The 55,338-nt window shown below is 72.3% G+C and carries 62 protein-coding genes and 1 tRNA gene (2 of these 63 cut by a window edge); 36 read left to right on the forward strand and 27 right to left on the reverse strand.

Annotated features, from left to right (window positions below; genetic code table 11):
- From PKE99_RS22515 to PKE99_RS22560, 10 genes are all read right to left on the reverse strand, one after another.
- A protein-coding gene (locus tag PKE99_RS22515; protein WP_051737814.1) for an HNH endonuclease crosses the window boundary here: on the reverse strand, nucleotides 1-103 show its beginning. The gene continues 293 nt to the left of window position 1, outside the view; only the first 103 of its 396 coding nucleotides appear in the window; the start codon lies at nucleotides 101-103; its stop codon lies off the left edge, out of view.
- A 209-nt stretch (nucleotides 104-312) separates the two neighbouring features.
- Nucleotides 313-876, reverse strand: coding sequence for an HK97 family phage prohead protease (locus tag PKE99_RS22520; protein WP_051737813.1), 564 nt, complete (start codon nucleotides 874-876; stop codon nucleotides 313-315).
- A gap of 728 nt (nucleotides 877-1,604) precedes the next feature.
- Nucleotides 1,605-1,811 (reverse strand): hypothetical protein, encoded by a 207-nt coding sequence (locus tag PKE99_RS22525; protein WP_037049086.1) that lies wholly within the window; start codon nucleotides 1,809-1,811, stop codon nucleotides 1,605-1,607.
- Complete coding sequence (locus PKE99_RS22530) at nucleotides 1,811-3,463, reverse strand: phage major capsid protein (protein ID WP_051737812.1); 1,653 nt, start codon at nucleotides 3,461-3,463, stop codon at nucleotides 1,811-1,813. The genes PKE99_RS22525 and PKE99_RS22530 overlap by 1 nt, the downstream gene beginning before the upstream one ends.
- A gap of 172 nt (nucleotides 3,464-3,635) precedes the next feature.
- Nucleotides 3,636-3,950 (reverse strand): hypothetical protein, encoded by a 315-nt coding sequence (locus PKE99_RS22535; RefSeq protein ID WP_037049084.1) that lies wholly within the window; start codon nucleotides 3,948-3,950, stop codon nucleotides 3,636-3,638.
- A 19-nt stretch (nucleotides 3,951-3,969) separates the two neighbouring features.
- Nucleotides 3,970-4,173, reverse strand: a complete 204-nt coding sequence (locus PKE99_RS22540; protein ID WP_037049083.1) for a hypothetical protein — start codon at nucleotides 4,171-4,173, stop codon at nucleotides 3,970-3,972.
- Between the two features lie 377 nt (nucleotides 4,174-4,550).
- Entirely contained in the window at nucleotides 4,551-5,555 is a 1,005-nt protein-coding gene (locus tag PKE99_RS22545; RefSeq protein WP_231498317.1) for an AAA family ATPase, read from the reverse strand.
- A 158-nt stretch (nucleotides 5,556-5,713) separates the two neighbouring features.
- A complete protein-coding gene (locus tag PKE99_RS22550) occupies nucleotides 5,714-6,016 on the reverse strand; it encodes a hypothetical protein (protein WP_037049081.1) in 303 nt (100 codons plus the stop codon).
- On the reverse strand, nucleotides 6,013-6,372 hold the full coding sequence (locus tag PKE99_RS22555; RefSeq protein WP_037049079.1) for a hypothetical protein: 360 nt from the start codon (nucleotides 6,370-6,372) through the stop codon (nucleotides 6,013-6,015). The genes PKE99_RS22550 and PKE99_RS22555 overlap by 4 nt, the downstream gene beginning before the upstream one ends.
- Nucleotides 6,369-6,611 carry a helix-turn-helix domain-containing protein gene (locus PKE99_RS22560; protein ID WP_051737810.1) on the reverse strand — a complete coding sequence of 81 codons (243 nt, stop codon included), beginning with the start codon at nucleotides 6,609-6,611 and terminating at the stop codon, nucleotides 6,369-6,371. Before PKE99_RS22560 ends, PKE99_RS22555 begins: the two co-directional genes overlap by 4 nt.
- Before the next feature lie 148 nt (nucleotides 6,612-6,759).
- Between PKE99_RS22560 and PKE99_RS22565 the strand changes: the two genes are divergently transcribed.
- Both PKE99_RS22565 and PKE99_RS22570 read left to right on the forward strand, forming a co-directional pair.
- Entirely contained in the window at nucleotides 6,760-7,521 is a 762-nt protein-coding gene (locus PKE99_RS22565; protein WP_051737809.1) for a hypothetical protein, read from the forward strand.
- Complete coding sequence (locus PKE99_RS22570; RefSeq protein ID WP_051737808.1) at nucleotides 7,518-8,735, forward strand: site-specific integrase; 1,218 nt, start codon at nucleotides 7,518-7,520, stop codon at nucleotides 8,733-8,735. Before PKE99_RS22565 ends, PKE99_RS22570 begins: the two co-directional genes overlap by 4 nt.
- Nucleotides 8,736-8,845: 110 nt before the next feature.
- Here the strand turns inward: PKE99_RS22570 and PKE99_RS22575 are convergent.
- Nucleotides 8,846-8,929, reverse strand: a tRNA-Leu gene (locus PKE99_RS22575).
- Nucleotides 8,930-9,035: 106 nt separating this feature from the next.
- Here PKE99_RS22575 and PKE99_RS22580 point away from each other — a divergent pair.
- Both PKE99_RS22580 and PKE99_RS22585 read left to right on the forward strand, forming a co-directional pair.
- Nucleotides 9,036-10,352, forward strand: a complete 1,317-nt coding sequence (locus PKE99_RS22580; RefSeq protein WP_037049078.1) for a M20/M25/M40 family metallo-hydrolase — start codon at nucleotides 9,036-9,038, stop codon at nucleotides 10,350-10,352.
- 34 nt (nucleotides 10,353-10,386) lie between these two features.
- Nucleotides 10,387-11,163, forward strand: coding sequence for an SDR family NAD(P)-dependent oxidoreductase (locus PKE99_RS22585; RefSeq protein WP_037049075.1), 777 nt, complete (start codon nucleotides 10,387-10,389; stop codon nucleotides 11,161-11,163).
- Here PKE99_RS22585 and PKE99_RS22590 read toward each other — a convergent pair.
- On the reverse strand, nucleotides 11,160-11,408 hold the full coding sequence (locus PKE99_RS22590; RefSeq protein ID WP_231498316.1) for a DUF5703 family protein: 249 nt from the start codon (nucleotides 11,406-11,408) through the stop codon (nucleotides 11,160-11,162). The two genes, PKE99_RS22585 and PKE99_RS22590, sit on opposite strands and share 4 nt — an antisense overlap.
- Before the next feature lie 110 nt (nucleotides 11,409-11,518).
- Nucleotides 11,519-12,466 (reverse strand): aldo/keto reductase, encoded by a 948-nt coding sequence (locus PKE99_RS22595; protein WP_037049307.1) that lies wholly within the window; start codon nucleotides 12,464-12,466, stop codon nucleotides 11,519-11,521.
- A 94-nt stretch (nucleotides 12,467-12,560) separates the two neighbouring features.
- Here PKE99_RS22595 and PKE99_RS22600 point away from each other — a divergent pair, with 94 nt between their 5' ends.
- The 5 genes from PKE99_RS22600 to ygiD all read left to right on the forward strand — a co-directional run bounded on the left by PKE99_RS22600 (nucleotide 12,561) and on the right by ygiD (nucleotide 16,470).
- Nucleotides 12,561-13,382: an undecaprenyl-diphosphate phosphatase gene (locus tag PKE99_RS22600; protein WP_037049070.1), complete on the forward strand. Its 822-nt coding sequence runs from the start codon at nucleotides 12,561-12,563 to the stop codon at nucleotides 13,380-13,382.
- Between the two features lie 25 nt (nucleotides 13,383-13,407).
- Entirely contained in the window at nucleotides 13,408-14,139 is a 732-nt protein-coding gene (locus tag PKE99_RS22605; RefSeq protein ID WP_037049068.1) for a histidine phosphatase family protein, read from the forward strand.
- A 61-nt stretch (nucleotides 14,140-14,200) separates the two neighbouring features.
- Entirely contained in the window at nucleotides 14,201-14,791 is a 591-nt protein-coding gene (locus PKE99_RS22610; RefSeq protein ID WP_037049065.1) for a DUF3090 domain-containing protein, read from the forward strand.
- 6 nt (nucleotides 14,792-14,797) lie between these two features.
- A complete protein-coding gene (locus tag PKE99_RS22615) occupies nucleotides 14,798-15,601 on the forward strand; it encodes an SCO1664 family protein (protein WP_269323033.1) in 804 nt (267 codons plus the stop codon).
- Between the two features lie 11 nt (nucleotides 15,602-15,612).
- On the forward strand, nucleotides 15,613-16,470 hold the full coding sequence (ygiD, locus tag PKE99_RS22620; RefSeq protein ID WP_197040741.1) for a 4,5-DOPA-extradiol-dioxygenase: 858 nt from the start codon (nucleotides 15,613-15,615) through the stop codon (nucleotides 16,468-16,470).
- On the opposite strand, the gene PKE99_RS22625 is transcribed toward ygiD, so the two are convergent.
- Nucleotides 16,467-17,207, reverse strand: coding sequence for a histidine phosphatase family protein (locus PKE99_RS22625; RefSeq protein WP_037049060.1), 741 nt, complete (start codon nucleotides 17,205-17,207; stop codon nucleotides 16,467-16,469). The two genes, ygiD and PKE99_RS22625, sit on opposite strands and share 4 nt — an antisense overlap.
- A gap of 170 nt (nucleotides 17,208-17,377) precedes the next feature.
- Here PKE99_RS22625 and PKE99_RS22630 point away from each other — a divergent pair, with 170 nt between their 5' ends.
- The 5 genes from PKE99_RS22630 to PKE99_RS22650 all read left to right on the forward strand — a co-directional run bounded on the left by PKE99_RS22630 (nucleotide 17,378) and on the right by PKE99_RS22650 (nucleotide 22,150).
- Nucleotides 17,378-17,950: a hypothetical protein gene (locus tag PKE99_RS22630; RefSeq protein WP_037049058.1), complete on the forward strand. Its 573-nt coding sequence runs from the start codon at nucleotides 17,378-17,380 to the stop codon at nucleotides 17,948-17,950.
- 154 nt (nucleotides 17,951-18,104) lie between these two features.
- A complete protein-coding gene (gnd, locus tag PKE99_RS22635) occupies nucleotides 18,105-19,538 on the forward strand; it encodes an NADP-dependent phosphogluconate dehydrogenase (protein WP_037049057.1) in 1,434 nt (477 codons plus the stop codon).
- Between the two features lie 11 nt (nucleotides 19,539-19,549).
- Nucleotides 19,550-20,332 carry an HAD-IIA family hydrolase gene (locus PKE99_RS22640; protein WP_037049056.1) on the forward strand — a complete coding sequence of 261 codons (783 nt, stop codon included), beginning with the start codon at nucleotides 19,550-19,552 and terminating at the stop codon, nucleotides 20,330-20,332.
- A 163-nt stretch (nucleotides 20,333-20,495) separates the two neighbouring features.
- Nucleotides 20,496-21,644 (forward strand): YncE family protein, encoded by a 1,149-nt coding sequence (locus PKE99_RS22645; protein WP_271214909.1) that lies wholly within the window; start codon nucleotides 20,496-20,498, stop codon nucleotides 21,642-21,644.
- Nucleotides 21,641-22,150 carry a DUF2127 domain-containing protein gene (locus PKE99_RS22650; protein WP_051737807.1) on the forward strand — a complete coding sequence of 170 codons (510 nt, stop codon included), beginning with the start codon at nucleotides 21,641-21,643 and terminating at the stop codon, nucleotides 22,148-22,150. The genes PKE99_RS22645 and PKE99_RS22650 overlap by 4 nt, the downstream gene beginning before the upstream one ends.
- On the opposite strand, the gene PKE99_RS22655 is transcribed toward PKE99_RS22650, so the two are convergent.
- From PKE99_RS22655 to PKE99_RS22675, 5 genes are all read right to left on the reverse strand, one after another.
- On the reverse strand, nucleotides 22,147-23,217 hold the full coding sequence (locus tag PKE99_RS22655; protein WP_037049054.1) for an NAD(P)-binding domain-containing protein: 1,071 nt from the start codon (nucleotides 23,215-23,217) through the stop codon (nucleotides 22,147-22,149). The two genes, PKE99_RS22650 and PKE99_RS22655, sit on opposite strands and share 4 nt — an antisense overlap.
- 54 nt (nucleotides 23,218-23,271) lie before the next feature.
- Nucleotides 23,272-24,252, reverse strand: a complete 981-nt coding sequence (locus tag PKE99_RS22660; protein ID WP_231498314.1) for a threonine/serine dehydratase family protein — start codon at nucleotides 24,250-24,252, stop codon at nucleotides 23,272-23,274.
- Nucleotides 24,253-24,254: 2 nt separating this feature from the next.
- Complete coding sequence (locus tag PKE99_RS22665; RefSeq protein ID WP_037049052.1) at nucleotides 24,255-24,575, reverse strand: putative quinol monooxygenase; 321 nt, start codon at nucleotides 24,573-24,575, stop codon at nucleotides 24,255-24,257.
- Nucleotides 24,576-24,588: 13 nt separating this feature from the next.
- Nucleotides 24,589-25,515 (reverse strand): vWA domain-containing protein, encoded by a 927-nt coding sequence (locus PKE99_RS22670; protein ID WP_037049049.1) that lies wholly within the window; start codon nucleotides 25,513-25,515, stop codon nucleotides 24,589-24,591.
- A 62-nt stretch (nucleotides 25,516-25,577) separates the two neighbouring features.
- Nucleotides 25,578-26,489: an AAA family ATPase gene (locus PKE99_RS22675; RefSeq protein ID WP_037049047.1), complete on the reverse strand. Its 912-nt coding sequence runs from the start codon at nucleotides 26,487-26,489 to the stop codon at nucleotides 25,578-25,580.
- Nucleotides 26,490-26,618: 129 nt separating this feature from the next.
- Between PKE99_RS22675 and PKE99_RS22680 the strand changes: the two genes are divergently transcribed.
- Nucleotides 26,619-27,740 (forward strand): NDMA-dependent alcohol dehydrogenase, encoded by a 1,122-nt coding sequence (locus PKE99_RS22680; RefSeq protein ID WP_037049044.1) that lies wholly within the window; start codon nucleotides 26,619-26,621, stop codon nucleotides 27,738-27,740.
- A complete protein-coding gene (locus PKE99_RS22685) occupies nucleotides 27,740-29,335 on the forward strand; it encodes an AMP-binding protein (RefSeq protein ID WP_037049042.1) in 1,596 nt (531 codons plus the stop codon). Before PKE99_RS22680 ends, PKE99_RS22685 begins: the two co-directional genes overlap by 1 nt.
- Before the next feature lie 48 nt (nucleotides 29,336-29,383).
- On the opposite strand, the gene PKE99_RS22690 is transcribed toward PKE99_RS22685, so the two are convergent.
- Nucleotides 29,384-31,006 carry an AMP-binding protein gene (locus PKE99_RS22690; RefSeq protein WP_037049041.1) on the reverse strand — a complete coding sequence of 541 codons (1,623 nt, stop codon included), beginning with the start codon at nucleotides 31,004-31,006 and terminating at the stop codon, nucleotides 29,384-29,386.
- A 114-nt stretch (nucleotides 31,007-31,120) separates the two neighbouring features.
- Here PKE99_RS22690 and PKE99_RS22695 point away from each other — a divergent pair, with 114 nt between their 5' ends.
- From PKE99_RS22695 to PKE99_RS22720, 6 genes are all read left to right on the forward strand, one after another.
- On the forward strand, nucleotides 31,121-31,570 hold the full coding sequence (locus tag PKE99_RS22695; protein WP_051737806.1) for a hypothetical protein: 450 nt from the start codon (nucleotides 31,121-31,123) through the stop codon (nucleotides 31,568-31,570).
- Nucleotides 31,567-31,947 (forward strand): MaoC family dehydratase, encoded by a 381-nt coding sequence (locus PKE99_RS22700; RefSeq protein ID WP_037049040.1) that lies wholly within the window; start codon nucleotides 31,567-31,569, stop codon nucleotides 31,945-31,947. Before PKE99_RS22695 ends, PKE99_RS22700 begins: the two co-directional genes overlap by 4 nt.
- Before the next feature lie 82 nt (nucleotides 31,948-32,029).
- Complete coding sequence (locus tag PKE99_RS22705; RefSeq protein ID WP_037049038.1) at nucleotides 32,030-33,415, forward strand: phytoene desaturase family protein; 1,386 nt, start codon at nucleotides 32,030-32,032, stop codon at nucleotides 33,413-33,415.
- A gap of 3 nt (nucleotides 33,416-33,418) precedes the next feature.
- Nucleotides 33,419-34,531 (forward strand): LLM class flavin-dependent oxidoreductase, encoded by a 1,113-nt coding sequence (locus PKE99_RS22710; RefSeq protein ID WP_051737805.1) that lies wholly within the window; start codon nucleotides 33,419-33,421, stop codon nucleotides 34,529-34,531.
- Nucleotides 34,528-34,911: a nuclear transport factor 2 family protein gene (locus tag PKE99_RS22715; RefSeq protein WP_037049034.1), complete on the forward strand. Its 384-nt coding sequence runs from the start codon at nucleotides 34,528-34,530 to the stop codon at nucleotides 34,909-34,911. Before PKE99_RS22710 ends, PKE99_RS22715 begins: the two co-directional genes overlap by 4 nt.
- Nucleotides 34,912-34,918: 7 nt before the next feature.
- Entirely contained in the window at nucleotides 34,919-35,947 is a 1,029-nt protein-coding gene (locus tag PKE99_RS22720) for an LLM class flavin-dependent oxidoreductase (RefSeq protein ID WP_051737804.1), read from the forward strand.
- A 36-nt stretch (nucleotides 35,948-35,983) separates the two neighbouring features.
- Here the strand turns inward: PKE99_RS22720 and PKE99_RS22725 are convergent, their stop codons facing one another.
- From PKE99_RS22725 to PKE99_RS22745, 5 genes are all read right to left on the reverse strand, one after another.
- The gene (locus tag PKE99_RS22725) at nucleotides 35,984-36,424 is read right to left on the reverse strand and encodes an SRPBCC family protein (RefSeq protein ID WP_037049030.1); all 441 of its coding nucleotides are present in this window, start codon (nucleotides 36,422-36,424) and stop codon (nucleotides 35,984-35,986) included.
- 2 nt (nucleotides 36,425-36,426) lie between these two features.
- On the reverse strand, nucleotides 36,427-36,966 hold the full coding sequence (locus PKE99_RS22730) for a DinB family protein (RefSeq protein WP_037049028.1): 540 nt from the start codon (nucleotides 36,964-36,966) through the stop codon (nucleotides 36,427-36,429).
- A gap of 186 nt (nucleotides 36,967-37,152) precedes the next feature.
- Nucleotides 37,153-38,862 (reverse strand): glycerol-3-phosphate dehydrogenase/oxidase, encoded by a 1,710-nt coding sequence (locus tag PKE99_RS22735; RefSeq protein WP_037049025.1) that lies wholly within the window; start codon nucleotides 38,860-38,862, stop codon nucleotides 37,153-37,155.
- 41 nt (nucleotides 38,863-38,903) lie between these two features.
- A complete protein-coding gene (glpK, locus tag PKE99_RS22740; RefSeq protein ID WP_037049024.1) occupies nucleotides 38,904-40,421 on the reverse strand; it encodes a glycerol kinase GlpK in 1,518 nt (505 codons plus the stop codon).
- A complete protein-coding gene (locus tag PKE99_RS22745) occupies nucleotides 40,421-41,251 on the reverse strand; it encodes an MIP/aquaporin family protein (RefSeq protein ID WP_037049022.1) in 831 nt (276 codons plus the stop codon). Before PKE99_RS22745 ends, glpK (PKE99_RS22740) begins: the two co-directional genes overlap by 1 nt.
- 166 nt (nucleotides 41,252-41,417) lie before the next feature.
- On the opposite strand from PKE99_RS22745, the gene PKE99_RS22750 reads away from it, so the two are divergent.
- The 10 genes from PKE99_RS22750 to PKE99_RS22795 all read left to right on the forward strand — a co-directional run bounded on the left by PKE99_RS22750 (nucleotide 41,418) and on the right by PKE99_RS22795 (nucleotide 48,635).
- A complete protein-coding gene (locus PKE99_RS22750; protein WP_037049019.1) occupies nucleotides 41,418-42,179 on the forward strand; it encodes an IclR family transcriptional regulator in 762 nt (253 codons plus the stop codon).
- On the forward strand, nucleotides 42,176-43,696 hold the full coding sequence (glpK, locus tag PKE99_RS22755; protein WP_037049017.1) for a glycerol kinase GlpK: 1,521 nt from the start codon (nucleotides 42,176-42,178) through the stop codon (nucleotides 43,694-43,696). The genes PKE99_RS22750 and glpK (PKE99_RS22755) overlap by 4 nt, the downstream gene beginning before the upstream one ends.
- Nucleotides 43,697-43,809: 113 nt before the next feature.
- Entirely contained in the window at nucleotides 43,810-44,220 is a 411-nt protein-coding gene (locus tag PKE99_RS22760) for a nuclear transport factor 2 family protein (RefSeq protein ID WP_037049015.1), read from the forward strand.
- Complete coding sequence (locus PKE99_RS22765; RefSeq protein WP_037049013.1) at nucleotides 44,220-45,791, forward strand: AMP-binding protein; 1,572 nt, start codon at nucleotides 44,220-44,222, stop codon at nucleotides 45,789-45,791. The genes PKE99_RS22760 and PKE99_RS22765 overlap by 1 nt, the downstream gene beginning before the upstream one ends.
- A 52-nt stretch (nucleotides 45,792-45,843) precedes the next feature.
- Complete coding sequence (locus PKE99_RS22770; protein ID WP_037049011.1) at nucleotides 45,844-46,971, forward strand: NDMA-dependent alcohol dehydrogenase; 1,128 nt, start codon at nucleotides 45,844-45,846, stop codon at nucleotides 46,969-46,971.
- 2 nt (nucleotides 46,972-46,973) lie between these two features.
- A complete protein-coding gene (locus PKE99_RS22775; RefSeq protein ID WP_037049009.1) occupies nucleotides 46,974-47,399 on the forward strand; it encodes a nuclear transport factor 2 family protein in 426 nt (141 codons plus the stop codon).
- On the forward strand, nucleotides 47,396-47,611 hold the full coding sequence (locus PKE99_RS22780; protein WP_037049007.1) for a nuclear transport factor 2 family protein: 216 nt from the start codon (nucleotides 47,396-47,398) through the stop codon (nucleotides 47,609-47,611). The genes PKE99_RS22775 and PKE99_RS22780 overlap by 4 nt, the downstream gene beginning before the upstream one ends.
- Nucleotides 47,608-47,811: a nuclear transport factor 2 family protein gene (locus PKE99_RS22785; RefSeq protein ID WP_037049005.1), complete on the forward strand. Its 204-nt coding sequence runs from the start codon at nucleotides 47,608-47,610 to the stop codon at nucleotides 47,809-47,811. Before PKE99_RS22780 ends, PKE99_RS22785 begins: the two co-directional genes overlap by 4 nt.
- 85 nt (nucleotides 47,812-47,896) lie before the next feature.
- On the forward strand, nucleotides 47,897-48,139 hold the full coding sequence (locus tag PKE99_RS22790; RefSeq protein WP_037049003.1) for a hypothetical protein: 243 nt from the start codon (nucleotides 47,897-47,899) through the stop codon (nucleotides 48,137-48,139).
- 1 nt (nucleotide 48,140) lies between these two features.
- On the forward strand, nucleotides 48,141-48,635 hold the full coding sequence (locus tag PKE99_RS22795; protein WP_037049001.1) for a VOC family protein: 495 nt from the start codon (nucleotides 48,141-48,143) through the stop codon (nucleotides 48,633-48,635).
- Here the strand turns inward: PKE99_RS22795 and PKE99_RS22800 are convergent.
- Nucleotides 48,617-49,036 (reverse strand): DUF7144 family membrane protein, encoded by a 420-nt coding sequence (locus PKE99_RS22800; RefSeq protein WP_037048999.1) that lies wholly within the window; start codon nucleotides 49,034-49,036, stop codon nucleotides 48,617-48,619. The genes PKE99_RS22795 and PKE99_RS22800 overlap by 19 nt on opposite strands.
- Nucleotides 49,037-49,203: 167 nt before the next feature.
- On the opposite strand from PKE99_RS22800, the gene PKE99_RS22805 reads away from it, so the two are divergent.
- The 3 genes from PKE99_RS22805 (at nucleotide 49,204) to PKE99_RS22815 (ending at nucleotide 52,250) form a co-directional block, all read left to right on the forward strand.
- On the forward strand, nucleotides 49,204-50,556 hold the full coding sequence (locus PKE99_RS22805) for a phytoene desaturase family protein (protein ID WP_037048996.1): 1,353 nt from the start codon (nucleotides 49,204-49,206) through the stop codon (nucleotides 50,554-50,556).
- 62 nt (nucleotides 50,557-50,618) lie between these two features.
- On the forward strand, nucleotides 50,619-51,452 hold the full coding sequence (locus PKE99_RS22810) for a mycofactocin-coupled SDR family oxidoreductase (RefSeq protein ID WP_037048993.1): 834 nt from the start codon (nucleotides 50,619-50,621) through the stop codon (nucleotides 51,450-51,452).
- A gap of 144 nt (nucleotides 51,453-51,596) precedes the next feature.
- Nucleotides 51,597-52,250: a TetR/AcrR family transcriptional regulator gene (locus PKE99_RS22815; protein WP_037048991.1), complete on the forward strand. Its 654-nt coding sequence runs from the start codon at nucleotides 51,597-51,599 to the stop codon at nucleotides 52,248-52,250.
- A gap of 138 nt (nucleotides 52,251-52,388) precedes the next feature.
- Here the strand turns inward: PKE99_RS22815 and PKE99_RS22820 are convergent, their stop codons facing one another.
- The gene (locus PKE99_RS22820) at nucleotides 52,389-54,215 is read right to left on the reverse strand and encodes an acetyl/propionyl/methylcrotonyl-CoA carboxylase subunit alpha (RefSeq protein ID WP_197040740.1); all 1,827 of its coding nucleotides are present in this window, start codon (nucleotides 54,213-54,215) and stop codon (nucleotides 52,389-52,391) included.
- Nucleotides 54,216-54,405: 190 nt separating this feature from the next.
- On the opposite strand from PKE99_RS22820, the gene PKE99_RS22825 reads away from it, so the two are divergent.
- Nucleotides 54,406-55,338 carry the 5' portion of an acyl-CoA carboxylase subunit beta gene (locus PKE99_RS22825; RefSeq protein ID WP_037048988.1) on the forward strand. The gene runs 582 nt beyond the window's last position, so only the first 933 of its 1,515 coding nucleotides appear in the window; its start codon is at nucleotides 54,406-54,408; its stop codon lies off the right edge, out of view.

The raw sequence follows: 55,338 nt of genomic DNA on the forward strand, positions 1-55,338 counted from the left end.
ACTTGCGGATCTTCTGCCAATCGGCGCCGTAACCGCGGGCGGTCGTCGCCGAGTAGCTCGACTTGCCCTTGTACGGCCCCCTCGGGCCTCGCGATGTGCCCATTGGGCCTCCTTGAACGCCCCCAGAGCACCGGGGGGAGAATCGAAATGACGGGTTGTGGGGTCGATTGGCCCGGCGGTGACCTTTTGCTCCCCCATCCCCTTTTCGCAGGTCAGGGTTGGCGTGGTCGTCGTTCGTTCGCCCGGCAGCCCGACGACCACGCCGGAGCGAGCAGGCGCGAAGCCATGGCTCCTGCTCGCCCTGTCTGTGGGTCAGGCGGCGCGCAGGTCCGCGCTGGTCGCTGCGTAGGCCGGCCACGTCACTGCGCTGACTTCGAACAGCTCGACCTCGTGGATGCGGCGCACCTCAACGTCTGCGCCGTGTCCGTCGTGGGTCTCGATCTGCTCGGTTGTCCAGTCGTCATCGAGGACGCGGAAGCCGAAGCTCATGCCGTCGACGTTGGCGTTGCGCAGGTTCGCCTTGAGGTCGCGCACGTACGACAGTTCTTCGTCGAGGTAGGAGTCGACGGCCAGGCCGTGCTCGTCCTCGCTCAGGTCGAGGGTGCCAGCCGATACCCGGCTTACCACATAGAACGGATTGTGGTCGAGCAGGAATCGCACATCGGCAGTGCGCAGCGTATTAGCGAATGCGCCTGGTGCGATCTCCTCATAGAAGCCCATGAGAAGTGGATTGCCGATCGCGGTACGCGAGTCGAATACGGCTGCGTATCCGTTGAATCGGCCGGTGCTGGCGTCGCTCGCCGCGCGGATTTCAGTGCGCGCGGTCGCGAGGGGAATGTGTCGTCGCTCGGGCAGGCCGGCGATGTCGTGGCGCATAGGGGCTCCTGGAGTTCGGGCGTTGGAGTGGTGCCCCGACACCCGCCGTGGTTCCGTGCGGTGAAAGGAGAGAAAGCCCGCGCGGCCTGCGGCGAGATGTCGAGGCGGTGCACGTCCAGAGCCCGGCGCCCCAACAACACACCGGTTGAATGCTCGTCGTGCTCGGGCAGGACGGCGCCGGCTCGCCGATGCACCGGAGTGCACCGCTGCGTTGCGGTGCGGCGTCCGTGTCGGTGTTGAGCCGTGCGGCTGTCCTGTCCGCTTCGGGGTCGTGCGTCGTCCGTCATGCCCAGCCGGGACGTCGACACCCTCGGGTCAGCCGCGAGGGTGGACCGGCCGGCGTGGAGCGAGTGCGCGGAGGTGGTGCGCGGCTCGCTCCTGCCGGGTGCGGTGTCCTCGGGCTGGAAGTGGGTATGAGGGGCCGCCCACAGCGCGTCTCTGGGAAGCTGCTGCGGGCGGCCGCCCTCGGGCAGGCGATGCGGCGGAAGTCGCTCCAGCGCCGTTGCTGGGCGTTGATATGTGCTCGCATGTCCTGCAGATCGGGGGCACACTCGGCCGGGACGAGGAGGTAAGTCGTCCCGGCCGGCGTGGGTTTCAGGTCGCGTTTGAGCGCAGGCACGCCCCGCTCTCTAGGACGGGATGCTGCGTGCCTTGGTTCGCCGCGCGGCGCAGGTTAGTGAGACCCGGGCCGTGCTCGCGGCGCGACTTTGACGCCCGCCACCTGAGGTTCAGTCAGCCGAGCTGGTCGGCTTCTTGCGGCGCACGGTGGGCCGCTTGGCCTCGCGGGTGTCGAGGTACTGGTCGAGGGTCTCGAACATCTCCTCGCGGCCGCTGTAGGCCGGATCAGCGGTGTCGAGGATCTCGCCAGCAGCGACGACTCGGAGTGCTCCGTCGATCCACGTCGCGAACGGGCTCACGCAGCGGGTGGCGGCCATCAGGCGACCAGCATCCGGAACGCGCCGTCGTTGACGCTGTCGCTGCCGGTCCTGTACCACGCGAACCAGCCACGCTGGCCGGTCGGGCGCCGGTTGGAGCCGAACAGGTGGGGCACCAGCTCGATGCGGAACCCGACGCGGTCGGCGATCACGAAGTGGCTGAAGTCGCCGTAGACCATGAGGTTGTCGGTGCCACCGGCGGCCCAAGTCGAGTCCATCGCCTCGCACTCCAGCGCGTCGCGGCCCATCAGCTTCGCCGGCTGGTCAGCGCCGATGCGCTCCCACATCTGGGCGCCACCGTTGGCGTCGAACCTGCGGACGCTGTTGTAGACCGTGCGGTGCGCGAGCCACGACGCCCGCTTGCGGAAGCGGGCCGGCAGGGCCGAGTCAAGGGCGTAGATGTCGCCCGCGGCGAACGCCCCGTCCTGGATCGTGGAGACGACCGACGAGCCACCCGCGAGGGCGGTCACGATTCCCGTGGGCTGGCCGCTGCCGGTGCCGGTGGCGAACGCCTCGGCCTCCAGGTCCTCCTTGCCGGCAGCGAACAGCCGGGCAAGCTCCTGCGCCACGTTGGCCTCGTCCTCGAGTGCCTCGATCGAGATCGGGACGAAGCCGCGAGCGGCGTGCACCGGGATGGCCGGGCTGTCGAACGGCGGGGTGTCGTCGCTGACCTCGGAGCCCTCGGCATCCCACGACCAGGAGATCGCCTCGGAGCCGACGCCGTGCCAGACGTCGCCAGTCGCGACGACCTGGCGGGCGATCTGCCGGATCTCGTTCAGAGTGCCGTTCGACCGAATGATCACGGCGGGGTCGAGCTGGAACGGGACCAACACGCCGCCAGCGTTGTCGGTCAGCGACATGGCGCGGGCGACCTGCCGGCTGTGCTCCATCGCCGCGGTCTCCTCCGGGGAGAGCTCGTGCGCGGCGTCGCGGGCCAGCTTCGACCAGGCCCTGTAGTAGGCCGGCGAGGACAGCGCGAGGACCAGGCGCGACAGGTTCCCGTTGCCGTCGTCGTGCTGCTCAACCATTGCCGTCGCGGCGGCCCGGATCTTGTCGTTGGCGCCGGGCATCTGCTCGACGGCGTCCAGGGCGCGGGCCCGGTACTCGGAGGTGACCGCGTGGCGATCACGGCCGAACTCCTGCACGGCACGCAGCTCCCACGGGTTTCCGAACCGGCCGCGGCGAGTCTGAGCGGAGGCGGGGTCGCGGAAGGGGTCGGCGTCGTAGTGGTCGGCGCTGCCACCGCGGGCGCTGACGACCTGCCCGTAGTCGACACCAGAGTGGTACTGGCGGTCGATCTCGTCGGCGTCGCCGCGGACGACGAACCGCGGGCCGCGGGCGGCCTCGGCGCGGGCCTGCTCGGACTGGTGACGGACGACCTCGGCGAGACGCAGGGCGAACGCCTGCAGCTCGGTGCGCTTGGCGCGGGCGGCGTCAAGCTGGGTCTGCTGGTTCCGCGTGGGGGTGCGCCCGGCAGCGGCGGTCTTGATGGCGCCAATCTCGGCGGCGCACTCCTCGACGGCCTGGTGGGCCTCGCGGAGCACCTCGTCGAGCACGTTGGCCGGGTACGCGTACGCGGCGGCGTGGTCGGCGGTGCGCAGCTCGTCGAGCAGGCCGGCCGGGTCGTGGCCAGCGGCAGGAATGTAGTTCACGAGAAATCCTCCGGAATGGGGGCAGATAGTGGCTTGCCCCCGGCGCGCGGCGGAGCCCTCTTCGTGGCTTCCGTTTCCTGACCTCGCTTTGTAGGTCGGGGCGCCCAGGAACGCGAACGGCTCGTGCGCCGCTTCGTGCGCACGAGCCGTTACCTCTAGCGTGAGATGGCTGTCAAGCCACGTCGGTGTCGCTTCCGAGGTCGCGGGCGAGGATTTCGCGGATCTCGGCGGCTTCCTGCTCGGTCAGGATTTCACCGATTGTGTCGTCCTCGATCTGGCGCCGGACGTCCTCCATCAGCTCGTCCCTGCGTCCCATTTCTAGCTCCATGACCAGCGCGAATGCCCAGTAGACGTCAGCGGCGCGGATCTGGCCGCGCTCGTGCTGGGCGCTACCCATCTTGTGCATGAGCGCGATATGGATGCGGAGGTCGGAGTCGGTGAGACGCCGGATTGCGAGGTCGAGCCCCGGGATTTCATTCCGTGACATGATTCACTCTTTCGGACTATTAGGCGGCGTCGGCGATGATGATTCGGACCGGTCCGAACTCGTGGACGATCCGCTCGATTGCCTTGCCCTGCTCGATGCCCTCGGGTCGGATTCCGGGAATGGAGGTCGCGAGGTGTCGCCCCCGGAAGATTCGGTGATCCTGGGGAGCGCGGGCATGTTCGTGCAGCGGGTCGGGCCGGCGCGGGGTGAAGCGGTCCGTCATGGCGGTGGTGATCCTTCGCAGGTGTGCTCGGGGAGCTGTCGGCTGAGGGGCGGGGCGAAGCGGTGCGACGTCCCAGCGGTCGAGCAGGGGCGGCCCGGCGTAGAGCGGCGCGGCGACGTCTCGCGAGGAGGTGGGCCGCTCCGACACGGCGTCGAGGCGGCTGCCGGCGGCGCGCGACCACGGTGTCGCGCACGTAGCCGGCCAGGGCCGCACCGGGGGCGCGCCGCTGCGCCGCCCGGTGACTCGCTCCCGCTCGACGGGGGTGCCGGTGACCACGGCCGGCGTGTGCCGGTCGCAGCCGCTCTCGTCTCCCCGTCGGACCCCTGCCCAGCACGGCGGGCAGTCAGGCAGCCAGTACGGCTGCCCCGGCCAGAGGGTCACGAGGCCATCCCCAGCGGGTCGTCAGGGACAGCCTCGTCAATAGGGACACCGGCAGGGACACCCTCGATGACGCCCTGACCTGCGGAAGGGACAGTAGGGACAGCGGGGACAGCAGTAGGGGTGACGCTGTACCGTCCCCGATCCGCCTTGACGAGCTGCCCGTCGTCCGCCATGCGAGCAACGGTTTTCTTGATCAGCTCGTAGCCCAGCCCGGTGCCCTCTGCGATCTGCTTCGGGCCGCCACCCGGGTTCGCGCGGACCCAATCGAGGATCACGGCCCGGGTCTCCCCGACCAGGTGATCGAGCGCCGGCCCGTCCAGTGCTTCCCACAGTCCGCGGTCGGGGTCGAACGTCAGCGCGTACTCGGTCTCGTCGACGTCTCGGCCCGTCACGTGAAGGCTGCCGTCCGCCGAGCCGCGAGAGCGCCGCAGGACCACTACAGCGTCGGACGCACCTGCGAGGCCGTTGGTGCCGGACACCTCGGCCAGGAAGTCTTCCGACCCCATCTTGCGGACGTGGTGCACGAGCACGACCGCGATCCCGTAGTCGTCGGCGATTCGCTTGGCGAACCCGACAGCGGAGTAATCGGCGTCGTATGCCGAGACCCCCGGCGGCGGGTTGCCGCGCATCTTCGCGAAGACATCGATGATGACCATGCGTGCATCGGGCCGCTCGTCCAGCCATGCGCGGATGTACGCCGCACCGGCCGGGAACGGCGGACATGTCGTCTCCAGGGTGAGCCGGCTGAGATCACCGGTGATCGGCTCGTCGCCGAGCACCTTGCGGAGCCGGTTCTGGAGCCGGCGGCCTGTGTCCTCCAAAGCGAGGTACAGCACGTCACCCGCGACGACGTCGATCCGGCCCAGCGCCTTGCCGCCGAGCGCGACCGCCACCGCCAGGTGCAGCGACAGCCACGACTTGCCGATCTTCGGTGCTCCAGCGAGCACGGAGACGCCCTCGGCGATGATGCCGGGCACTGCGAACCGCGGCGGCTTGAACACCGCGGCGACGAGCTCGGCGCCGGTCCACGCCGTCTTTCTGTCCCTGGCGACCTCTAGGTGTCCCTGCTGTCCCTTCTGTCCCTTCTGCAGGTCAGCGGGTCGCAGGGGTGTCCCTTCGGGTGTCCCTGCCGGACGGAGCCTGTCCCTTCTGGGCTTCATCATGCGGCGCCGACCTCCAGGGCGGCGGCCCGCAGGCGAGGCGTTGCCCACCCCGGCTGCTTCCGGCGCTCGACGAGGAGATCGTGGGGAGTCCAGCTCGTCGCCACCCACCGCCAGTCGAGCGCGGCACTGATCGCGTGGCTCGCCTCGATCAGGTCGTGGCGGCGCTGGTGGCGCAGCTCGGCGACGTCCAGGCCGGCCCGGATGGCGACGAGCAGTGGCGCGTTCCACGGAGTCAGGGAGACCTCGATCCCGACGCGCACGTGATCGAGGTCCGCGAGCGTCACATCGAGCCGGCTCACGCCGCGGCCGCCGTGTCCGTGTCGGACTGCTCGACGCGCTTGCGCACCTCGATGCGGACGGCCGCGGCAAGGGCCATGCGGTCGTCCTGCTCGCGCGTCCGTGCAGGAAGCCTGCGGTACTCGGCGGCCTGGACGTCGAGCTGACGGCTCAACTCGATCAGCCGGTCGAGCGGGATTCGGTCAAGCTCGCGGACCAGCGCGAACGGGTTGTGATCCGGCTGCAGGGTTGAACCCGAGAGGCCCGGGATGACATCCTGCGATCGAGACCGGCTCTTGTGATGGGGGCTGAGGTTCTCGATACCGGCGACGTACGGGGCGGCCACCCCGGCGTCGCCGTTCTGCTTCTCGGGGCTCACGCGGCGGCTCCACCCTCAAGCATCTGAAGCAGCGGCAGCCGCGGGATGAGGATGCGCCGGCCGACCTTGATGCTGGGCAGCTGCCCATCCTCGATGGCTCGGCTGACGGTCCGCGGGTCGAGGTGGAGGAGCCGAGCGCAGTCCGCCAGCGTGACGGTTGCGTCCGTCGACTGGCGGAGCCAGTTCAAGTCACGCGTTGATGCGCCGGTCTGTGTCCGCGCGGACAGGGCGGTCGCCATAGCGGGCCTCCTGATCGAGCACCTGAGACGGTGCGGTCAAAACGATCGGTCAGATTGACCGTCACGGCGCAGCATGGCATACGGCCTCGGGCTACGTCCAGCCGCATTGCGCTACCACGCTCAACTTCCATGCGCTAAGGTCACCGCCGTGGTCGAAGACGAGGGTGACTGGGCTAGCGAGCTTGCCGCTCAGATCGGGCAGCGTGTGCTGCACTTCCGGCAGTGGCACAAGCCGAAGCTGAGCGTGCAGGTCGTAGCCGACCGGTGCGCTGCCGCTGGGCACCCGCTTGACCGGAGCGTCATCGCGAAGATCGAGAAGGGACAACGACGGACGGTCACCGTCGCAGACATCCTCGCCCTCGCCGCGGCGCTCGAAGTGACTCCCGTGGCGCTGATTTTCCCACTCGGAGAGCAGGAGGAATTCCAAGTTCTGCCGAATCGGCGGGTGACAACCTGGAGGGCTGTCCAGTACTTCATTGGCGACTCCAATAGCGTCGACTGGCGAGGAGATATCAGTCTTCGCGAGCGGGGGCAGTTGGTAAAGGCGGAGCCGGCCGAGTGGGAGAAGAGGTCGGGCACGTGGCTCATCGCAGCTTGGCGGCGTCACGACGAGTACGCGGAGCAGTGGGAGTCTGCCACTCAAACCGCTCTCCGCATCATCCGCGAAGTAGAGGAAGCCGAGGAGCTTCCGGAGAATCTCGCGATACGACTTCCGGAGACTGCCGATTGGGAGTCCGCCAAGGGGCGAGCGGAGGACATGCTACTCCTGCAGCAGGCGCATATTCATAGTCTTGTGCGAGCCATTGCGCGGCTTCGAGACGAGATCCGCGAAGCGGGTTTCAAGCCTCCGAGGATTCACGATCGCTACCTCGCGGACGCGGTCTTCGGCTACGAAGAGGACCCGGAGTGACGATCAGCAAGCGCAAGCGTCGCTCGGCAGGCGACGGCGGAATCTCGCCTTACCAGACAAAGAGCGGTGAGCGTTTCCTGATCAAGTACCGCGTGCCAGCTCCGGACGGGATCGGGACGAAGCAGGTTCTGCGACGCGGCTACACCTCACAGAAGGCTGCGGCGGCCGCGCTGAGGGAGGCACTCGTCGAGGTCGGTAAGGGGACGTATGTCGCCCCCACCAAGCTGACGCTCGGCGAGTACCTCACCGAGACGTGGTTGCCGGCGCTGCGCTTGAAGCCGTCAACGGAGGCGTCGTACCGGAAGAACGTCCGGCTGCACGTTGTCCCGCACATCGGCGGCGTGGCGCTCGCCGGCCTGACCGGGCAGAGGCTCACGGCTCTCTACCGGAAGCTGGAGTCCGAGGGGCGTGTTGACGGAGCTGGTGGCCTGTCGGCACGCACCGTGCGATACATCCACACGATCGTGCATCGCGCCCTTCGGGACGCCGTCGATGACGGGCTACTCGCGGCCAATCCGGCGGACAAGGCGAAGCCGCCGACGAACGCGCAGGCGAAGTCGCCGGAGCTGCGCTATTGGACGGCTGCGCAGCTCGCCGCGTTCCTCCAGTGGGCCAGGCGTGACGAGGACGAGCTGTTCCCGGCGTGGCAGCTCCTCGCCATGACCGGGATGCGACGTGGTGAGGCGCTGGGGCTGCGCTGGAGCGACCTCGATGTCACCGCCGCTCGGGTCGCCATCCGCAGGAGCGCCGTGCTGGTGAAGCACCATGGCGAGGGGGAGACGATCGAGATCGGCCCACCCAAGAATGGTCGCGCCCGGGTCGTGGACGTGGACCCCCGGACGGTCGCCGTGCTCCGGACGCACCGGGCCAGCCTGGCGGAGCTTGACCTGCGGCTTGCTCGGGATGAGGCGCTCGTGCTGCCGAGCAGGAACGGCGACGTCCGGCACCCCGAGCGCTTCTCTCGTTCCTTCGCCGCGAGCATTGCTCGGGCCGGGAAGGCGCTCGGCGACCAGGCTCCGCCGGCCATCCGTCTACACGACCTCCGGCACACGCACGCGACGATCCTGCTCCTGGCCGGCGAGCACCCGAAGGTGGTGCAGGAGCGCCTCGGGCACGCGACGATCTCCATCACGTTGGACGTCTACTCGCACGTCATCCCGACGATGCAGCGTGAGGCGGCAGCCCGTTTCGCAGAGGCGGTGTACGGCTCGTGAGCCACGACGAAAACCCCGCCGGGTATCAGCGGGGTATCACTCGACCTGATCGGCGCTCCGGGGCCGGTGCGATGTGGGCGCTGACCTGCGCACTCCTCGCCATGATCTTGTGTCCGAGGGGGGACTTGAACCCCCACCCCCTACTCGGGGACTAGCACCTCAAGCTAGCGCGTCTGCCATTCCGCCACTCGGACCTGCACCGCCCGGGCCCGGCCCGGTGCGACCGTTGAAGCATAGCGGAGGCCTCCCGGGGCCCGCGCAGGGGCATGGGTGTGGGGCCGGGGTGGTAGGAACGTGGTCATGACCGGCCCGCTCAGCGCGGTGGACGAGGTGGTCGAGCTCTGCTCGGACCTCATCCGCATCGACACGTCCAACACCGGCGACCCGGAGACCGTCACGGGGGAGAAGGAGGCGGCGGAGTACGTCGCCGGGAAGCTCACCGAGGTCGGCTACGAGGTGGAGGTGCTCGACTCCGGGGCGCCCGGCCGCTCCAACGTGTTCTGTCGGCTGAAGGGGGCGGACCCGGAGCGCGGCGCGCTGCTGGTGCACGGCCACCTCGACGTCGTGCCGGCCGAGCCGAGCGAGTGGTCGGTGCACCCCTTCTCCGGCGCGGTGCAGGACGGCTACGTCTGGGGCCGCGGCGCCGTCGACATGAAGGACATGGTCGCGATGACCATCGCGGTCGCCCGGCAGTTCAAGCGGGAGGGCTACGTCCCGCCGCGGGACATCGTGTTCGCCTTCGTGGCGGACGAGGAGGCCGGCGGCTCGTACGGGTGCCAGTGGCTGGTGGAGCACCGGCCGGACCTGTTCGAGGGCGTGACCGAGGCGGTCGGCGAGGTGGGCGGGTTCTCGCTCACCCTGGGCCAGGACCGCCGCGTCTACCTGATCGAGTCCGCCGAGAAGAGCATGGCCTGGATGCGCCTGCGCGCCAAGGGTCGGCCCGGCCACGGCTCCTTCCTGCACGACGAGAACGCGGTGACCGTCCTGTCCGAGGCCGTCGCCCGGCTGGGCAACCACCGGTTCCCGCTGGTGATGACGGACACGGTGCGTGCCTTCGCCGACCAGATCCGCGAGCTCACCGGCATGGAGTTCCCGGACGAGGACATCGAGGGCGCCTTCGCCAAGCTCGGCCCGGTCGCGCGCATGGTCGGCGCCACGGTCCGCGACACGGCGAACCCGACCATGCTCAACGCCGGCTACAAGGCCAACGTGATCCCGTCGACGGCCGAGGCCGTGGTCGACTGCCGGGTGCTGCCCGGCCGTCGGGACGCCTTCCTCCGCGAGGTCGACGAGCTGCTCGGCCCGGACGTCGAGCGCGAGTGGATCCAGGACCTCCCGGCCCTGGAGACCGAGTTCGAGGGCCCGCTGGTCGAGGCCATGGCCGCGGCCCTGCGCACCGAGGACCCCGAGGCCAGGACCGTCCCGTACATGCTCTCCGGCGGCACGGACGCGAAGTCGTTCGTCCAGCTGGGCATCCGCTGCTTCGGGTTCGCCCCGCTGCGGCTGCCCCCGGACCTGGACTTCGCCTCGCTCTTCCACGGCATCGACGAGCGCGTGCCGGTCGACGCGCTGGAGTTCGGCGCCAAGGTCCTCGACCGCTTCCTGCGAACAGCGTGAGCAGGAACATGAGACAGAGCCTGAGGAACTGCTGATGGATCTCACGGGCAAGGTCGCGCTGGTGACGGGCAGCGCCTCCGGCATCGGCGCGGCCGCGTCCCGGCGGCTGGCCGCGGCGGGCGCGCACGTGGTCGTCGCCGACCGCGACGGGGACGCCGCCGAGCTGGTCGCCGGGGAGATCGGGGGCACGGCCCGCGTCGCCGACGTCACCGACCCCGAGGCCGTCGCGGCACTCGTCGCGGCGGCGGAGGAGGTCCAGGGGCACCTCGACGTGGTGCTGCTCAACGCCGGCATCACCTCGGGCCAGTCCGGGATCGCGGATCTCGACCTCGCCGGCTACCGGGCGATCATGGGCGTCAACCTCGACCACGTGGTCTTCGGGCTGGCCGCCGCGGTGCCGGCGCTGCGCCGGGCCGGGGGCGGCCGGATCGTGGCCACGGCCTCGCTCGCCGGCCTGGTCCCGATGCCGGGGGACGCGCTCTACACGGCCTCGAAGCACGCCGTCGTCGGGTACGTCCGGTCGGCGGCCCCGGTGCTGGCGACGGAGGGGATCGTGGTCAACGCGGTGTGCCCCGGCTTCGCCGACACCCCGCTGATCGCGCGCGCCAAGGCGCAGTTCGGCGACTTCCCGCTGCTCACGGCCGAGGACGTGGCCGCCGCGGTCGAGGCGATCCTCGAGCGCGGCGAGCCGGGCGAGTGCTGGTTCGTGCAGCCCGGGCGCGAGCCCGCGCCCTACGGCTTCCGCGGCGTGCCCGGGCCCAAGGGCGCCGGCGCGCCACCGCCGGTGGACTGGGAGACCGGGCGGGACTAGTAGGAGAGCTCCGGGAGCATCTGCCCGGTGCGCCGGCGGCGCAGCCACACCTTGCGCACCCCGCCCGGATAGAGCCGCACCCGTGACAGCTCCCACCCGGCGTACTCGGCCTGGATCGCGAGGCGCACCGCGGCGGTCAGCCGGGGGACGTCGCCGTCGATCCGGAGGGGGCGGTACTCCCAGTCCCCCTCCACGTGGGGTTTCCCGTCGGCGTCGACCGCCTCCACCGCACCGGTACCTGCCACCGGTCACCTCCTGCCGTGCTCGCGACCCCCGGTGAACCGGGGGTTACGCGTCCACCATACGAGGGTGTCGCGGGCCGGTGCCAGGGTTGGGCAGGACCTTCGCAAACCGGTCAGGGCCCGGCGCTGACGTCGTCGAGCGCGGCCCTGATCTCCGGCGGCAGGGACACCGACTCGGTGGCCAGGGAGGCGGAGAGCTGGGCGGCGTCGCGGGCCCCGACGACGGCCGCGGCCACCCCGGGCCGGTCCCGCACCCAGGCCAGCGCGACGGCCAGGGGAGACGTCCCGAGCCCGTCCGCCGCGGTGAGCACGGACTGGACGATCCGGGCGCTGCGCTCGTTGCGCCGCGCCTCGACGTAGGCCGCGAGGAGGGGCGAGGTCGCGCGCGAGTCCGCCGGCGTGCCGTCGGTGTACTTGCCGGTGAGCACCCCCCGCCCGAGCGGGGCCCAGGCGAGCAGGCCCAGGCCGTGGTGCCGGGCCGCGGGCAGCAGCTCGGCCTCGGGGCCGCGGTGCAGCAGCGAGTACTCCGCCTGCGCCGACACCGGGAGCACGACGTTGCCCAGGGCACGTGCCCGCTCGGCGACGGTGGCGAGCTGCCAGCCCGCGGGGGCGACCAGCCCGGCGTAGCGGACCTTCCCGCTCAGCACCGCGACCTGGATCGCCGAGAGCGTCTCCTCGAGCGGGACCTGCGGGTCCCAGCCGGGCAGCTGCCACAGGTCGAGCCGGTCGGTGCGCAGCCGCCGCAGGGTGGCGTCGAGGCCGTGCAACAGGGCGCCGCGGGCCGCCTGCCGGCCCAGCGCGCCGTCCGGCGGCCCGCCGCGGGCGGCGATCACCAGCTCGTCCCGGTCGACCAGGCCCGCCTCGAGATGGACGCCGAGGACCTCCTGGGCGGTGCCGTCGCCGTAGACGTCGGCCGTCTCGACGAGCGTCCCGCCGCCCTCGACGAAGGCGAGGAGCTGCTCGCCCGCGCCGTCCGCGTCCGTGTCCTCGCCCCAGGTCATCGTGCCCAGACCGATCCGGGACACCTGCAGCCCCGACCCCCCGACCCTCCTGCGCAGCACCTCCACGAGCCTGCCACCCGGGGGTGGGCCCGCGGCGGCCGACCCCGCCCTCGCTACCGTGACGCCCCGTGACCGCCACCCGGGACGACATCCGATGAGCTGGCTCGAGGTCGTGGTGCTCGGCCTGGTCCAGGGACTGACCGAGTTCCTGCCGATCTCCTCGTCGGGGCACCTGCGGATCGTGTCCGGGCTGTTCTTCGGCCACGACCCGGGCGCCGCCTTCACCGCCGTGACCCAGATCGGCACCGAGCTCGCGGTGATCATCTACTTCGCCAAGGACATCGGGAACCTGGTGGCGACGTGGTTCCGCGGGCTGCGCGACCCCGAGGTGCGCGCGACCCAGGAGTACCGGATGGCCTGGATGGTCATCATCGGGACGATCCCGATCGGCGTGCTCGGCGTGCTGTTCAAGGACCAGATCGAGACGGTCGCGCGCAACCTCTGGCTGATCGCGACCACGCTCGTGGTCTTCGGCATCCTGCTGGGCCTCGCCGAGCGCTACGGCCGGCAGGAGCGCCCGCTGGAGAAGCTGACCATGCGGGACGGGATCATCCTCGGCTTCGCACAGGCGATGGCCCTGGTCCCGGGGGTGTCCCGGTCCGGCGGCACGATCACCGTCGGCCTGTTCCTGGGCCTCGAGCGGGCCGCCGCCGTGCGCTTCTCGTTCCTGCTCGCCATCCCCGCCGTGTTCGCGTCGGGCCTGTTCACGCTCCCGGACGTCTTCGCGGGCGACGGGCCCTCGCCCGCCCAGATGATCGTGGCCGTGGTGATCGCCGGGGTGGTCGGCTACGCCGTGATCGCGTGGCTGCTCAAGTTCGTCGAGAAGAACACCGTCTACGTGTTCGTCGCCTACCGGATCGCGCTCGGCGTGGCGCTCATGGCGGCCCTCGCCATCGGCGCGGTCTCCGCCACCTAGGGTCCGGCACGTAGTCTCGATCGTCGTGACCACCCTGATCCTGCTCCGGCACGGCCGGTCGACGTCCAACACCGCCGGCGTGCTCGCCGGCCGGACGCCGGGCGTCGAGCTGGACGACAAGGGCCGCGAGCAGTCGGCGGCGGTGGTCGACCGGCTCGCGCCACTGCCGATCGCCGAGATCGTCACCTCGCCGATGCTGCGGTGCCGGCAGACGGTGACCCCGCTGGCCGGGGCCCGCGACCTGGTCCCGGTCGTCGAGGAGGACCTGTCCGAGGTCGACTACGGCGACTGGACCGGCGGGAAGCTGTCCGAGCTGGCCAAGGAGGACCTCTGGAAGGTCGTCCAGGCGCACCCGTCGGCGGCGGTGTTCCCCGGCGGCGAGGGGCTCGCCGGCATGCAGGCCCGCGCGGTCGCCGCGGTGCGACACCACGAGCGGCGGATCGCGGCCGCGCACGGGCCCCACGCGATCTGGGTCGCCTGCAGCCACGGAGACGTGATCAAGGCCGTGCTGGCCGACGCGCTGGCCACCCACCTCGACAACTTCCAGCGGATCGTGGTCGACACCTGCTCGATGTCGGTGGTGACCTACACGACGACCCGACCGTTCGTCGCCCGCGTCAACGACGTCGGCGGCGACGTCGCCTCGCTGGTCCCGCCGCCGCCGAAGGAGGGCGAGGAGGGGCAGGGCGACGGCACCCCCGAACCGGCCGCCGAACCCTCGTCCGACGCCGTGGTCGGCGGCTCCACAGGGGCCTGACGAGCTCGTCGGCCACACCGGGGTGCCACGCCCGCGGGGTTGGCCTACTCTGGGTTTTGCCATGTCACGCGTCATCCACGTCTTCCGCCAGCCCGAGCGCTTCGTCGCGGGCACCGTCGGCGAGCCCGGCGACCGGGCCTTCTACCTGCAGGCCATCGAGGACGCGCGCACGATCAGCGTGCTGCTGGAGAAGCAGCAGGTCTCGGTGCTCGCGGAGCGGATCGAGGCGCTGCTCGCCGAGATCGCGCGGCGGTTCGGCAGCGAGGTCGACACCGGGCAGGAGATCGAGTCCTCGGACAACGACCCGCTCGCCGTGCCGCTCGAGGAGGAGTTCCGGGTCGGCACCATGGGCCTGGGCTGGGACGCGGACTCGAGGTCCATCGTGGTCGAGCTGCTCGCGGTGACCGAGGAGGAGGTCGACGAGTCCGTCGTCCTCGACGACACCGAGGAGGGCCCCGACGCGCTGCGCGTGTTCCTCTCCCCGGTGCAGGCCCGCGAGTTCGCCGACCGGGCCGAGAAGGTCGTCTCGGCCGGGCGCGCCCCGTGCCCGCTGTGCGCGGAGCCGCTGGACCCGCAGGGCCACGTCTGCGTGCGGCTCAACGGCTACCACCAGCGCTCCCCGATGGGGGACGTCTCCGGCGCGGGCGAGTAAGCGCGGTTGACCGGTTCCGACCTGCGCGATCCCGCGGTGCTCGACGTCCTGCGCAGGGGACGCATCGAGGTCACCGGGCGGATGGTCGACGCCTCCAACGCCACCCTGTTCGGCACCGTCTCGGCGGACGGCTGCACGCTGCAGTGCGTCTACAAGCCGGTGCGCGGCGAGCGCCCGCTGTGGGACTTCCCCGACGGCACGCTGGCCGGCCGCGAGGTCGCCAGCTTCCTGATCTCCGAGGCCGCGGGCTGGCACGTCGTGCCGCCGACCGTGCTGCGCGAGGGTCCGTTCGGCCCGGGAATGGTGCAGGCCTGGGTGGAGACGGAGACCACCGAGGACCTCGTCGACATCTGCTCGCCCAAGGAGGTCAAGGCGGGCTGGCGCGGCGTGCTGCGCGCCCGGGGTGACGACGGTGCGCCGGCGGTGCTGGTCCACGCGGACGACCCGCGGCTGCGGGCCATGGCCGTGTTCGACGTCGTGGTCAACAACGCCGACCGCAAGGGCGGGCACGTCCTGGCCGGCGACGACGGCCGGGTCTACGGCGTCGACCACGGGCTGACGATGCACGTCGAGGACAAGCTCCGGACGGTGCTCTGGGGCTGGGTCGGCGAGGAGCTCGACGACGCGGAGATCGAGGCGCTGTCCAAGCTGCGCGCCGAGCTCGCCGGGAACCTCGGCGAGGAGCTGGGCCCGCACGTCACACTGTCCGAGATCCGGGCGCTCACCGACCGGGTCGACCTCCTGCTGGCCGTGCCGCTGTTCCCCGAGCCCTCGGGCTACGGGCCCGCCATCCCCTGGCCCGCGTTCTAGGCTTGCCGGCCATGAGCACCACCATGCCGGCGGCGTTCGTCGGGCACGGCAGCCCCATGAACGCGCTGGAGCGCAACCGTTGGACCGAGTCCTGGCGCGCCCTCGGCGAGGCGCTGCCGCGGCCGCGCGCGGTGCTCGTGATCTCCGCGCACTGGTACATCAACGCCACCGCCGTGACCGCGATGCCGCGGCCGCGCACGATCCACGACTTCTTCGGCTTCCCGCAGGACCTGTTCGCCGTCGACTACCCGGCGGCCGGCGCGCCGGAGCTCGCCGAGGAGGTCGCGGAGATCGTGAAGCCGACGTGGGTGGGGGCGGACGTCGACAGCTGGGGCCTCGACCACGGCACCTGGTCGGTCCTCGCGCACGTCTTCCCCGGGGCGGACGTGCCCGTGGTCCAGCTGTCGATCGACGCGACGAAGCCGCTGGAGTACCACCTGGACCTCGGCGCCCGGCTCGCCCCGCTCCGCGAGCGCGGGGTGCTGGTGCTGGGCAGCGGCAACGTCGTCCACAACCTCGCCGGCATGGACGCCCGCCGGCCCGAGTCCGGTTTCGACTGGGCGCAGCGGTTCGACGAGGCCGCCCGGGCCGTGCTCACCGGCGAGCCCGAGGAGGTGCTGCGGCTGCGCGAGGCCGGCGACTGGGCCGCGGCCGTGCCGACGCCGGACCACCTCGTCCCGGTCCTCTACCTCGCCGGGCTGGGCGCGGCCGCCGGGCACGGCGCCGACGTGCTGGTCGACGGCTACGCCTACGGCTCGCTGTCGATGACCTCGTACACCCTCGATCTCGACGGAACGCCCGCGACGACCGGTGCGGACCACGCCGCGCCGCTGCCCGACGGCGTGCCCCCGGAGTCCACCAACATCTAGTTCCGGCCGTGGCCGTCGAGCCAGGCCGCGTCGAACCAGGGCGGGAGCGGGGGCGTGGCGTCGAGGGTCAGCTCGCGGTCGCGGAAGCGGACGGTGCGCGTGCCGTCGGCCCGCGCCGTCACCCGGACCGGCTCGAGGTTCTCCGGCTCGCCCGCCTCGTCGTCGCCGAAGCAGGTCACCACGAACGCGCGCATCGGGGCCGAGTGGGTGGCGACGACGGCGACCTCGCCCGCCGGCAGCGCCAGCGCGTCGATCCCCCGCCAGACCCGGTGCGCCGCGACCTGCGGCGGCTCGAAGTACAGACCGGGCGTGCGGATCCAGTGCGTGATCGGCCCGCCCGCCGCGGCGGCCTCGCGGAAGTCCGAGTCGAAACGGGCGTACTCCTGCGCCCAGTGCGGCAGCTCTCCCTCCAGACCCAGGCGCTCGCGGACGGCGACGGAGGCGTCGACCACCCGTCCGTGCAGGAAGAAGCGCAGGTTGTCGAAGGCGGGATCGGGATAGGGCTCGCCGGCCGCGATCCCGGCGTCGACCAGGACCTCGTGCACCAGCGCGGCGGTGGCGGTCGCCCGTGCGGTGCGGGCGCGCGGCATGTGTACCCGGACGTCCGCCGGGAGTGCGGCGGCCAGCGCCTTCCCCCGCGCCCGGGCCTGCTCCTCGCCGCGGGCGGTGAGCCCGTGGTCGCCGTCGTAGCCGTGGGTCTCCCCGTGCCGGAGCAGGACGACCTCGTACCCGGTCACGGGCCACCTCCCTGTGCGCGCCTGGGGCCACCGTAGATCGGTGCCGCTGCCACCCGGGACCGACCGTTGCCGCCTCGGGAACGCGCCTACGCAGGGTGCCTACGCAGTTCCGCGTATGGCCACGGGACCCGCCGACCGCCACGCTGGGTGACGACGAGGAGGTGAGCCGGGTGGATCCGGGGACGGGCGTGCGCCGCGCGCTGCCGTACGCGCCGGGGGAGTGGACGCGGCTGGTCTCCTCGGCGGTCATGGGCCTCGCGACCGTGGCCGGATCGTCCCACGTGAGCGCACTGCCCTCGCGGCTCGTGCTGGAGTGCGGCCGCCGGCTCGTCACCGCCCTCGACCCCGCCTGCCGGCCCGCCCGCCGGGGCGAGCAGCACCTGAGCCCGCACCTCGTGTACGTGACGGTCGATCCCGGTGACGTCGCGGTGCTCGGCGCGGCCGCGCGGGAGCTGGGGCTCCGGCTGCTGCCGCCGGTGCCCGCGGCGGGCGATCCGGGCGGGCCGTCGCCCGTGCTGGACCCGCCGGCCACCGACGCCCCCGCCGCGCTGTCCGTGCTGGTCCCGGACATGACCCTGATCCACGTGCTGCTCGACACCGACCACGGCACCGACACCGACGTGCTGCGCCGCTGGGGCGCCGACGGGCCCGTGTTCGGCGCGCCGCCGCCCGAAGCGGTCGCCGCGCACCACCGCGTCGCCGCCCGCGTCCTCACGCTCTGGCGCGCCGGCCTCCCCGGGTAGCGGATCACACCTCCTCGCGACGATCGCGGGTCGCCCCCGCACCGCCCCGGGGGGCAGGATGGGCCCCCGGGAGCGGGTGGCGCCGATCGCGCGGCCGCCCGCAGGCGGAACTCACGAGCAGCGACGAGCGACACCACACCGAGGGAGCGAGCGCATGGCGGAGAAGAGCCGGATCGGCGTCACCGGGCTGGCGGTGATGGGCGCGAACCTGGCCCGGAACATCGCGAGCCGCGGCGTCGCGGTCGCCGTGCACAACCGCACCACGGCGAAGACCGAGCAGTTCATGGCCGAGCACGGCAGCGAGGGCGACTTCACCGCCACCGAGTCCGTCGAGGACTTCGTGAACGCGCTGGAGCGGCCGCGGCGGATCATCGTGATGGTCAAGGCGGGCAAGCCCGTCGACGCGGTCATCGAGGAGCTCACCCCGCTCCTCGACCAGGGCGACATCATCATCGACGCCGGCAACTCGCACTTCCCGGACACCGTGCGCCGCACGGCCGAGTGCGAGGCGAACGGCATCCGGTTCATGGGCGTCGGCGTGTCCGGCGGCGAGGAGGGCGCGCTGCTCGGGCCGAGCATCATGCCCGGCGGCGACCCGGAGGCCTACGCCGAGGTCGAGGAGATCTTCACCGCGATCTCGGCCAAGGTCGACGACACCCCGTGCTGCGTGCACGTCGGCCCCGGCGGCGCCGGGCACTACGTGAAGATGGTGCACAACGGCATCGAGTACGCCGACATCCAGCTCATCGCCGAGGCGTACGACCTGCTCACCCACGTCGCCGGGCTCGACGCCCCGGCGATCGGGAAGATCTTCGAGGAGTGGAACACCGGCGACCTCGAGTCCTTCCTCATCGAGATCACCGGCAAGGTCCTCGCCAAGACGGACGAGAAGACCGGCCGGCCGCTCGTCGACGTCATCGTGGACCAGGCCGAGCAGAAGGGCACCGGCCGCTGGACCTCGCAGGACGCGCTGGACCTCGGCGTCCCGCTGACCGGCATCACCGAGGCGGTGTTCGCGCGGACCCTCTCGTCGCTGCGGGACGAGCGCAAGGCCGCGTCGACCACCCTGGCAGGCCCGTCGCCCGCGCAGAAGGCCGACGAGCAGCTGGTCGACGACATCCGGCAGGCCCTCTACGCGTCCAAGGTCGTGGCCTACGCGCAGGGCTTCGCCCAGATGCGCGCCGCCTCGATCGAGAACGACTGGGACCTCAAGCTCGGCGACATGGCCACGATCTGGCGGGGCGGCTGCATCATCCGCGCGCAGTTCCTCAACCGGATCCGCGACGCCTACGCCGAGCACCCGGACCTCGACAACCTGCTCATGGTTCCGTACTTCACCGAGGCCGTGGCGACCGCACAGGACGCGTGGCGGCGGGTCGTGACCGTGGCGACGGAGCAGGGCGTGGCGATCCCGGCCTTCTCGAGCTCGCTGTCGTACTACGACGGCTACCGCCGCGAGCGCGGCCCGGCCAACCTCATCCAGGGCCTGCGGGACTACTTCGGCGCCCACACCTACCGGCGCATCGACGCCGAGGGGGCCTTCCACACCCGCTGGGCCCAGGACGGCTCCGAGGTCCAGACCGGCTGAGCGCGGCGCGGATGGCCGACGTGCGCGCCCTGTTGATCGACATCGACGGCGTCCTCACCGTGTCCTGGGAGCCGCTCGAGGGTGCCGTCGACGCGCTGCGCCGGATCCGCGCATCGGACCTGCCGTTCGCGCTGGTCACCAACACGACCTCGCGCACCCGCGCCGAGATCGCCGGCACGCTCGCCGACGCCGGCTTCCCGGTCGAGGTCGACGACGTCCTCACCGCCCCGGCCGCCACGGCCGAGCACCTGCGCACCCACCACGCCGACGCGCGCGTGGCCCTGCTGAGCAGCGGTGACGTGGCGGCCGACCTCGGCGACGTCCGGTTCGTGGACCTCACCGAGCACGCCGACGTGGTGGTGCTGGGCGGGGCGGGCCCCGAGTTCACCTACGAGGCCCTCGACGCCGCGTTCGCCCGCCTGCAGGAGGGCGCCACGCTGCTCGCGATGCACCGCAACCTGTACTGGCGCACGTCGTCGGGCCTGCAGCTCGACACCGGCGCCTTCCTCGCCGGGCTCGAGGAGGCCGCGGGCGTCGAGGCCACGGTGCTCGGGAAGCCGTCGGAGGCGTTCTTCGCGGCGGTGCTGTCGCGCCTGGGGGTGGCGGCCGCGGAGGCCGTGATGATCGGCGACGACGTCGAGGCCGACGTCCTCGGCGCCCAGGCGGCCGGAATCGGCGGCGTGCTGGTGCGGACCGGCAAGTTCCGCCCGGAGGCCGAGGAGGGCGTCGGCGGGGAGCGCCCGCAGCGGGTGGTCGACTCCGTCGCCGACGTCCCGGACCTGCTCGGGCTCTAGGGGATCGGGCTGAGTGATTCGGCTGAGGAATCGGTTCGGGGGATCGGGCGCGCCGGGGCCGGCAGGTACTGGCGGAACCCCGGCCACGGCGAGCAGGCTGTCGGGCCGGGGCGGTTCGAGCGCTGGGGGGACGTGCGTGATGGGTGTGCGAGGGCGACTCGCCATGGCGGTGGTCGGTTTGACGGTGCTGGTCGCGGCGTGCAGCGGTGAGGCGACGACGCCCGCGCCGTCGCCCGGGGCCGGGACCACACCCGCCCCGGCCGCCGCCAGTGACGCGCTGCCCGGCATGCCTCCGGTCACCAACGCGCGCAACGTCTACGCCGACGCCGGCGCGAACATGCTCTCCGACGCCGCGAAGGCCGCGAAACCGCTGGTCTACGTGCCGCACACCAAGTCCGGCGAGGTCCGGGTGATCGACCCGGCCACGTTCGCCGTCGTGGGGACCTACCGGCTGGGCGGCGAGCTGCAGCACGTCGTGCCGTCCTGGGACATGCGCACGCTGTACGCCACGGACGACATCCTCAACAAGGCGGTGCCGTTCGACCCGGTGACGGGCAAGCCCGGCGCTCCGATCCCGGTGCAGGACCCCTACAACATGTACTTCACCCCGGACGGCAGCACGGCGATCTCGGTGGCCGAGGCACAGAAGCGGCTGGTGTTCTACGACCCGCACACGTGGGTACAGCTGGGCGACCTGCCGACCCCGGACTGTGCCGGCATCGACCACGCCGACTTCACCCCGGACGGCCGGACCGCCGTGTTCACCTGCGAGTTCGCCGGACGTGTGGCCGTGGTCGACGTCGCGCGCCGCACCCTGCTGCGGACGATCGACATGCCCACCCGCAACACGCGCATGGGCCCGCAGGACATCAAGCTCGCCCCGGACGGCTCGGTCTTCTACGTCGCCGACCACGACCAGAACGGCCTCTGGGTGCTCGACGGCGCGGCCACGCGCGTCCTCCGCGAGATCCCGACCGGGCACGGCGCCCACGGCCTCTACCTCTCCCGGGACGCGACGCGGCTGTTCGTCACCAACCGGCACGAGGGCTCCATCAGCGTCCTCGACGCCTACACCGGCGCGCTGATCACGACCTGGCACATCCCGGGCGGCGGCAGCCCGGACATGGGCAACGTGACGGCGGACGGCAGCCAGCTGTGGCTCTCGGGCCGCTACGACCGGGAGGTCTACGTGCTCTCCACGACCGACGGCAGCCTGATCCGGAAGATCGACGTCGGCAACGGCCCGCACGGGCTGTGCGTGTGGCCCCAGCCGGGGCGCTACTCGCTCGGCCACACCGGAATCACCCGGTGAGCCCCGACGAGCAGGACACGGTCGCCGGGTCCCCTACGGACCGGCTCTTCAAGCTGGCCCTGCTCGTCAAGGGGATCGACGGCGCGGTGGAGCTGATCGGCGCGATCGTGCTGGTCGCGGTGTCCGGTGCGGCCGTGCACCACCTCGTCGCCGAGGTCCTCGCCCACGACCTGCTCGGCCCGGCCGACGGCACCCTCGCGCGCCACTTCGTCGCCGGCACCACCGAGTTCGTGTCCGGCGACCGCACGTTCGCCGTGCTCTACCTGGCCCTGCACGGAATCGTGAAGCTGGCGCTGGTGGTGGCGCTGCTGCGCAAGTGGCTGCCGGCCTACCCGGTCGCGATCGCCGTCCTGCTGCTGTTCGTGGTGTACGAGGTGATCCGGGCGGTCCACACCGGTTCGCTCGTGCTGCCCTTCCTCGCCGCCCTCGACCTCGCGATCACGGTGCTGGTGATCCGCGAGTACCGGATGCTGCGCCGGGAGCGCCGCGCCGAGGAGACCGCCTAGGCTGCCGCCGGCGCCCGCAGCCGCTGGACGATCTCGCGCGCGGCCGCCCGGCCCGCGCGGTTGGCGCCGATGGTGCTGGCCGACGGCCCGTAGCCGACGAGGTGCACCCGCGGATCGGCCACGGCGCGAGTGCCGTCGAGCGCGATCCCGCCCTGCGGCGAGCGCAGGTGCAGCGGGGCGAGGTGCCCGACCGCCGGCCGCCAGCCGGTGGCCCAGAGGATGACGTCGGCGGGCTCGGTGGTGCCGTCCGCCCAGGCCACACCGTCGGGGGTGATGCGGGAGAACATCGGGCGGCGGGCGAGCACGCCGCTCTCGATCCCCTCCCGGTACGCCGGGGTCAGCGGCAGGCCGGTCACGCTCACCACCGGCCGCGGCGGCAGGCCCGCCCGCACCCGCTCCTCGACGAGCGCGACCGCCTCGCGCCCGGCGACGTCGTCGAACGGGCCCTCGCGCCAGCGCGGCGGCGTGCGGGTGACCCAGGTGGTCGCGGCGGCGACCGGCGCGATCTGCAGCAGGAACTGCACGGCCGAGGTCCCGCCCCCGACGACGACCACGCGCTGTCCCGCGAACGCCTCCGGGCCGGGGAAGTCCACGGCGTGCAGCTGGCGGCCGCGGAACTCCGTGGCGCCGGGGTAGGCCGGGACGAACGGGCGGGTCCAGGTGCCGGTGGCGTTGACCAGGGCCTGCGCGGTCCAGGTGCCGGCGTCCGTGTCGACGTGGAGGAGCTCGTCCACCGACCGCACGGCCGTCACCCGTATCGGCCGCCGGACCTGCAGGTCGAACTCCCGCTCGTAGGCCGCGAAGTACTCCGGCACCACCCGGTTGGCGGGGCGGTCGGGGTCCTCGGGCGCGAAGTCGAGGCCCGGCAGCGAGTGGATGCGGTGGGCGGAGAAGGCGTCGCCGGCCACGCGGAGGGTGTCCCAGCGGTGCCGCCACGCCCCGCCGGGCGCCTCCTCGGCGTCGAGCACCACGAACCCGGGACCGGGCTCCAGCCCGGCGCGGCGCAGCCCCCAGGCGGCCGAGAGCCCGGCCTGCCCGGCGCCGATCACCACGACCTGCGTGTCCACGCCCCGTGCAACGCCCGGGCCCGGGCGATCAGTCCCGGCGATCAGTCCCGGCGATCAGTCCCGCACGCCGAACCGGTCCGCCCAGGCCCCGACGTCGGCGAAGGTGGCGTTGCCGCCGCACACCACCAGCCCGAGCCGGGCGCCCGGCCCGACCCGGTCGAGGATCCGGCGCGCGGCGGGCACGAGGCACCCCGCGGCGGGTTCCGTCCACAGCTTGGCGTGCGCGGCGAGGTCGAGCGTGCCGCGGACGGCCTCGGCGTCGGGGACCACGAGGATGTCCGTGACCAGGGCCGTGACGTGCTCGTACGTCAGCCGGGCGGCCGACGGGGCGCTGAGCGAGGTCACGATCGACGACAGCGCGACCGGCGTGGGCCCGCCCGCGGTGATCGCCGCGGACATGGCCTCGGCGCCGGTCGTCTCCACGCCCCAGATCCGGACGTCCGGCCGCCGGGCGCGCAGCGCCGCCGCGACGCCGGAGATCAGCCCGCCGCCCCCGATGCTGACCAGGACGTCCGTGAGCTCGCCGGCGTCGTCGGCCAGCTCGAGCCCGACGGTGCCCTGCGCCGCGACGACGATCGGGTCGTCGAACGGGTGCACCATCGTCCGGCCGGCCGCCTGCAGCTCCGCGGCCAGCGCGAACGCCCCGGCGATGTCCGGGGTGAGCCGCACGTCCGACCCGGTGGCCCGGCAGGCCGCGACCGTGCGCGACGACGCCGACTCCGGCATCACGACCGCCGCGTCGATCCCGAGCGCGGCGGCCATCTCGGCGACGGCGATGCCGTGGTTGCCGCCGCTCACCGCGACGACGCCCGCGGCCCGCTCCTCGGGCGTGAGCGACAGCAGCTTCGCCGTGGCCCCGCGCGCCTTGAACGACCCGGTGCGCTGCAGCAGCTCCAGCTTGGCCGTGACCGGCACCCCGAGCAGCGCCGACAGGCCCGGGCTCTCGACCGTCGGCGTCCGGACGACGTGCCCGGCGATGCGCTCGGCGGCGGCGGTGATCTCGGGGAGGCCGATCAGGGAGCTGCTGAGTGTCACACCTAGATCGTGCCCTGCTCGGTCGTGCCGGCGGGGACCGGCGTGAAGGTCTTCACGTCGAGCGGGGCGGCGAGCCGGCCCTTCAGCGCGGCACCGACCTCGGCGAGGGCCGGGGCTGCACCGTGGGTCTTGAGCGCCTCGGCCGACTCCCAGCGCTCCACGAACACGAGGTCGGTCGAGTCGCCGGTGCTCTCGTGCAGGGCGTACTTGCCGCAGCCCGGCTCCCCGTGGACCTTCGGGATGGCGGCGAGGAACGCCTCGCGGACGGCCTGCTCCTCGCCGGGCTTGGGCGAGATGGTGGCGATGACGATCACGGGGCTCATCGGGGTTGCTCCTTCAGCGGTTGAGGATGCGGTTGAGGGCGGGGGCGACGTCGCGGTGCGTGTGCACCGGGTGCAGGGTGCCGTGGCCGAGGCGGGCGAGGTCGCGGCCCAGCGGCAGGTCGTGCTCGCCGTCGGTCTCGAGCAGGACGTGCAGCTCACCGAAGCGGCGGGCGAGGTCGCGGGGGTCGGGGCCGGCGTTGTGCACGGCGTCGGTGAGCAGGATGGCGGTGCGCTTGCGCGCGGCGGAGCGGGCCAACTCGGCGTGCGCGACCGAGAGCCCGAACCCGACGTTGGTCAGCCCGCGGGCGGGGATGCGCAGCAGCTGGTCGAGCAGCTTCGACGGCGTGGCCGGGGTGGTCAGCGGCTTGAGCACTGCGGCATCGGACCAGAACGCGACCAGGGCGAGCTGGTCGGAGGCGCCGGACAGGTCCGCGGACAGCGCGGCCACGGTGGCCGCGGCGATGCGCACCTTCTCCCCGCGCATGGACCCGGAGACGTCGACGATCAGCACCGCGGCCCGCCGCGAGCTCATCCGCTCCCGGACGATGATGTCGGTGTCCTCGGGCCGGGGCCGCTCGGCGAGCATCTCGATGGTCTTGTCGAGGTCGATGTCGTCGGAGCGGTAGGCGTAGGGGACCGAGGCCAGGGCGCCGGTGCCGCGCTCGGCGCGGGCGTCCCGCGGGCGGCGGCGCACCGACAGCCGCCGCGCGATGGCCTGGGCCATGGACGCGACCACCGGGTCCGGCGGGGTGTCCTCCAGCAGCTCCCCGAGCTCGCGCTGCCGCGCGGTCTGCGAGGTCACGAGCACGCCCTGCCCGCCGGCGGGCAGCTCGTCCTGCCCGCCGGAACGGTCCGGGTTCAGCTCGGCGACGACGGGCGCGCCCTTGCCCTTCGAGAACAGCTCGGGTGCGGTGTCGAGGCGCTTGGGCTTGCGCCGCAACGGGGCCAGGTTCCGTCGCTCACCGGGGTCGGCGGTGGGCAGCGCGACGGAGTTGTCGAGGTTCAGGCGGTGCGGGCCCGGCGCTGCCCGCCGGGGGCGGAGAAAAAATGGTTCTCCCAGATCTCGGTGATGACCCGCTCCGGAGTCGCGTCGGAGGCCTCGTCGACCCCGACCCGCGCGGACAGCGCCAGCAGCGCGGCGTCGAGCACCACCCGGCTGTGTTCCGCGCCCGGGCCGATGCGCTGCAGCTCCATCGCGATCGCGACCAGGTCGATCGCCCCGCGCACCGACGAGCCGCGGCGCAGCTCGGGGTGGATGCGGGTGGCCCGGGTCAGGGCCACGCCGTCGTCGATCAGGGCCCGGTCCTCACAGCCGGTGCGGCGCGCGACGATGTCGCCCTCCTCCTCGGCGGACTGGTAGCCCACGGCCAGGCGGCACCAGCGGTCGTAGACCGAGTCGGAGATCCGGGCGGTGCCGACGTTGTCGAACGGGTTCATCGAGGCCAGCACCCGGAACGTCGGGCCGGCGGCGAGGGTCCCGACGCGGGGCACGGTGACCGCGCGCTCGGCCATCGCGCCGAGCAGCACGTTGAGCGTGTCCTCCGGGGCGCGGTTGAGCTCCTCGATGTAGAGGAACCCGCCGCGCTGCATGGCCTCCACCAGCGGGCCGGGCACGAAGTTCTCCGCGGAGTAGTCCTCCTGCAGCACGCGGGCCGGGTTGTGGTGCCCCACGAGCCGGGCGGGGGTGAGCTCGGCGTTGCCCTCCACCAGCACGAACGGCACGTCCCAGTGCTCGGTGATGGCGCGCAGCATCGTGGACTTCGACGTCCCCGGCGGGCCCTCCAGCAGGATGTCGCGGCCCGCCGCCACCGCCGCCAGCACCAGGGTCAGCTCGCGGTCGCGGCCGACCACGGCCTGCGCGATCGCGTCCCGCGCGGAGCCGTCGACCGTGGGGCTCGTCGTTGATGCACTCACATCACCATCCGACAGGCCTGGCGAACGTTCGTCAACCCGGCTCTTGTGTGACTACCGGTCGGTCGGTAGTCATTGTGGCGTCGGCCACGACGCGGTGGCCGCCCCGAGGATCCGAGGAGGACCCCCACCGTGAAGACGCACGCCTCCATCCTGCGCAGCGCCCCCGGCAAGTTCGAGTCCGCCGACCTCGAGCTCGAGGGCCCGCGCAGCGGCGAGATCACCGTCAAGCTCGCGGCCTCGGGCCTGTGCCACTCGGACGACCACATGGCGACCGGCGACATCCCCGCCGGCACCTACCCGCTCTGCGGCGGGCACGAGGGCTCGGGCGTGGTGACCGAGGTCGGCCCGGAGACGCCCGGGTTCGAGGTGGGCGACCACGTCGTGTTCACCTTCGTGCCCTCCTGCGGGCGCTGCCGCTGGTGCGCCGCGGGCATGCAGAACCTCTGCGACCTGGGCGCCAACATGATGGTCGGCTCCCGCTTCGAGGACACCTCCAGCTTCCGCATGACGCTCGACGGGCAGCCGGTCGGCCAGATGTGCGGGATCTCCACGTTCAGCGAGTTCACGACGGTCAGCGTCAACTCCGCCGTCAAGGTGCCGAAGGAGGTCCCGCTGGTCCCGCTGTGCCTGCTGGGCTGCGGCGTCGGGACGGGCTGGGGCTCGGCGGTGAACGCGGCGCAGGTGCAGGCCGGGCAGACGGTCGTCGTGATGGGCATCGGCGGTATCGGGACCAGCGCGGTGCAGGGTGCCGCGCACGCCGGTGCGACGAACGTGATCGCCGTCGACCCGGTCGCGTTCAAGCGCGAGAGCGCGATGGAGTTCGGCGCCACCCACACGGCCTCGACGATGGAGGAGGCCTCCGAGCTGGCGAGCCACTTCACGAACGGCCAGGGTCCGGACTCGGTGATCGTGACCGTCGGCGTCACGACGGCGGACCACGTCGGCCAGGCCGTCGCCGCCGTGCGCAAGGCGGGCACGGTCGTGGTCACCGGCGCGGGCAAGGCGGAGCTGTCCCAGGTGCCGATCAACCTGCTCGAGCTGACCATGGCGCAGAAGAAGATCGTCGGCGCGCTGTTCGGCGCGGCCAGCCCGTTCACCAGCATCCCGTGGCTGACCCAGATGTACACGAACGGCCGGCTCAAGCTCGACGAGATGATCACCAAGCGGTACTCGCTCGACGAGGTGGCCCAGGGCTACGAGGACATGCACGCGGGCACCATCATCCGCGGGATCGTGGAGTTCGACCGCTGATGACCCGGCGCTGGATCGCCCCGACCACCCTCGGCGACCTCGTCGACCGGCGCGCCGCCGAGCACCCGGCGGACGAGGCGCTGGTGTTCCCGGACGGGCGGGCCACCTTCGCCGAGCTCGCGGAGCGGGCGCAGCTCCACGCGCGCCGGCTGCTCGGGCTCGGCGTCGGCCGCGGCGACCGGGTGGGGACATTGCTGCCGGCGTCGGTCGACCTCGTCGCGGTGATGATCGGGGCGGCGAAGATCGGGGCGGTCACGGTGCCGGTCAACGCGCGGTTCAAGGCCGTGGAGCTACGGCAGATCGTGGTGCACTCCGGGATGCGGGTGCTGGCGACCGACGCCGCGTCGGTCCCGCTGGTCCGCGAGGCGACGGCGGAGGGCGCCCCCGAGCTGCACCACGTCCTCGTCCTCGACGACCCGGAGTCGCTCGCCGCCGCCGACCGCTCGGCCGCGGCGGACGAGGAGGTGTGGGCGCGCCAGCCCGGCGTCCGGGTCCGGGACACCGCGGTGATCGTCTACACCTCGGGGACCACGGCCGCGCCGAAGGGCGCGATGCTCAGCCACGAGGCCCTCACCCGGCTCGCCGACGGGATCGGCGAGCGGATGGCGCTCACCCCGGACGACCGGGTGTGGACGGCGATCCCGCTCTTCCACGGCGGCGGCATCACGTTCCTGCTCAGCTGCCTGACGGCCCGGGCGGCATTCGTGCACCCCGGCTACTTCGACCCCACGACCACGCTGGAGCTGCTCACCACCGAGCGGGTCACGGTGGCCCTGGCCGCCTTCGAGACGATCTGGATGCCGGTGCTGAACCGGCCGGACTTCGCGGACTTCGACCTCTCCGGGGTCCGCCTGGTGATGGCCGTGGGCGTGCCGGAGCGGCTGCGGGACATGGCCTCCCGGCTGCCCTGGGCCGTGCACGTGTCGTGCGTGGCGATGACCGAGTCGTCGGCCTTCCTGACGCTGAACCGCAGGGACGACCCGTTGGAGAAGCGCGTGACGACGGGCGGGCACCCGATGCCCGGGATGGAGGTCCGCGTCGTCGACCCGGAGACCGGCGCCGACCTCCCGCCCGACACGCCGGGCGAGCTGCTCTTCCGCGGCCCCACCGCCTTCGACGGCTACTTCCGCGACCCGGGGCGCACGGCCGAGGTGATCGACGCCGACGGCTGGTTCCACACCGGCGACCTCGTCGTCGCCGACGCGGACGGCCGGCTCACCTTCCGCTCCCGGCTCAAGGACATGCTCAAGGTCGGCGGCGAGAACGTGGCCGCCGCCGAGGTCGAGGGGTACCTGCTCGGGCACCCGGCGGTGGACCTGGTCGCGGTCGTCGCGGCACCCGACGCGTACTACGTCGAGGTCCCGGCCGCGTTCGTGCAGCTCAAGCCGGGTACGACCGCCACCGAGGAGGAGCTGATCGAGTACTGCGTCGGGCGGATCGCCACCTACCGCGTGCCGCGCTACGTCCGGTGGGTCGCGCCGGGGGAGTGGCCGATGTCCGGCACGAAGATCAAGAAGTACCTGCTGCGCGAGCGGATCGCCGACGAGCTCAAGCAGCGCGGCATCACCGAGGCGCCCCGCATCCGCACCCCGTGACCCTGTGCCCCTGTGAGTGGCGATAGTCGCTATGACGACTATCGCCACTCACGAGGCCCGGGGGCGGGAGGACAGGACCGGCGCCTCGGTGATCCCCGCGGCCTTCAGCTCGTCGGCCAGGCGCTCCTTGAGACGGAACTTCTGCACCTTGGTCCCGGACATCGGGAACTCGTCGACGAAGCGCACGTACCGCGGCACCTTGAAGGTCGCGATCCGCCCGAGGCAGAAGGCGATGAGCTCCTCCTCCGTGGCGGTGGCCCCGGCCTTGAGCTGCACGAACGCGGCGGCGACCTCGCCGTAGCGGGCGTCCGGCGCCCCGACGACCTGCACCAGCCCGACGGCCGGGTGCTCGCAGAGGAACCCCTCCACCTCGGCGGCGGCCACGTTCTCCCCGCCGACCTTGAGCATGTCCTTCAGCCGCGACACGAACCGCAGCCGCCCCGCCTCGTCGGCCACGACGAGGTCCCCGGAGGCGAACCAGCCGTCGGCGTCGATGCGCGCCGCCGTCGTCCCGGGGTCGCGGTGGTAGCGGACGAGGCGGGAGGCGCCCCGGAACCGGAACTCGCCGGGGACGCCGGGCGGCACGGCCTCCCCGGTCCCCGGGTCGACGACCTTCGCCTCCATGTGCCGCAGCGGGACGCCGCTGGTGGTCGCGCGGACCTCGGCGGGGTCGTCGGGCGAACCCATGCAGCAGAACCCGAACGACTCGGTCATCCCCAGGCAGGAGGTCTGCACGGCCTGCGGGAGCCGGGCCTGCATCGCGCGCATCCGTTCCGGCGCTCCGACGTTGATCACCAGGCGCAGCGCCGAGAGGTCGGCCTCCGGGAAGCGCGGGTGCTCCAGGACCGGCACCCAGATCGTCTCGAAGGCGGGGAAGCCGATCGTGCAGCGCTCGCGTTCGAGCTGGTCCAGGGCCCGTCCGGGCTCGAAGGTGCCCACGTGCACCATCCCGCACCGGCCGGCCAGCGCCGCGATCGCCACGTCGAACCCGCCGCAGTGGAACATCGGCAGCGGCGCCCAGAACCGGTCGTCCGGCCGCAGGCCGAGCCGTTCCGCCACCGCCCCGCCCTCGGCGACCAGAGATGCGTGGTCGTGCACGCAGCCGCGCGGCCGCGAGGTGGTGCCGGAGGTGTAGAGCATGAGGATCGGGTCGGACGCCCGCAGCGCACCCCGGGCCTCGTCGGCCCCGGCGGGATCCGCCGACTCGTCCAGCCCGTGCAGGAAGCCCGGCCCTGGTTCGTCGAGGGCGACGACGGCGCGGAGCAGCGGGGCGGCGTCGAGCGCGAGCCGGCCCGGTGTGCCCTCCGCCAGCCCCGGCAGGGCCTCGTGCAGCACCGGAGCGAACCCGGCGGTGCTGATCAGCAGCCGCAGGTCGGCGTTCTCGATCATGTAGCTCAGCTCGCGCGGCTTGAGCCTCGGGTTCAGCGGCACCGTGACCGCGCCGATCCGGGCCGCGGCGAGCCAGAGCCGGTAGCTGTCGAGGCAGCCGTGCAGCAGCAGCCCCACGGAGTCCCCCGGCCGCAGGCCGAGCGCCCAGAGCGCGGCCGAGAGCCGGCGCGTCGACCGGGCCAGCTCGGGGTAGGTCTCGCGGCCGTCGGGGAAGACGACGCCCTGCTCCGGCGCGTCCACCGCGCGGCGCTCGAGCAGGTCGGGAACGGTGGTGTCCGGCATCCTCGTCGGCCCTTCCGATCTGTCTAACGATCGTTTGACAGTGGACGGTAGCAACGCCCGCGGTCCGCGTCGAGGCGGCTGACTATCAACCGTCCAGTAGTTAGGCTGGGCCCCGTGATCACCGAGGAGGAGCTCGCCGGCACCGTCGGTCACAGCATGCCCGGCGGCACCGCACGCGTCGAGCACTACGCGGACTGGCTGCTGCGCGACGCGCTGGGCGCTCCGCCGGGCGAGCCGGGCCTCGCACACCCGACGTTCGCGTTCCTCGCCGCGCAGGGAGGTGTGGGGCTGAGCCTCGAGGAGGTCTTCGCCGTCTTCGGCGCCTCCTCGGCCGACGGCCCGATGCTCGGGGAGTGGGCCGTGGACTTCGCGGAGCCGCTGCGGCTCGACGTCGACTACGCGGTGACCTGTGTCGTCGAGTCCGCGCGGCGCAAGACGGGGGCGCGTACCGGGGTGTTCGACCTGGTCACCGTGCGGATCGAGCTGACCGGGCCGGACGGGACCGTGCACGTGACCGTCCGGCCGACGTACGTGTTCCCTCGTCGATCGGCGGTGTCGGCGTGAGGGTCGGGGACCTGCTGCCGGAGCGCGTGGTCGAGTCGGTCGACCCGGAGAAGATGAAGATCGCCGCGGCGCTGCTGCGGGACCCGAACATGATCCACCTCGACCCGGCGGTCACCGAGAAGCTGGGCATGGGGTCGCGGGTGGTCAACCAGGGGCCGCTGAACCTGGGCTACATCCACACCCTGCTCGAGGAGTACGGGCGGGTGGTCGCCTCGCGCTTCCGGTTCCACGGCAACGTGTTCGCGGGCGACCGGGTCGTCGCGGGTGGGCGGGTCACGGCCGTCGACGGGGACCTCGTCGACTACGAGGTCTGGCTGGACGTGACGGGCGGAGCGCGGGCAGTCTCGGGGACGGTCCGGATCCGCCGGGCACGGTGAGCGCGTCCCGCGCACGGGTGCTTGCGCGATCCGGTCCGCCGTGACACCGTCGTCAAACGGTCGGTTGGTAGAGAGAGGTGTCATGCCGAGCTACGACGTCGTGGTCATCGGGGCCGGGGCCGCCGGGCTCTCCGCGGGAGCGCTGCTGGCCAAGGAGGGCAAGCGGGTCGTGGTGCTCGACCGCAGCCCCTATCTGGGCGGGCGCGCCATGGCCGTGCCGGACGAGGGGTTCACCGTCAACCTCGGCGGCCACCTCATCGAGGACGGCGGCTCGGGCATCACGAAGGTGTTCGAGCACGTCGGCAAGGAGCTGATCCACGGCGAGGTCAGCAACGACATGCCCATCTGGGAGAACGGCAAGGGCTGGGGCTCGATCCGGGACCGGTACACCGACCGGACCGAGCTCAAGAAGGTGATCAAGGCCCTGGTCAACACCCCGTACGAGGACCTCGACGACTGGGACGACCGCTCCCTGCGCGAGTGGATCCATCAGTACACGGACGACCAGGGCGTGGTGGACCTCTTCGAGTTCATCTCCGTGCTGGAGTGCATGACCGACAACTGGTACGACCACTCCGCCAGCGACAACCTCTACGTGCGCAAGATGCACTTCGAGGAGCGCAACACCGCGGCCTACTCCTGCTGGCCCGGCCAGGGCTGGGACGGGATCTGGCGCGACCTCGCCGACGCGATCACCGAGAACGGCGGGGAGCTGCGGCTGGGGACGTCGGTCGAGCGGGTCGTCATCGAGAACGGCGCGGTGAAGGGCGTGGCGGTGGGCCGCGAACCCAAGGTGCTGCCCAACGAGTTCTTCGAGGAGGAGATCCTCACCGCACCCGCCGTGATCTCCACGCTGCCGGTGTGGAACGTGCTGAACGTCGTCCCGCGGTCCGCGCTGCCCGAGTGGTACGCCTCCCAGATCGAGTTCCTCGCCCAGGACAAGTTCCGGATCGCCTGGCTGGGGCTCTACCTCGCCACCGAGGAGCCGGTCACGCAGTTCGACCCGCGCGAGCTCGCCACCTGGACCTCGACGCCGTCGACCGACTGCTCGGGCTTCATGTTCGACCAGTCCGCGATGGACCCGTCGTGCTCGCCGGAGGGCACCCACCTGCACGTGATGGGCGCGATCATCCCCGGCGCCAAGGGACGGGACCGCGAATGGTGCCGCGCGACCATGGAGGCCTTCGAGCGCGACGCCGAGGTCATGTGGCCGGGCTTCGCCAAGCCGATCTGGCGGCGCCGGCACCTGGTGTTCGAGCCGAGCTTCGGCGTGATCCAGATGCCCGGCCTGGTCGGGAAGTACCGGCCGCACTGGCGGGCGCCCAACGTCGAGGGGCTGTGGTTCGCCTCCGAGACCTTCCGCAGCCGCGGCATCGGCACCGACCGCGCCGCGCGCGCGGCCCTGACCTGCGTCGAGGACTACCTCGGCGCCCGGATCCCGACCTTCGGCGACGGGTGGAGGTACTAGAAGGTGCAGCGGCTCCAGCTGGGCGTCCCCGGGCAGATCATGCCGCCGGCCGACGCCGCCGTGAAGTTCGCGCAGCGCAGCGAGGCCGAGGGGTACGACGCCGTGTGGTGGCCGGACCACCTCATGGGCTGGCACGCGGACACGATGTGGACCCCGGACCTCACGCCGCTCGCGAAGGTCCAGGCCAACCCGCACACCTACTTCGACCCGATGATCATGATGGGGGTCGTCGGGGCGCAGACCGAGCGGATCAAGGTCGGCGTGGTCGTCACGGACCTGATCCGGCGGAACCCGGCCATGGCCGCGGCCACGGCGTTGACGCTGGACCACGTGACCCGCGGGCGGGCGATCATCGGGCTGGGCTCCGGCGAGAAGCTGAACGTCACGCCGTACGGGATGTCGTTCGACAAGCCCGTCGCGAAGCTCTCCGAGGGCATCGACGTGATGCGCCTGCTGTGGGAGGCGGACGGGCCCGTCGACTTCCGGGGAACGTTCCACACCCTGGAGAAGGCGGTGCTGGGGCTGCAGCCCTACGGGGACACCCCGCCCGAGATCTGGACCGCCGCGCACGGTCCACGGATGCTGCGGCTGACCGGCACCAAGGCGGACGGCTGGCTGCCCACCAAGATGACCGCGCCGGACTACGGCAAGGCGCTCACCGCGATCCAGCAGGCCGCGCAGGACGCGGACCGCGACCCCGCGAAGATCACCCCGGGCATGCTCGGCTACATCCTCATGGGCCCGGACGAGGAGACCGTCCGGCGGCTGACCGAGGCGCCGCTGGTGCGGGCGCTGTGCGTGCTGCTGCCCTCGCAGGTGTTCCGGGACCTCGGTGTCGAACCCCCGCTCGACGCGGGCTCGGGCTTCCACGACTTCATCCCGACGACGATCCCGCGCGAGGAGTCGCTGCGGATCATCGACGCGATCCCGCCGGAGGTGGTGCGGCACTACGCCTTCTGCGGCACCCCCGAGCAGGTCGCGGAGGAGCTCCACGAGTACCGCGAGGCGGGCCTGGAGCACCTCGTCATGTGGAACATCACGGCGTTCGGCGACCCCTCGCTGGCGAAGTGGTCGTTCCAGGCGATGGCGGAGCTGAAGAAGCTGGTGGGCTCGTGAGCTCGCCCGTCGACGGGAGGGCCGTCGTCGAGGGCTACTTCGCGGCGATCAACTCGGACTCGTTCGCGGACCTGGCCGAGGTGTTCACCGACGACGTGGAGATCCACACGGTCGGCGCGGAGCCGGTCGTCGGGCGGGAGGCGGCGCTCGCGCACTTCCCGGCCGTCCTGGCGAACTACGCCGAGCACGAGGACCGCGTGACGCGCTGGATCGAGACCCCCGAGGCGATCGTCACCGAGATCGACTTCGAGGGGAAGCTCGCCGACGGCCGGCCGGTCGTCTTCTCCGCGCTCGACGTGTTCGACCTGCGCGGCGGACGGATCGCCAGGGTGACGACCTGGTACGACACCCGGGACGTCCGGCGTCAGGTCCGACCGTGACGTCGTCGTGAAGCTGGGGGTCACCCTGCCCGTCGACGACGGGCTCGGCGTCCCCGAGTACCTCCGGCTCGTCCGCGCGGCCGAGGAGGCGGGCTACGACTCGGCGTGGGTCGGCGAGGTGACCGGGCCCGAGGTCTTCTCGATGCTCGGCGTCCTGGCCGCCAGCACGTCGCGGATCCGGCTGGGCTCCGGGATCGCGACGGTCTACCCGCGCTCGCCGGCGCTCGCCGCGATGGGTTTCGCGACGCTCGCCTCCGCCGCGCCCGGCCGGATCGTGGCCGGGCTGGGCGCGAGCAGCCCGATGATCACCGAGGACTGGCACGGCCGCACGCACAGCCGCCCGCTGGCGACGATCGAGGGCTACGTCCGGGTGCTCCGGGCGGCCTGGGCGGGGGAGCGGGTGTCCGTGGAACACCCGCGCACACAGGGCTTCCGGGCCACGCTCCTGCCGCCGGAGCCGCCGCCGATCGTCGTCGGGGCGATGAACCCGGGGATGCTGCGGCTCGCCGGCCGGGTGGCCGACGGCGTGTTCCTCACCTGGTCGCCGGTCGACGAGATCGCGGCCAAGCTGGCGCTCGTCCGCGAGGGGGAGCGGGAGGCGGGCCGCGAGCCGGGCAGCGTGTGGGCGATGGTGTCCTTCTGGGCCTACGCGGGGGACCGGCTGCCCGAGGGCAGGGAACGGCTGCGCCGCCTCTGCCTGCAGTACGCGATGGTCCCGACGCACGCGGGCTCCTTCACCGGCGTCTTCCCGGAGATCGCCCGGGCCACCGAGCTGTGGCGCTCCGGCGACCGCCGCGCCGCCCTCGCCCTGGCGCCCGACGAGGCGGTCCACCGGCTCTGCGCGGTCGGCACGGGCGAGACGGTCGCCGCACGCGCCGCCGCGATGCACGAGGCGGGCGTCGACCTCGCCGTCCTCCTCACCCCCGGCGCCGTCCCGGGCGAGATCGACGGCCCCCTCCAGACCATCGCCCGCGCGGCCGCCGCCGCAGGAACCGTGAAGAACCGGACGAACGGCACTCTCGCTCATCAGGAATGAGCGAGAGTGCCGTTCACCGGGGACTGCGGGGCCTGGTCAGCCGCTCTCCAGGATCTCCTTGAGGCGACGCAGGTCGGCCTCGTTCGCGCGGCGCATCGCCGCCGCCACGGCCGGCGCGGCCACCGCCCGGAACCCGTGCGGCTCGCCCCGGTTGCGCAACGTCATCGTGGTGCCGCCGTCGTCGGACGGTGCCCAGGTGTAGGTCGTCTCCATCGGGAACGGTCCCTGGGCGGTGCGCATGGTCAGGCGCTCGCCCGGGACGTTCTCGACGATCTCGTAGGTGTAGGCGAGCCTGCGGCCCAGGAAACGGGCCACGAAGGCGATCTCGCTGCCCTCCGCGAGCGGCGGCGGGGTGCGCCACTCGACCGACCGGATGCTGGCGTACCAGCGCGGGGCCGAGTCCGGGTCGGCGGCGAAGGCGGCGACCTCGGCGACCGGGCGCGCGATCGTCGTACGGGTGACGACGTCGACGGCCACCGTCAGCCCATGGTCTTCGCGCCGTCGATGGCCTCGCGGATGATGTCGGCGTGGCCGGCGTGCTGGGAGGTCTCGGCGATCACGTGCAGGATCACGCGGCGCACCGAGTACGTCGCGCCGGGCTCGAACCAGGGCGCGCTGGGCAGCGGCTGGGTGGCGTCGAGGTCCGCGGTCGCGACCACCTCGTCCGTGGCCGCGGCGACCCGGTCGTAGTGCTCGAGCAGGGCGGGGAGGGTGTCGGCGTCCGTGAGCTGGAACCGGGTGTCGACGAAGTCGCCGGACTCCATCGCGGCCCGCATCGCCTCCTCGTCGAACTCGACGTCGCCGCCCATCGCGCCCGGCTTGCCGAGCGCGAAGTCGATCCACCCCTGCTCGGTGTCGGCGACGTGCTTGATCAGCGAGGCGAGGGTCAGCTCGCTGACGGTGCTGCGGGTGCGCGCCTGCTCCTCGGTGACGCCGGCGACGGTCTGCCGCAGGAAGGCGCGGTGCCGGCGCAGCGACTCCAGCAGGTCCGCGCGCTCGCGGGTGAGGGTGGTGGTCATGGCGGCCTCCTCGCGTGGGCAGCAGGTCGGGCGGCACCGTACCGCGAGAAGGGGCCAGGATGCGGCCACGCAGTATGGTTCCATAACGCGATTTTCCGCGCCTTGAGAACGCATTATGGTTCCATAACGCGAAAATCTTGGATCGGAACTCGCGTTATGGAACCATAATGCGACGGTCGTGCGCGATCAGCTGACCGGCACCACGTCCGGCGCGCCCATGCGGGCGGAGTCGGCGGTGGCGTCGTCGGGCATGGTCTGGCTCTCCCGCTCGGCGGCGACGCGCCCGCGGTAGTGCTCGACCTCCTTGGCCTTCTGCTCCTCGGTCCAGCCCAGCACCGGGGCCATCAGGTCCGCGGCCTCCTGCGCGGCGCCGAGGCCGCGGTCGAAGGTCTCGATGCTGGTGCGGGTGCGGCGGGTGAGGACGTCGTCGAGGTGCCGGGCGCCCTCGTGCGTGGCCGCGTAGACGATCTCGGCGCGGATGTGGTCCGGCGCCCCGCCCAGCGGCTCGCCGAGGGTCTTGTCCTCGGCGACCAGGTCGAGCACCTCGTCGATCAGCGAGCCGTACCGGCAGAGCAGGTCCTGGATCCGGGCCGGGTGCAGGCCCGAGCGCTCGGCGATGACGTGCACCGAGTTCTGCAGCGCCTCCCAGCCCTCGGCACCGAGCAGCGGCACGTCCTTGGTGACGGACTCGGGCACCTTGGCGTCGAGGCCGTGCACGGCGGCGTCGACGGCGTCCTTGGCCATCACCCGGTAGGTCGTGTACTTCCCGCCGGCCACGACGACCAGCCCCGGCACCGGCGTGGCGACGGCGTGCTCGCGGGAGAGCTTCGACGTCGTGTCCGACTCGCCCGCCAGCAGCGGCCGCAGCCCCGCGTAGACGCCCTCGACGTCCTCGTGCGTCAGCGGCTGCTCCAGCACGGAGTTGACGTGCTCGAGCAGGTAGTCGATGTCCGCCTTCGACGCGGCCGGGTGGGCCTTGTCGAGGTCCCAGTCGGTGTCGGTGGTGCCGATGATCCAGTGCCGGCCCCACGGGATCACGAACAGCACCGACTTCTCGGTGCGCAGGATCAGCCCGGAGTCCGAGCGGATCCGGTCCCGCGGCACCACCAGGTGGATGCCCTTGGACGCGCGGACGTGGAACCGGCCGCGCTCGCCGGCCAGGCCCTGGGTCTCGTCCGTCCAGACACCGGTGGCGTTGATGACCTGCTTGGCGCGCACCTTGATCACGTCGCCGGTCTCGAGGTCGTGGACCTCGGCGCCGATGACGCGGCCGGACTCCTTGAGCAGCCCGACCACCCGGGCGCGGGTGGCCACGTGCGCCCCGTAGGCCGCCGCCGTGCGGGCGACGAACATGGTGTGGCGGGCGTCGTCGACCTGGGCGTCGTAGTACTGCAGGGCGCCGACGAGGGCGTCCTTGCGCAGCGACGGCACGATCTTGCGCGCGCCGCGGCGGGTGAGGTGCCGGTGGTGCGGCACGCCGCGGGACTGCCCGGAGAGCAGCCCGAGGGTGTCGTAGAGCGCCACACCGGAGCCGGCGTACAGCCGCTCCCACACGTGGTGCTGGAGCGGGTAGATGAACGGGACGGGGTGGATGAGGTGCGGGGCGAGCTTCTGGATCAGCAGCCCCCGCTCCTGGAGCGCCTCCGCGACGAGCCGGAAGTCCAGCATCTCCAGGTAGCGCAGGCCGCCGTGGATGAGCTTCGAGCTGCGGCTCGACGTCCCGGAGGCGAAGTCACGTGCCTCGACCAGACCGACGCGCAGGCCGCGGGTGGCGGCGTCGAGGGCAGCACCGCTGCCCACGACGCCGCCGCCGACGACGAGAACGTCGAGCTCCTCCCGGCCCATGTCCTCCAGCGCCCGCGTCCGGGCGGCGGGGGAGAGCGCGACGGATCTCATGACAGGTCTTCCTTTCCCAGCGGGAGGTCGATGCCGTGTTCCTAGTCGACCTCTACCCAGTCCAACGTCCGCTGCACCGCCTTCTGCCACCGGGCGTAGGCGGTCTCACGCTGTTCCGCGGACCACTGCGGCTCCCAGCGCTTCGACTCGTTCCAGTTCTGGCGCATCTCGTCGGTGTCCTTCCAGAACCCGACCGCCAGGCCCGCGGCGTACGCGGCGCCGAGCGCGGTGGTCTCGGCCACGACCGGCCGCGACACCGGGATGCCCAGCACGTCCGCCTGGATCTGCATGCACAGCTCGTTGGCGGTGACGCCGCCGTCGACCTTGAGGATGTCCAGGTTCACCCCGGAGTCCTTGGCCATGGCGTCGGCCACGTCCTTGCTCTGGAAGCAGATCGCCTCCAGCGTGGCCCGGGCGAGGTGGGCGTTGGTGTTGTAGCGGGAGAGTCCGACGATCGCGCCGCGGGCGTCGGAACGCCAGTACGGGGCGAACAGGCCGGAGAACGCGGGCACGAAGTACACCCCGCCGTTGTCCTCGACCTGGCGGGCGAGGGACTCGGACTGCGCGGCGCCGGAGATGATCCCCAGCTGGTCGCGCAGCCACTGCACGGCCGAGCCGGTGACGGCGATCGAGCCCTCCAGGGCGTAGACCGCCGGCTCGTCGCCGAACCGGTAGCAGACCGTGGTCAGCAGGCCGGAGTCCGACCGGACGAGCTCGGTCCCGGTGTTGAGCAGCATGAAGTTGCCCGTGCCGTAGGTGTTCTTGGCCTCGCCGGGCGACAGGCAGACCTGTCCGACCATGGCCGCCTGCTGGTCGCCGAGGATGCCGGTGATCGGCACCTCGCCGCCGAGCGGCCCGTTCGCCAGGGACCTGCCGTACGGCTCGGGCGAGCTCGACGAGCAGATCCTCGGCAGCATCGACCGCGGGATCCCGAACAGGGCGAGCAGCTCGTCGTCCCAGTCGAGGGTCTCGAGGTCCATGAGCATGGTCCGGCTGGCGTTGGTGACGTCCGTGACGTGCACGCCGCCGTTCGGCCCGCCGGTGAGGTTCCAGACCACCCAGCTGTCGGTGTTGCCGAAGATCGCGTCGCCGCGCTCGGCGGCCTCGCGGGCCCCGTCGACGTTCTCCAGGATCCACTGGATCTTGCCGCCGGAGAAGTAGGTCGCGGGCGGCAGCCCGGCCTTGCGCCGGATCGTGTCGCCGTGGCCCTCCCGCTCCAGCCTGGAGGCGATCCGGTCGGTGCGGGTGTCCTGCCAGACGATCGCGTTGTACAGCGGCCGCCCGGTGTTCTTGTCCCAGACGACGGTCGTCTCGCGCTGGTTGGTGATGCCGAGCGCCGCGAGGTCCTTGGCCGCCAGCCCCGTCTTGTTCAGGCCGGTCTGGATGACCGAGGAGGTGCGCTCCCAGATCTCCACGGGGTTGTGCTCGACCCAGCCCGCCTCGGGCAGGATCTGCTCGTGTTCCAGCTGGTGGCGACCCACCTCGTTGCCGCTGTGGTCGAAGATCATGAACCGCGTGCTCGTCGTCCCCTGGTCGACGGCGCCGACGTACTCGGGCATTACTTCTCTCCTCCGTGCTCGACGACGGTCTCACGCCCGACCGGCTGCTCCTCGGTGTCCTCCGGGAGCAGGTAGCGGCCGACGAGGATCTTGAAGAAGGCCCCGCCGACGAGGCCGCCGACGATCGGCGCGACGATCGGCAACCACCAGTACGGTGTCCCGTTCGGATCGACCCAGGCCGTCGAGTACCCCGTGATGTACGACGCGAGGCGCGGCCCGAAGTCACGGGCCGGGTTGATGGCGTAGCCCGCGTTGGCGCCGAACGCCATGCCGATCGCCACGACGAGCAGGCCGATGACCACGGGGCCCAGGTTCGCCAGCGGCGGGTTGTTCAGGGCGTTGACCAGGGCGAAGATCACGAACACCAGGATCGCGGTGCCGACGACCTGGTCGAGGAAGGCGGTGGGGATCGAGACCCCGCCGCCGCCGTTGCCCGGCAACGTCGCGAAGATGATCTGGGTGGCCGACGTGTGCCCGGGGTCGGCCCGGTTGATCAGGTCCGCGTACACGACCCGGACGATCAACGCCGCCACGAAGGCGCCGAGGGTCTGGGCGATGATGTAGGGCACCACCCGTTTCCACGGGAAGCCCTGGTACGAGGCCAGTGCGATGGTGACCGCGGGATTGAGGTGGGCGCCGGAGATCCGCGCGGCGACGTACACGCCGAGCGTGACGCCGATGCCCCAGGCCCACGTGATCGAGTCGTGGTCACCCAGGGGACTGTTCGGCGGTGCCGTGAGGACCTGCGCCACGACGCCGTTGCCGAACAGGATCAGGATCATGGTTCCGGCGAACTCGGCGCTCAGCGCGCCGAAGTAGGAGTTCCGCATCGAACTCTCCTTCCGGTCGTGACGGCCCCCGCCCGGGCGTACGCGCCGGACGGGGGCCGAACGGGACAGACGCTAGGAACGCGTGCGGGGTGCGACAACGCCCGACGTTCGACAATGTCGAACTGATCCTGTCGACCGGATCACACCACCCCGTAGGCTCCCACCCGTGCCCGGAGCGATCCAGTCCGTCGAGCGCGCGGCCGCGATCCTGCGGCTGCTGGGGGGCGCGGGCCGGCCGCTGGCCCTCGCCGAGCTGGCCGCCGCGCTGGACCTGCCGCGCCCGACCGTGCACGGGCTCGTCCGGACCCTGCGCGACGAGGGGCTCGTCGACCAGGACCGCACCACCGCCCTCTACCGCCCGGGTGCCGGGCTGCGCCGGCTCGGCGGCGGCTGGGACCGCCACGACCTGCGGTCGCGCGCGATGAACTGGGCCGACGCGCTGGCCGGGGGCACGGGCTGCGCGGTCTACCTCGCGGCGCCGGTCGGCACGGTGGCGAGCCTGGTGCACCACGTCTTCCGGCCGGACGGCTCGCCGCAGACTCTCCGCACCAACACCGAGCAGCCGTTGCACGCCACGGCGTGGGGGAAGTGCCTGCTGGCGTTCGCCCCGGTCGCGACACCGCCTGCCCGCGAGCTGGAGCTGCGCCGCTACACCGGCCGCACGGCCAGCACGGTCGCGATGCTCGAGGCGCACCTTGCCGCCGCACGCGCCCGAGGCATGGCTACGGACGTCGGGGAGTTCGAGACGGGCGTCGGCGGCGCCGCGGTCCCGCTGCGCTCGGGGGGCGGGCTCACGGTGGCCGCCCTCGGCATCGCCGCTCCGGTGGAGGAGCTGTTCGGCGGGGGCGGGGAGCCCCGCCGGCACCTCGCCGAGCAGCTGCAGCACGCCGGCCGGGAGATCTCCGCGTCCCTGGTGACGTCCCGATGAGCGAGCCGCGGACCTCGGCGCCGCGCGAGCGCGTGGTCGCGGCCATCGACCAGGGCACGACGTCGACGCGCTGCCTGCTCTTCTCCCGCTCCGGCCGGATGCTCGCCGTGGCCCAGCGCGAGCACCGCCAGCACTACCCCGAGCCCGGGCGGGTGGAGCACGACGCCGAGGAGATCTGGCGCAACGTCGCCCGGGTGGTCCCCGAGGCACTGCGGCGGGCCGGGCTGGAGCCGGAGAACATCGTGGCGCTCGGCATCGCCAACCAGCGCGAGACCACGGTGATCTGGAACCGCCACACCGGGGCGCCGCTGGCCCGCGCGATCACCTGGCAGGACACCCGGACCGGCCCGATCGTCGCCCGCCTCGTCGAGGAGGGCCTCGGCCCGCTCTACGCCTCCACCAGCGGGTTCGGCCCCGCGACCTACTTCGCCGGCCCGCGGCTGCGCTGGCTGCTCGACCACGTGCCGGGCGCCCGCGCGGGGGCCGAGGCGGGCGACGTCCTGTTCGGCACCATGGAGAGCTGGCTGATCTGGCGGCTCACCGGCGGCCCGGGGCGCGGCGTCCACGTCACGGACGTGACCAACGCGAGCCGGACCATGCTCATGGACCTCCGCACGCTGGAGTGGTCGCCGAAGCTGCTCGCGGCGCTGCGCGTCCCCGAGCGGATGCTGCCGGAGATCCGGTCCAACGCCGAGATCTACGGCGTGTGCACGGAAGTGCTGCCCGGGGTGCCGGTGGCCGGGGCGCTGGGCGACCAGCAGGCCGCGCTCGTCGGGCAGACCTGCTTCGCGCCCGGCGAGGTCAAGTGCACGTACGGCACCGGCGCCTTCCTGCTCAAGAACACCGGCGCGCGGATCGGCGGCTCGGCGCAGGGTCTGATCCCGACCGTCGGCTACCTGGTGGGGGAGCGGCCGGTCTACGCGCTGGAGGGCTCGATCGCCGTCACCGGCTCGCTGGTCCAGTGGTTCCGGGACTCGCTGGGGATGATCGGCACCGCCGCGCAGATCGAGACCCTCGCGATGACGGTGCCGGACAACGGCGGCTGCTACGTCGTGCCCGCCTTCTCCGGGCTCTACGCGCCGCACTGGCAGGCGAACGCCCGTGGCGTCATCGTCGGCCTGACCAGCTACATCACCCGCGGCCACCTGGCCAGGGCGGTGCTGGAGGCCACCGCCTGGCAGACCCGCGAGGTCGTCGACGCGATGAACGCCGAGTCCGGCATCCCGGTCACCCGGCTCAAGGCCGACGGCGGCATGACGGCCGACCACCTGCTCATGCAGTACGTCGCCGACGTGCTCGACGTGCCGGTGGAGCGCCCGCTCGGGTCCGAGGCGGTCTCGCTCGGCGCGGCCTACGTCGCCGGGCTCGCGGTGGGCCACTGGCCGGACCTCGAGGTGTTGCGCGCCAACTGGCACCGGGCCGCGATGTGGGAGCCGGAGATGGCCGACGGGGTGCGCGAGCGCGAGCGCGAGAACTGGGCCCGCGCCGTGGCCCGCAGCTACGACTGGGTGCGCTGATCTCCGTTCCGTCCCCGCGGACGGGAGTGTTGTGGGCCACTCGCGCGTGGTGCTAGCCTCACCGCTACCAAACGGCCGTTAGACGATGATGACCAGCGTTGCCGGAGGCCCCCATGACCGCTCGTGCGGAGATCGAGAACACCCTGGGCCGTGCGGCCTGGGGCTACGACGAGAACGACGTCGACCTCATCGCGGCCCAGTTCACCGAGACCGCGACCATGACCATGCAGATCGGCCGCGACGGGGACACGATCGGCCCCTTCGACGGCCGCGAGGCCATCCACAAGCTGCACGCCGACTCGCTCGCGGCGCAGACCGACCAGCGCCGGCACAACATCTCCAACCTGGTGATCGTCAAGGAGACGGCCGACAGCGCCTCGACGACGTCGAACCTCACCCTGCTGTCCGTCGAGGGCGGCGCGATCCGGGTGCTCTCCAGCGGCTGGTACCGGGACGAGCTGGTGAAGCAGGGCGACACCTGGCTGATCGCCTCCCGGCACATCTACCTCGACCTGCCCTACTGATGGTCAACGTCGGACGGATCCCGGAGAAGTGGGCGGCGCTGACCCCCACCCGGGACGCGATCGTCGACGCCCCGAACGGGCGTCGGATGGACTGGCGCACGCTCGACGAGCGGGTGCGGCGGCTGGCCAACGGCCTCGCCGGCACCGGCGACGGCGGGCTCGGGCTCGCGAAGGGCGACCGGGTCGCGATCCTCGCCAAGAACTCGATCGAGTACCAGGAGCTGTACTACGCGGCGGGCCGCGCCGGGCTCGTCGCGCAGCCGCTGAACTGGCGGCTCGGCGTCCCCGAGCTCACCAAGATCGTCACCGACGGCGCGCCGAAGGCGCTGATCGCCTCCGACGAGTGGCTCGACACCGCCAAGCAGCTGCAGGCCGCGGTCGACGTGCCGCACTGGCTGCAGTACGGCCGCGGTGGCGACGGCAGCTACGAGGACCTGCTGGCGCGCAGCAGCACGGACGAGCCGGAGCGCTCCGCCACGACCGGCGACGCCGACCCGTTCTTCATCCTCTACACCGGCGGCACCACCGGGGAGTCGAAGGGCGCGCTGCACAGCCACACCAGCACGTCGTTCGGGATGCTCAACCAGACCGTGGCGGAGCGGATCGTCGCGACGGACGTCTACATGCTGACCGGGCAGATGTACCACATCCCGGTGGTGCTCTCGATGAACTACATGCGCCACGGCTGCCCGCTGGTGCTGATGAACTTCGAGGCCCGCACCGCGCTGGAGCTCATCCAGGAGGAGAAGGTCTCGGCCTTCCTCGGCATCACCACGATGCTCAACTGGATGATGGCCGTGCCCGGCTTCTCCGGCTACGACATCTCGTCGTTGCGCAACATCCAGTACGGCGGCGGCCCGATGCCGTCGAGCGTGGTCAAGGCGGCCCTCGACCACTTCCCGTGCACCCTGATCCAGGGCTACGGGCAGACCGAGGGCACCACGATGTGCTTCCTCTCCCAGGAGGACCACCTCGACGCGGTGCGCGGGGTCCATCCCGAACGCCTCATGTCGTGCGGCCGCGAGGGGTTCGTGACGACCGTGCGCGTGGTCGACCCGGACGGCAACGAGGTGCCCAAGGACGGGCGGACCGCCGGGCAGATCGTGGTCCGGTCCGAGGCGAACATGCTCGGCTACTGGGGCCGGCCGGACCTCACCGCGGCCACGCTGCGGGACGGCTGGATGTGGACCGGCGACGTCGCCACCTGGGACGCGGACTCGTACGTCTTCATCGTCGACCGCGCCAAGGACATGATCATCTCGGGCGGCGAGAACATCTACTCGATCCAGGTCGAGGAGGCCGTCAACCAGCACCCGTCGGTCCTCGAGTGCGCCGTGATCGGCGTGCCCGACGACGAGTGGGGCGAGGCCGTCAAGGCGTTCGTCGTGCTCAAGCCGGAGACCACCGCGACCGAGGCGGAGATCATCGACACCGCGCGGCAGCACCTGGCCTCCTACCAGAAGCCCCGGTCCGTCGAGTTCGTCGACGCCCTGCCCAAGGCCCCCACCGGGAAGATCCTCAAACGCGATCTCCGCGCCCCGTACTGGGCGGACCGCGACCGGTCCGTCTGACCCCTGCTCGTCCCCCGCTGATGTCCGTGCCCGTGCTCGAAGGGGAGCATTCATGAAGACCAAGGGAGCCCTGCTCTGGGAGCCCGGCACCAACTCCGGCTGGAGCGTCGAGGAGATCGAGATCGATCCCCCGAAGCGCCGCGAGGTGATGGTGAAGCTGGCCGCGTCCGGCATCTGCCACTCCGACCACCACCTCGACGACGGCGTGATCCCGCTGCCCTGGGCGCCCGTGCTCGGCGGCCACGAGGGCGCCGGCGTGGTCACCGAGGTCGGCCCGGAGGTGCACGACCTGGAGGTCGGCGACCACGTCGTCCTCTCCTTCCTGCCCTCGTGCGGGCGGTGCAAGATGTGCGTCTCCGGCCGCTCCAACATGTGCGAGCTGGGCGCGGGCGTGCTCGCCGGCTACGCGCCCGACGGCACGCACCGCGTGCACGCCCGGGACAAGGGCGTGGGCTGCATGTCCTTCCTCGGCACCTTCGCGCCGTACGTCTGCGCGCCGGTCGACGCCGTCGTCAAGATCGACAAGGACATCCCGCTGGACAAGGCCGCGCTGATCGGCTGCGGCGTGCCGACGGGCTGGGGTTCCTCGGTCTACGCCGCGGACATGCAGCTCGGCGACACGGTCGTGATCGTGGGGATCGGCGGCGTCGGGATCAACGCGGTGCAGGGCGCGAAGCACAAGGGCGCCAAGAACATCATCGCGATCGACCCGGTGCCCTTCAAGCAGGAGCAGGCCCAGGAGTTCGGCGCCACGCACGCGGTGTCGAACTACGAGGAGGCCGCCGAGCTCGTCGAGCAGCTGACCAACGGCCAGGGCGCCGACCGGGTCATCATCACCGTCGGCATCGCCTACGGGAACCTGCTGAACCCGGCGCAGGAGATGACCCGCCGCGGCGGCGTCATCGTGCTGACCTCGGCCGCGCCGATCCTGCAGCGGGACGTCGAGTTCGACCTGTTCACCTTCGCGATGTCCGGCAAGCGGCTGCAGGGCTCGCTGTACGGGACCACGCAGTCCCGCAACGACATCCCGCTGCTCACGGACCTCTACCGGACCGGGCAGCTCAAGCTCGACGAGCTGATCACGCGCACCTACGCGCTCGAGGACATCAACCAGGCGTTCGCGGACATGCAGAAGGGCCTCAACCTCCGCGGCGTGATCATGTACGACCAGGAGGGCTGACGATGAGCCGCGCCGACGACGTCCAGCAGATCATCACCGCCACGCTGCTCTACGCCCGCGGGCTCGACCTGTTCGACCCGGACGAGGCCCTCTCGGCCTACACCGACGACGCCTACTGGGACGCCACGGCGGTGGGTCTCAAGCGGTTCGAGGGCCGGGACGAGATCCACGGGTTCTTCAAGGCCGACGCCGAGTCGATGGCCGAGCAGTGCCACATCATGACCAACCACATCGTCGAGTTCGACGGCCCGGACAGCGCGCACGGCACCAACTACGTGTACGCGGAGGGGAAGACGAAGTCCGGCGCCACGATCAAGGCGATCGCGCTCAACCGGGACGAGTACCGCCGGGTCGGCGACACCTGGAAGATCTCGGGCCGGGCGATCTCGCCGCTCACGGCCCCGCAGATGGAGGGGTTCGACGCATGAGCACCGGCGCCGAGGTCGTCGAGCGGTACATCGAGATCATGAACGAGCTCGACATCGACGCGCTCGGCGGGATCTTCGCCGACGACGTCGTGGTCCGGCTGCCGTTCGCGCCCGACCCCGTGCCGAAGGTGACCGAGGGCAAGGCGGCCGTGCTCGCGCTCTACGCCGGCTTCCCGCACCTGGTCGGGCCGCTGGGCTCCACGACCTGGTGATCTCGCCGCTGGCGACGGAGGGCGAGTTCGTCGCGGAGTACCGCAGCGACACCACGATGCTCTCCACCGGCGAGCCCTACCGGAACGCCTACATCAGCACCTTCACGGTGCGGGACGGCAAGCTCGCCGCCTTCGCGGAGTTCTTCGACCCGCTGGTGTTCCTGCAGGCCCAGGGCGCCACCGTCGCGCTCCCGGCCTGACCCCTCCCGCCCGATGAGCGAACGGCGCTCTCGCTCAGAGCCAGTGAGCGAGAGTGCCGTTCGTGCGACCCGACCCGGAGGACCGATGCGCGCGCCCGGGGCCGCCGTCGTCGCGATCTGCTTCGCGGTCGTCATCCTCGACGGCGGGATCCTCGGCCCGTACGCGGTGGGGCTGCTGATCGGGGCGGGCGTCGCGTTCCAGTGGAACTTCTGGTTCTTCGTCGCGTTCGCGCTGCTCGCGATGCTGCTGGTGCTGGCGCTGGGAAGGCACCCGGACGAGCGGGACCCTGCGACGCGCCCGGTCGCGCCCGAGTCCGCCAGGGGGTGACGTGGGCCTGCACCACCTCGGCGTCCGGGTCGCCGACCTGGACCGCGCGACCGCCTTCTACCGCGCCCTGGGCGCCACGCCGCTCGCCGAGCCACTGACCCTCGGCGGGCGGGCGGCGGGGCTCGCCATGAACGCCCCGCCCGGCACCTCGGTGCGCATCGCCCTGCTCGGCTTCCCGGACGGGAGCGGCGTCGAGCTGTTCGAGTTCGACCCGTTGCCGCAGTGGTGCGGCCCGCCCGACCCCGCTGCCCGCCTGCCGCATCTCGGCATCCGGGTCGACGACGTCGACGCCGCCCTCGCCGCCGCCGAGGCCGCGGGCGGGCGACGGCTGTGGCCCGAGCCCTCCCACTGGGGCCCGCTCCGCGTGATCTATCTGGCCGACCCCGACGGCACGGTGCTGGAGCTGCTGGACGGGCCTCTCGTCGAGGTCGCCAAGGTGATCGTCCCGCGCCGTGGACCCGCACCGGCCGCGTCCGCTCAGCCGCCCACCTCGTGACCGTGGCGCACGACCGCCCACACGATGAGGGCGGACAGGACCAGGATGAGGACCGCTCCCACCGGGTAGGCGACGAGGAACGCGAGCTGGACGATCCCGTTGAAGCCGGCCACGAGGACCGCCACCACCCGTGCCCATCCGGCTCCGCGGAGCAGGGCGGCCGCGGCCGCGAGCTCCACCACACCGAGGGCCAGCAGGACCCAGCCCCACTTGGTGACCTCCAGCAGCAGGACCCGGTCGGCGTCGGCGACCACGAACCCACCTCGGGCGAGCGCGCTGATCCCGTCCCACACGTTCCAGCACCCGAGCAGGAACAGCAGCACCGCGGCCAGTCGCACCACCACGACCCATCGGGTCCGCCGGGGTGCTCGCGGCTCCCCGGCGGTGAGGTCTCCGGTCACGTCGGTTCCTCCTCCGTCCACGACGCCGTGTCCGGGCAGGCTGGCCCGGCACTCCCGGCCGGGTCGTCATCCGCCGCGGGTGAACGGGTTCTCCGGCGGCGGTTGCCCGCCGGGGGTCACGCGGCTAGCTTCACTACCAAACGAACGGTAGACGCTGGGAGGCGCCCGTGTCGTACGACGTCATCGTGGTCGGGGCGGGCACGTCCGGCCTGGTCACCGCCTCGCTGCTGGCGGAGCGGGGCAAGCGGGTACTGCTGCTGGAGAAGCACGCGTACCTCGGCGGGCGGGCGCGGGAGTACCGGTACAAGGGGCACCAGCTGGGTCTCGGCAGCCACCTCGTCGAGGATCCCGGCGACTCCTTCACCCGGGTCTGCTCGGTGATGGGGCTCGACCTGGTGCACTCCGAGCGCAGCGATGCGATGCCGTTCTGGACGAACGGGAAGGGCTGGGCGCCGATCCAGGAGCAGTACTCCGGCGCGGCGAAGCAGGGGCTCAAGCGCTGCATCCAGGCGCTCAACGACGTCTCGTACGGCGAGCTCGAGACCTGGAACCACGCGTCGTTGCGCGAGTGGATGGCGCAGTACACCGCGGACGAGGGCGTCTACACGGTGTGGGAGGCCATCTCGGTCCTCGAGCAGACCACGCTGCGGCCGTGGGAGCACTCGGCCTCGGAGAACCTCTACACCCGCAAGCTGCACTACTCGACGCAACGCACCGCGGGCTACTCGTTCTGGCCGATGGGCGGGTGGGACGCGCTGTGGCACAGCATGGTCGCCGCGTTCGAGGCGAAGGGCGGGGAGATCCGGCTGTCGGCGCCGGTGCGGCGGGTCGACGTCCGGGACGGCGCAGTGCAGGGCGTGACCCTGCGCGACGGGGAGGAGGTCCCGGCGCCGCAGGTCGTGGTGTCCGCACCGGTGTGGGACCTGTTGCGGCTGTTCGACGACGGCGCCCTCCCCTGGGAGCTCCGCTCCCGGATCGGGATGCTGGCCGCGAACCGCAACCGCGCCTGCTGGATCGGCTACTGGATCGCCGCGAAGGAGCCGGTGATCGCGATGAGCGAGCGCGAGATGGCGTCGTTCCTGTCGACGCCTCGGTGCGGGCTGCCCGGCTTCACGCTCAACTTCACCGGCTACGACCCCGGCGTCTCGCCCGACGGCGAGTACCTGACCTGCGTCGGCGCCTCGTTCGACGCCACGGAGCACTACGGCGACCGCGCCTGGCTCGACCGGAAGTTCGCCGAGCTGTGGGAGGACATCGAGGAGATGATGCCGGCGGCGCGCGGGGCGCTGTGGACGAAACCGCACGTCGTCACCAGCTACGGCGTGATCACCAAGCCCGGGCTGGTCGGACCCGTGCGGCCGGACGCCGAGGTCCGCGGCGTCGAGGGGCTCTGGCTCACCGGCGACACCACCCGGGCCCGTGGGATCGGCATCGACAAGGCCGCGCGTTCGGGCATCACCACCGCCGAGGCGGTGCTGGGCCGCCGGCTCGAGGCCTTCGCCGGGACCATGCGCTACTGAGCTTCCCCATCTGACAGTCGTTTGGTAGACACTAACCGGTCGACGACGCGAGGAGGCGTGCCATGGCGGGACGGGTCGAGGGCAAGGTCGCGCTGATCACCGGCGCCGCGCGCGGGCAGGGCCGCAGCCACGCGGTCCGGCTGGCGCAGGAGGGGGCCGACATCATCGCCGTCGACCTCTGCGGGCCGCTGGCCACCGTGGACAAGTACCCGCCGGCCACCCGCGCCGATCTCGACGAGACGGTCGCCGAGGTGGAGAAGCTCGACCGGCGGATCGTCGCGCGGGTCGCCGACGTCCGCGACCGGGCCGCGCTCACCGCGGCGGTCGACGAGGGCGTCACCGAGCTCGGCGGGCTCGACATCGCGGTGGCGAACGCGGGGATCGCCAGCTTCGGCGCCGCGTTCGAGATCACCGACGAGATGTGGCAGGAGATGCTGGACGTCAACCTCACCGGCGTCTGGAACACCGCTCGCGCGGCCGTGCCGCACCTGATCGAGCGCGGCGGTGGGTCGCTGATGTTCACCAGCTCCATCGGGGGGCTCAAGGGGATCCAGAACGTCGGGCACTACGTCTCGACCAAGCACGGGATCGTCGGGCTGATGCGCACGCTGGCCAACGAGCTCGCGCCGCACCGCATCCGGGTCAACACGATCCACCCGACCAACGTCGACACCGACATGATCCAGAACCCCGGCACCTGGAAGCTCTTCGCGCCGGACGACCCCGAGCCCACCCAGGAGAAGGCGCTCCCCGGCTTCCTGTCGCTCAACGCGCTGGAGGTCCCGTGGGTCGAGCCGATCGACATCAGCAACGCCGTGCTCTTCCTGGGCAGCGACGAGGCCCGGTACATCACGGGCGTCACGCTGCCCGTCGACGCCGGCGCGAACGTCAAGTAGGAGGCGCGGTGCGCATCATGGACGCGGTCGGGCTGGTCACCGGCGGGGCCTCGGCGAGGTGGTCCGGCTGGACGCGGCGACGCGCCTATGACTGTCGACCGTTTGGTAGGCTCCTCCGATTCGACCGCGTCGAGGGGAGCGGGGATGCGGCAGCCGGCCGGGCGGAGTGCACGGCGTTCCGGGGGAGAGCGTAAACCCCGCGAGGAGCGCTGGGCCGAGCTCATCGAGGTCGCCACGCAGGTCTTCTACGAGAAGGGCTACGACGGCGCGTCCCTGCAGGACATCGCCGACCGGCTCGGGATGCTCAAGGGCAGCCTCTACTACTACATCCAGTCCAAGGAGGACCTGCTCTTCGACGTGATCAGCGCCGTCCACAAAGAGGGTCTGGCCGTCGTGCGGTCCCGGTCGGAGGTGCCCGGCGGCCCGCTGGAGCGGCTGGAGAGCGTCATCCGCGGGCACGTCGAGCACACCTGCCGCAATCTCGTGCCGACCGCGGTCTTCCTGCACGAGCTGTCGGCGCTGCCCGTCGGGCGTCGCAAGGAGATCCTCGGGTCCGAGCACGCCTACCAGGGCGTGTTCCGCGACCTCGTCGAGCAGGGGCAGGCCGGCGGGCTGGTGCGGGCCGACCTCGACCCGCGGCTCGCGGCCCTGTCGATCCTGGGCTCCACGAACTGGGTGTACCGCTGGTTCCGTCCCGGCGGCACCTTCACCCCCGAGCAGATCGGGGCCGAGATGGCGGAGATGGCGATCCGCGGGATCGCAACCGAGGAGGCGTTGCAGGCCCGCGCCTCGCGCTGACACCTCAATCGGGTCGACGTCGTCGCGCCCGGGCTCGTGGCCACGGACATGGGGGAGCGGCTCGAGCCACGTCGGGGCAGCGGGACGTTCGATCTCCGAGCGTTCCGCTGCCCAGGGTGGATCTTGAGTGGAGGTGGCTCAGGTGAGGGTGATCAGGGGGGAGCCTGCGGCGACGGGGCTGCCGGCGCCGACCAGGACCTGACCCACCGTGCCGCCGACCTCCGTGCGGATCTCCATCTCCATCTTCATGGCCTCGAGCACCGCGACGACGTCGCCGGGCGCCAGCTCCTGGCCGGGCTGCACCCAAACCTGGACGACGGTCGCGTCCATCGGCGCGACGGGCACCGTGCCGACCGCGGAGGACGCTCCCGCGGCCGCGCCGGCGGACTTGCGGGTCGGGCGGGTGGACGCCGTGGCCGCGGCGCCCGGGCGGACGGTGCGGCCGTAGACCGCCACCTCCACCGGGCCGCGGTCGGTCGCGATGCGGACCCGGCGGGTCGGCACGGTCGCGCCGCCCGGCACCACGCCGGACCCGACCGTGCCGGACCCCGATCCGACCATGCCGGCCCCGGCACCGCCGCCGGCTCCGGAGGCGACCCCGGCGCCGGGCTTCGTCGCCGGGTCCGGCACCCACTCCCGCTGCACCGAGCCGGTGTCGTGGGTGCCGGCGGCGAAGGACCCCGAGTCCAGCACCTCGCGCAGGTACGGGGCGGTGGTCGGCACCCCCTCGACCCGCAGCTCGCCGAGCGCGGCGACGAGCCGGCGGCGGGCGGCGTCGCGGTCGGCGCCGTGGGCGAGCACCTTGCCGAACATCGAGTCGTACTCGGGAGCGACGGCTCCGCCCGCCTCGACGCCGAAGTCGTTGCGCACCCCCGGCCCGAGCGGGAGCGCCAGCCCGGTGACGGCGCCGGGCGCGGGCCGGAAGTCCGCCCACGGGTCCTCGGCGGCGATACGGGCCTGGATCGCGTGACCCGAGACCCGGACGTCGTCCTGGGTGAAGGGCAGCGGCGCGCCGTCGGCCACCCCGAGCTGCGTGGCGACGATGTCCAGCCCGGTGACCAGCTCCGTCACCCCGTGCTCGACCTGCAGCCGGGTGTTCATCTCGAGGAAGAAGAACTCGTCGGACGTCGGCAGCACGAGGAACTCGACGGTCCCCGCCCCGACGTAGCCGACCTTCCGCGCGAGGGTCACGGCGGCGTCGAGCAGTCGCGCGCGCAGTGTGTCCGACAGCCCGAAGGCCGGCGCCTCCTCGATCAGCTTCTGGTGCCGCCGCTGCACCGAGCAGTCCCGGTCGAAGAGGTGCACGACGGTGCCGTGCGCGTCCCCGATCACCTGCACCTCGACGTGCCGCGGACGCTCCAGGTACCGCTCGAGGTGCACCTCGGACCGCCCGAACGCGGCGCCGGCCTCGCGCCCGGCGGCGGCCATGGCGTCGGCCAGCTCCTCGGCGGAGTGCACCACCCGCATCCCGCGCCCGCCGCCCCCGAAGGACGCCTTGACCACGAGCGGGAACCCCAGCTCGGCCGCCGCCTGCGTGGCCTCCTCCACGGAGAGGTCGCCGGTTCCCGGCGGCACCGGGACCCCGCACTCCTCGGCCAGCGCGCGGGCCGCGACCTTGTCGCCCATCCGGGCGATGACCTCGCTCGACGGCCCCACGAACGTCAGCCCCGCGCCCGTCACGGCCTCGGCGAACCCGGCGTCCTCGCTGAGCAGGCCGTACCCGGGGTGCACCGCGTCGGCGCCGGCGGCCTTGGCCGCGCCGAGCAGGGCGTCGACGTCCAGGTACGAGGCCCGCGCCGGGGCCGGGCCGATCCGGTGCGCCTCGTCGGCCAGCCGGACGTGCAGCGCGTCGGCGTCGGCATCGGAGTACACCGCGACGGCCCGCAGGCCGAGCTCCCGGCAGGACCGGATGATCCGCACGGCGATCTCGCCACGGTTCGCCACCAGGACGGTCTGGATCGACACGAGCCGCTCCGCTCTACTCGGGGGGTCGACGAGGCCTGTCTACCAATCGACCGTCTGGTAGTCTAGCGTCCGTCGGTGAGACCCGACGGACACCGGTACGAGCGGAGGTCCCGTGACGGCAACGGACAGCCCCACGGCGCCAGCAGGCACCCCCGGCAGTGCTCCCACTGGAGGCACCGGCGCGCACACCATGGCGGACAGGATCGCGCTCCTGCGCGAGAAGCAGGAGGCCGCCCACGCCAGCGGCGGCCCGGAGGGCCTGCGCCGGCACCGGGAGTCCGGCCGCCTGCCCGTGCGCGAGCGGATCGACATGCTCGTCGACCCGGACACGTGGTTCGAGATCGGCGCGCTCGCCCTGCCCGAGCTGCGGCGCGAGAAGCCCATCCCGGGGGACGCGGTGGTGACCGGCTTCGGCCTGCTCGACGGCCGCCGCATCGGCGTCATCGGCATCGACTCCAGCGTGGTCGCGGGCACCACGGCCCCGATCAGCATGCGCAAGCAGGGGCGGTTGATCGAGCACGCGCAGCGGCACGGCTTCCCCCTCGTCCTGCTCTGCGACGCCGACGGCGGGCGGATGCCGGACGTCTCGGGCTGGCGGTTCTCCGGCCTCCCGCTGGACTTCACCACGTTCCTCAAGCCCCCGCCGGGTCGGCCGGTGGTGCCCCGCGCCGCCGCGGTGCTGGGCCCGAGCTACGGCGACTCGGCGTTGCACGCCTCCACCGCGCACTACGTGGTGATGGTGCGCTCCGGGTCGATCGCGCTGTCCGGGCCGAGCGTCGTGGAGCCCGCGATCGGGGAGAAGGTCACCGACGAGGAGCTCGGCGGCCCGGCGGCCGCGACCGAGGCGGGCAACGCGCACCTCGTCGTGGACACCGAGGCCGACGCGATGGACGCCATCGCCGCGTTCCTGTCCTACATGCCGCAGAACTCCACCCAGCGCCCGCCGGTGGCGCCGCCGCTGCCCCCGGGGCGGGACCCGAAGGACCTCGAGGAGATCGTCCCGCTCGGGGCGCGGTCGGGCTACGACATGCGCGACGTGTTCGCCTGCCTGGCCGACGAGGCCAGCATCCTGCCCTGGGCGGACGGCTGGGGTTCGAGCCTGCTGTGCGCGCTGGCCCGGATC

The organism is Pseudonocardia halophobica, assembly GCF_027922425.1.
GTDB classification, from domain to species: Bacteria; Actinomycetota; Actinomycetes; order Mycobacteriales; family Pseudonocardiaceae; genus Pseudonocardia; species Pseudonocardia halophobica.

Coding starts and splice junctions, on each gene's coding strand:
- PKE99_RS22520 (WP_051737813.1), bottom strand. CDS start 876: ATGCGCCACGACATCGCCGGCCTGCCCGAGCGACGACACATTCCCCTC.
- PKE99_RS22525 (WP_037049086.1), bottom strand. CDS start 1,811: ATGGCCGCCACCCGCTGCGTGAGCCCGTTCGCGACGTGGATCGACGGA.
- PKE99_RS22535 (WP_037049084.1), bottom strand. CDS start 3,950: ATGTCACGGAATGAAATCCCGGGGCTCGACCTCGCAATCCGGCGTCTC.
- PKE99_RS22540 (WP_037049083.1), bottom strand. CDS start 4,173: ATGACGGACCGCTTCACCCCGCGCCGGCCCGACCCGCTGCACGAACAT.
- PKE99_RS22560 (WP_051737810.1), bottom strand. CDS start 6,611: ATGGCGACCGCCCTGTCCGCGCGGACACAGACCGGCGCATCAACGCGT.
- PKE99_RS22580 (WP_037049078.1), top strand. CDS start 9,036: ATGACCGGCCCGCTCAGCGCGGTGGACGAGGTGGTCGAGCTCTGCTCG.
- PKE99_RS22585 (WP_037049075.1), top strand. CDS start 10,387: ATGGATCTCACGGGCAAGGTCGCGCTGGTGACGGGCAGCGCCTCCGGC.
- PKE99_RS22600 (WP_037049070.1), top strand. CDS start 12,561: ATGAGCTGGCTCGAGGTCGTGGTGCTCGGCCTGGTCCAGGGACTGACC.
- PKE99_RS22610 (WP_037049065.1), top strand. CDS start 14,201: ATGTCACGCGTCATCCACGTCTTCCGCCAGCCCGAGCGCTTCGTCGCG.
- ygiD (WP_197040741.1), top strand. CDS start 15,613: ATGAGCACCACCATGCCGGCGGCGTTCGTCGGGCACGGCAGCCCCATG.
- gnd (WP_037049057.1), top strand. CDS start 18,105: ATGGCGGAGAAGAGCCGGATCGGCGTCACCGGGCTGGCGGTGATGGGC.
- PKE99_RS22640 (WP_037049056.1), top strand. CDS start 19,550: ATGGCCGACGTGCGCGCCCTGTTGATCGACATCGACGGCGTCCTCACC.
- PKE99_RS22645 (WP_271214909.1), top strand. CDS start 20,496: ATGGCGGTGGTCGGTTTGACGGTGCTGGTCGCGGCGTGCAGCGGTGAG.
- PKE99_RS22665 (WP_037049052.1), bottom strand. CDS start 24,575: ATGAGCCCCGTGATCGTCATCGCCACCATCTCGCCCAAGCCCGGCGAG.
- PKE99_RS22685 (WP_037049042.1), top strand. CDS start 27,740: ATGACCCGGCGCTGGATCGCCCCGACCACCCTCGGCGACCTCGTCGAC.
- PKE99_RS22690 (WP_037049041.1), bottom strand. CDS start 31,006: ATGCCGGACACCACCGTTCCCGACCTGCTCGAGCGCCGCGCGGTGGAC.
- PKE99_RS22705 (WP_037049038.1), top strand. CDS start 32,030: ATGCCGAGCTACGACGTCGTGGTCATCGGGGCCGGGGCCGCCGGGCTC.
- PKE99_RS22730 (WP_037049028.1), bottom strand. CDS start 36,966: ATGACCACCACCCTCACCCGCGAGCGCGCGGACCTGCTGGAGTCGCTG.
- PKE99_RS22735 (WP_037049025.1), bottom strand. CDS start 38,862: ATGAGATCCGTCGCGCTCTCCCCCGCCGCCCGGACGCGGGCGCTGGAG.
- glpK (WP_037049024.1), bottom strand. CDS start 40,421: ATGCCCGAGTACGTCGGCGCCGTCGACCAGGGGACGACGAGCACGCGG.
- PKE99_RS22745 (WP_037049022.1), bottom strand. CDS start 41,251: ATGCGGAACTCCTACTTCGGCGCGCTGAGCGCCGAGTTCGCCGGAACC.
- glpK (WP_037049017.1), top strand. CDS start 42,176: ATGAGCGAGCCGCGGACCTCGGCGCCGCGCGAGCGCGTGGTCGCGGCC.
- PKE99_RS22760 (WP_037049015.1), top strand. CDS start 43,810: ATGACCGCTCGTGCGGAGATCGAGAACACCCTGGGCCGTGCGGCCTGG.
- PKE99_RS22765 (WP_037049013.1), top strand. CDS start 44,220: ATGGTCAACGTCGGACGGATCCCGGAGAAGTGGGCGGCGCTGACCCCC.
- PKE99_RS22770 (WP_037049011.1), top strand. CDS start 45,844: ATGAAGACCAAGGGAGCCCTGCTCTGGGAGCCCGGCACCAACTCCGGC.
- PKE99_RS22775 (WP_037049009.1), top strand. CDS start 46,974: ATGAGCCGCGCCGACGACGTCCAGCAGATCATCACCGCCACGCTGCTC.
- PKE99_RS22780 (WP_037049007.1), top strand. CDS start 47,396: ATGAGCACCGGCGCCGAGGTCGTCGAGCGGTACATCGAGATCATGAAC.
- PKE99_RS22790 (WP_037049003.1), top strand. CDS start 47,897: ATGCGCGCGCCCGGGGCCGCCGTCGTCGCGATCTGCTTCGCGGTCGTC.
- PKE99_RS22810 (WP_037048993.1), top strand. CDS start 50,619: ATGGCGGGACGGGTCGAGGGCAAGGTCGCGCTGATCACCGGCGCCGCG.
- PKE99_RS22815 (WP_037048991.1), top strand. CDS start 51,597: ATGCGGCAGCCGGCCGGGCGGAGTGCACGGCGTTCCGGGGGAGAGCGT.